Here is a 57,671-nt window from a genome sequence, read left to right on the forward strand (position 1 = left end):
TCGCACTGCCCTCGACACACTCCGCCGGCGGGTCCTCACCCGTCTCCACGAGAACGTTGCCGAGCCGGTTGTCGCCCCGCGAACCGTCGGGAAGAACCCTCACGGAGTACGTGACCGTGGCGGTCTGCCCGGGCAGCAGCGAGCCCGTCACGACGATCGTCTGATCGACGACGGCGCTCGGGGTCAGGGTGTCGACGGATGCGACCGGCTGCGCGGTCACCTCGGCGTCGTCGAGCACCTTCGCGAGGTGGTCGGTGAAGTCGACGGCGCCGACGGCGTTGCCGCTGTTGGTGAAGGTGAGCGTGTAGGTGAGCACGTCACCGGCGTCCACGGAGGTACCCGATGCCGGGTCCACGGACTTCGAGGAGGTGACGTTCGGCAGGTCCGTCGAGGTGCATTCGAGGTCACCCGGATCGCACGTCGCGGGCGGCGGTGCCGACGGGTCGTCGAGGAGGAAGTTCGTCGCCCGGTCGTCGCCGCGCTCGTCCTCGTCGTTCACCGTGACCGTGTAGGTCACCGTCTCGACCTGCCCCGCCGCGAGCTCGCCCGTGACCGTGAAGACGCCCTGCTCCACGTCGCTCACCGAGAGCGCGTCGTCGGAAGCCGCGGGGTTCGTCGTGAGCGTCGCATCGTCGAGCACACCCGTGAGGTTGTCCGACTTGTCGACCGAGACCGGCCCCTGGCCCTGGTTGTCGAACGTGATCGTGTACGTCAGCGTCGTGCCCGGAACGATCGGATCGCTCGATGCCTCGACGGCCTTCGAGACGAGAAGCCGCCCGATCGGCGTGAGCGTGCAGTCCGGACGCTCCGCGTCCGACGGCTGACACACCGGCTCCTCCGGAACCGGCGGAACCTCCCCGTCCACCGACTTCAACAGGAAGTTCGCCGCGACGTCATCGCCCCGCTCCCCGTCCGCCCGGATGGTGACCGAGTACGTGACCGTCGTCGACGCACCCGCGTCGAGCGAACCCGTCACCGCGATCCGTGCACCATCACGCACGACGCTGAGCACACCCGAGCTCGGCTCCGTCGTGACATCCGCGTCATCGAGCACATGCGTGAGGTCGTCGACCTCGTTCACCGTGCCAGCACCCTGCCCGATGTTCTCGAAGTGCAGCGTGTACGTGAGGACCGTTCCCTCGGCCACCGGAGACTCCGACGCCTCGACCGTCTTCCACGAATCGATCTCACCGACAGGATTGCTCGTGCAGTTCGGATCATCCGACGCGCACTCCTCGTCGACCGTCGGCGGAACGTCGTCCGTCTCCCGGAGGAAGTTGCCGAGGTGGTTGTCACCCCGCGAACCATCGGGTGACACGGTCACCGCATAGGTGACCGTCACCGTCTGACCGGCCGCGAGCGAGCCCGTCACGACGAGTGAATCCGTACCGAGCACCGGCGACAGTGCGTCATCGGAGGACACCGGCGACACGGTCACGGCCGCGTCATCGAGGACGCGGGCGAGATAGTCCGTGAAGTCCACCGGGCCGACCGCCAGGCCGTCGTTCGTGAACGTGAGCGTGTAGGTGAGCACGTCGCCGGCATCGACGGACGTGCCGGACGCGGGGTCGACCGACTTCGACGAGGTCACGCGCGGCAGGTCCGTCACCGTGCAGTCGGTGCTGCCGGGAGCACACTCGGTCGGAGGTTCCTCGGAGCGGTCGCTCACGAGGAAGTTCGCCGCCCGATTGTCCCCGCGCGCATCCTCCTCGTTGACGGTGACAGCGTAGGTCACCGTCGCCGTGCCACCGGCACCGAGCGTGCCCGAGAGGGAGAAGACGCCGTCGATCACCGGCGAGGCGACGACGGCCCCGTCACCCGTGACCTCGGGAGCCGTCGTGAGTGTCGCGTCGTCGAGGACACCCGTGAGGTTGTCGGAACGCGAGACGGTGCCCGTCGCCGCTCCCGAGTTGGTCACGGTGACCGTGTACTCGAGGGTCGTGCCGGGCACGATCGGGTCGGCGGAGGCCACGACGGACTTCGTGTAGCTCAGCTGCGGGATCTCGTTGACCGTGCAATCGGGCGCGTCGGGATCCGCGGGGACACACTCGAGCTCCTCGGGGACGTCCCGGCCGAGGAAGTTGAGCGCACGGTTGTCTCCCCGCTCGCCGTCGGGTCGGATGGTCACCGTGTATGTGACGGTGCCGATCGTGCCGGCCGGGACGGAGCCCGCGATGAGGATCCGGTTCCCGTCGCGCACGGCGGTGAGACCGGCGCTGCTGGAGATCGTGCCCGTCACGTCCGCGTCGTCGAGCACAGCCGTGAGGTCGTCGAACGTGTCGACCGTCGCGGCCGCCTCGCCGTCGTTGTCGAAGGACAGCGTGTAGGTGATCGTCGATCCGGCGGCGAGCGGCGAGGACGACGGCACGGCGTCCTTCCGCTGCGTCAGGCTCGCTCCCGGGACCTCGACGGAATCGCACGGAGCGCCGATCGCCTCGGAGTCCGGAACGCACGCCGAGTTGGTGAGCACCTTGTCGCCCGCGCCCGTGTAGGTCACCGTGTAGGTGAAGACGGCGGTCTCACCCGCGGCGAGCGGCCCGCTCCACGACAGCGTCGGCGCGGTGTACGTCGGCTCGTCGACGGCCCGACCGTCGATCGTCGCGGTGATCGAGTCCGCCTCGAACGTCGCGTCGTCGAGGACCTCCGAGAGGTCGTCGGAGAAGGACGCGGGAGCGGCCGCACTGTAGTCGCCCGGTCCCGCATTCGTGACGCGAACGGTGTAGGTGAGGGTCTCGCCCACCGCGGGAAGCTCGCTCGAGCTCGAACTCTTGCCGATCGAGAGGGCGGGGAGTTCGACCTCGACGACCGCGCACGGTTCACCCGTCTCGGGATCGACGCCCTCAGCCGTCGCCGGATCGCATGCCGGCGGCGTCGGCTGGTCCCCGGGCGGTGACGACGGAGCCCAGGCGACGTTGCGCATCTCGCCGTCGCCGTCACGGTCGCCGAGCGTCACGGTGTACGTGATCGTCACGGCCTCGCCCGAGGCGAGAGGTCCTGCCCACGTGATCGTGGATTCGGCGTACGACAGCTCACCGGCGGCGGAGCCAGCGACCATCGCGGTCGCGTCACCGTTGTACGCGGCGTCGTCGAGCACGCCCGCGAGGGTGTCCGCGAGGTAGGCGGGGGCGGACTCCGTGAAGTCGCCGTCGCCCGTGTTCGTGGCCGTGACGGTGTAGGTCACGGTGTCACCGGAGCGGGAATCACTCGTCGCCGTCGAGGTCTTCTCGATGTCGAGAGCCGGGAGCGGGCAGATCGCACTGGGCCGGAACTGGGCGAGGAAGCCCTCCATCGGCTGACCGCTCTTGAGCTGCACGATGATCTCGTTGGGACCCGTCCTCCAGTCGTCGCCGAGGCTCGTCTCCGCGCCGTTCTGCAGCTGGAATCCCGCGTACAGGTACTGATTCGTCCCCGCCGGGGCCTGCGGAAGACCTGTGGTCTTCCCGCTCTGCGGGACGCCGTTGACGAAGACCTCTGCGACGTTGTTGTCGGCGTAGAAGCTCAGGTCGAGTTTGAGGGACTCGGGCGACACGTCGGGGTCGAGGACGAAGGCGTAGCGGTAGTACCAGTCACCCGTCGGACTGTTGGGACTCGCGATCGTCTGCTGTGAGATCCACTGGGCATTGCCGTACGGGCTCGCAGCCCACGCGGAGGGCACGATGTTGCCGACGTTGGCCGACGCCCACGTCTGGCCGGCCGGCGGCATCTGCACGGGATACGAACCGGTGCCGAACGGTCCGATGACGTCCCAGTTCGCATCCTTCGCGTTGTCGGGGAGGACTCCGCCCGTCGCGGCGTTGTAGCCCGTGTTGAAGATGTTGCCGTCGGTCGTGCAGTCGACGAGGGGACCCGCCGTCGGCACATCGAGCGTGACCTGGTAGTCCTCGACCTCACCGGAGGTCATGAGGCCCGTGGGCTGACCGGCGCTCGCGGCGTCCGCCGCGATGCGCAGTCGCAGGAAGGTACCGTTCGAGGGCTGGGCGTCCGCCGGGACGGTCCACGAGAGCGTCGCCCTCCCGTTCGCGCAGGGGACGACGCCGGAGCGCTCCCCGGTGTCGAACCGGCCGTTGCCGTTCCAGTCGATCCAGCCCGAGACGTATCCGGACCCCGTGCACGACGTGGCGGGGAGGGTGTAGGTGCCCCCGGGATTCGCGGTGATCGGTGTCGGGACGACGCCATCGTCGCTCGTACCGTCGCCCGAGGCGTTCGCGCTGTAGAGGGGCGCGCCTTCCGACGTCGTCCGCGCGCCGAGACGAAGCGTCGGCTGGCCCTGCGTGCCGAGCGTGAAGGTCGAGTTGGACACGGCCGTCGTGCCGACCGGCACGGTGCCACCGGTCCACGCCGGGGCGATGAGGGCTCCCGCCGCGCCGTAGCTCGCGGGCGCGTCGCCGAAATCAGAGCCGAGGACCACGCCGAGTGCGATGGCCGAGACGCCACCGCCCTGGAGGGTCACCGCGGCGCTCGTCGCACCCTCCATGAACGCGACGGCCATGGGGCCACTGCCGCCGGAGCACCACGCACCGTTCGGCGTGAGGCGGAGCGTGCCGTTCGCGTTCAGGATCGCCTGAGTGCTCGTGGTACAACCGGCGGGCGCCCGATAGCGGTCGATGATGCGCCACGTGGCCGTCTGGAGCGGACGCGCCTGGATGTACTCGTTGCTGGTGGCCTCGACCGTACTCGTCTCCGCATCGCCCATCACGAGCCCCTGGAGGGGAACCGGCACGCCGTCGAGGGTGACGGAACAGCTGAAGGTGAACGTGGGCGCCGCTCCTGCGACGGAGTTCGCGATTCCGGAGATGAGCTGGTTGTTGGTGCCCGTTCCGCCAATGTTGTAGAGGTCGTCGAGACCGTCGCCCTGGAAGTTACCGGGACGATAGGCCCGGATGGCGCCGCTCAGGCCCGTGATCGTGCACGTGGTCGCGAGGGTCTGACCGCCGATCGTCCGCGTGTTCGTGCGGGACGTGCCGTTCGTGATCGCCGTGCCCGCCGTCCCCCATTCGAACCAGTCGATGCTGCCTCGATGCGCTCCCGAGCCACCGGAGGCGTAACGCGCTTCAGCAGGAGCGACGGGCAGGAAGGCCGTCAAGAGGCCGCTGACGACGGCCACGAGCGCCACGACCGCCGCGAACGGCAGAACACGTCGCTCGATGTTCGATCGCCCGTCTCGGCTGGCTCGGCGAAGTCGGCGGGGGACTGTGATCGGCACGGATTTTTCCCTCGGGGCAGGCGGCAAGGTCGGAGTACCGGCACGCGGATGCAGTGAGCACGCGATCAGGACACTCTCTGCAAGCTACTGGCGGCACTGCTCGAGCGACTCATACTCGACCCGACGCGAGTTCAAGACCACCCCCGAATCCACCCCGGCCGCTCTGACGGCAGCATGATCGCCCCGATAAGCAAGGTCGTCGGGGATTTGCGCCAACGGGCCGACGTTCGACCAGACTGGGAACGGAACGCCGCACACACACGAGGAGCAGGTCATGGGTTGGTTCGATCACACGAGGAAGACCGCCGCACCGGACGAGAGCGGCAGGCCAGTGGTGAAGCGGCCCGCCTCCGCCCTGTGGGGTGACGGCTTCGGCCGGCTCGCCACGCGGAGCGTGCAGGTCATCGCGATCCTGATCGTCGTCATCGGCGTCGTGTTCGTGATCACGCAGTTGACGCTCGTGTTCATCCCGTTGTCGATCGCCCTCATCCTCGCGGCCGCTTTCCACCCCCTCATGCATTGGATGCGGCGGAAGGGTCTGCCATCGGCGATCGCCACGTGGATCGCACTCCTCGCGATCGTCGTGGTGCTCGGCGGAGTCGGCTACCTGATCTACGTGGCCGTCCGGAACCAGCTCGACGAGCTCATCGACTCCGCGGCGCAGGGCATCGACCATCTGTACGACTGGTTCCTCACGCTGCCGTTCGACATCAGCGAGGAGCAGATCTCCGGCTTCCGAGACAGCGCCGTCGACTTCCTCACGAGCAGCCAGTTCGGCAGCGGAGCGCTCGCGGGCGTCGGCGCCGCGAGCAACTTCCTCGTCGGTCTCTTCTTCATGATCGTCGTGCTGTTCTACTTCCTGAAGGACGGGCCCCGCATCTGGGAGTTCCTGCTCCGTCCCTTCGAGGGGCAGCAGTATGCGCGAGCTCGCCGCATCGGCGACAAGGCCGTCGACACGCTCGGCGGGTACGTCCGTGGCACGGCGGCCGTCGCCGCCGTCGACGCGATCGGCATCGGCATCGTGCTCTTCGCCCTGCAGGTGCCGCTCGCGCTGCCGCTCGCCGTCATCGTCTTCGTGCTCGCATTCATCCCGCTCGTCGGCGCCACTCTCGCTGGCGCGCTCGCGGTCCTGGTCGCCCTCGTCGCGAACGACCCCATCACGGCCGTGTGGGTGCTCGTCGCGGTCGTCGGCGTCAACCAGCTCGAGGGCAATTTCCTGCAGCCGATCCTCATGGGTCGCTCGCTCAAGCTGCACCCTCTCGTCATCCTCGTCGCGTTGACCGCCGGAACGATCCTCGGCGGCATCGTCGGCGCGGTCCTGTCGGTGCCGATCGCCGCCGTCGCGTGGGGTGTCATCTCGGTGTGGAACGGCGAGCACGAGCCGGCCTGGCCCGCGAAGCAGAAGCGCCCCGAACCCCAGTAACCCCTCACGTCAATTCGGCGATGGTGCGCGTAGTTCCACGCACCATCGCCGAATTAATGTTCCGGGAGGCGGAGGATGAGGGAGAGATAGTCGCGGAGGGCAGCGGCCATGTCGACGGCGTCGCGGTCGAAGAGCCACTGGAGCTGGATGCCGTCCCAGAGCGCCACGATCGACGCCGCGGCACGTACCGGGTCGACTCCGTCGCGCAGGACGCCGAGTTCGCGCAGCGCGGTGAGCTCCTCGACATAATCCCGCCGCAGGTTCTCGAACCGCTCGACGAAGTACTCCCGACCCGGGTGGTCGGCCGTCACCGCCTCCCCGGAGAGCACCGCGTACAACTCGATGACGCCCGGGATACCGACGTTGGCTTCGGCTTGCGCCTCGATCGACAGGGCGAACCGCGCAGCACGGCCCCTCGCCCCCTCGCCGGCTCGGCACCGCACCTCGTCCGGGTCGGGCTCCGGCTCCACGTCGTCCCGTCGCGCGAGCACCGCGACGAGCAGGTCCTCCTTCGAGGGGAAGTAGTGGAGCAGGCTCGTCTGGCTCATGCCCACGCGCTCCGCGACCTCCCGGAACGACCCACCCCGGTATCCGCGCGACGCGAAGACATCGAAGGCGGCGTCGACGATCGCCCGGCGCCGCTCCGCCGACTTCGCGTACGGGCCACGTCGGCGCGCAGTCCCCGCGACATCGGCGGGACGAACGGCGCCGCCGTCGGGTGCGCTCATGACGTCACCGGCCTCTCGGGTTCGGGTTCCGTGGCGGTCGAAGGACGCACGCACGCGCGCGCGGCGTCAGGCCGCCAGCGTAACGCAGATGAATTTCGAGCGAGTACTCGAATTCCGTGTTAGCGTGAGCGCACTCCGGCGCACCCGGTGCGTCAGCCCACACCACGATGAAGTGAAGAAGGCAGATGAGACAACTCACTCGACGCCAAGCGCTGAGCCTCGGGCTCGGCGCGGGCGCCGCCGCACTCCTCTCCGGATGCGCGACGCCCGGCACGACGACCGTCAACACGGCCCCCACGATCGGGGCCGCTCCTCCCGGCGAGACCGTCCGATTGACCTACTGGGCATGGCTGAAAGACGCCCAGAAGGTCGCGGACGTCTGGAACGCCCAGAATCCGAACATCCAGGTCGACGTCGTCTGGATACCGGGCGGCAACGACGGGGGCTATCAGAAGATGTACTCGGCCCTCGCGGCCGGTGGCGGTCCCGACATCGCTCAGGTCGAGATGCGCACGGTCCCCGAGTTCCTGCTCGTCAACGGCCTCGTCGACCTCTCCCGCTACGGCGCCGACGAGTACGCGGACCTCTACGACGAGACCCTCTGGAACCAGGTCAGCTTCCAGGGCAGTGTCTTCGCGATCCCGCAGGACTCGGGACCGATGGGCTTCTACTATCAGCCTGAGATCCTCGAGGGCGTGGGCGCCGAAGCGCCCGCCACGTGGGACGAATGGACCGAGATCGCCCGCGAACTGCGAGCAGCCGGAGGGGTCTACCTCGAGAGCTTCCCCGTGGCCGACGCGTCGACCTTCACCGCCTTCGCCACTCAGGCCGGCGCCCGCTGGCTCTCGACGGAGGAGGACGGCTGGGTCATCGACATGACGGACGAGGCCACCCTCGAGGTGGCCCGCTTCTTCGACGCGGCGATCGACGAGGACCTCGTCGACACGGCGAACGCCCCCTACTCCCCCGGATGGTTCGCCGCGGCGGCCGACGGGAAGATCGCGGCGTGCACGAGCGCGAGCTGGGGCGACGCCCTCATCGAGGGCATCAGTGGCGGTGAGGGCAAGTGGCGCGTCGCCCCCATGCAGCGCTGGTCGCTCGCGAACAGCTTCGGCTCGAGCTTCCTCGGTGGCTCGACCGCCGCGGTCCTCGCCAACTCGAAGCACCCGCGCGAAGCGCTCGAGTTCTCCGTCTGGATGACGACGACGCAAGAGGGCATCGACGCGATGATCACCAACAGCGGCATCGGCTGGTCACCCGCGAAGGACGAGATCGGGTCCGTGCGCGAAGGCGCCGGCTCCGACTTCTTCGGCGGACAGGCCTACAACACGGAAGTGTTCGAGCCCGCGACGCGCGAGCAGAACACCGACTGGTCGTGGTGGCCGATCACGCAGCAGTCGTTCAACATCCTCTCCGACGGCTTCCGCCGCAAGGCCGCCGGGGTCAGCCTCGTCGACTCCGTCGCGACAGCCGAGCAGCAGATCATGACGGCCTTCCGCAACAAGGGCCTCACGATCCGGAAGGCGGACTCATGACCGTGACACGGAACATCACGACGGCGGGCGCCCCGGCGTCCGCGCGCCGCCACCGGGGCCGCGCGGGATCGGGAGGTGCGGCGCCGTGGGTGCTCATCGCCCCGTTCCTCGCCCTCTTCGTCCTGACCTTCATCCTCCCGATCATCGTGGCGATCGGCTCGAGCTTCACGCGCGTGACGAGATCCGGCCTCTTCGGCGAGGCCGGTGTCGTCACCGAGTTCGCGTGGTTCCAGAACTACGCGCAGGCGCTCGCCGACGGGAACTTCGTCGCGTCGATCTGGCGGATGCTCCTCTTCGGCATCATCCAGGTGCCCGTCATGATCGTCCTCTGCACGATCCTCGCGCTGCTGCTCGAGTCGGCGTCGGCACGTTGGCCGGGCTTCTTCCGTGCCGCCTACTTCCTGCCGTACGGCATCCCCGGCGTGATCGCGACCATCCTGTGGTCGTTCCTCTATGTCCCCGGCCTCAGCCCGATCATCGACATCGCCGCCGTCGTCGGGCTCCCGCTCGACTTCCTCGGGCCGTCGACGGTGCTCTGGTCGATCGCGAACATCGTGACGTGGACCTACACCGGCTACAACATGATGATCATCATCGCCCAACTGAAGTCGATCCCGGCGGAACTCTACGAAGCGGCGAAGGTCGACGGTGCGAGCTCGTGGAGGGTCGCGCGCAGCATCCAGCTGCCGCTCATCCGACCGGCCCTCGTCCTCACGACGGTCTTCTCGATCATCGGCACGCTGCAGCTCTTCGCCGAGCCGCAAGTACTCCAGGACGTCGCGCCCGCGATCGACTCGCAGTACACACCGAACCTCAGCGCCTACACCACCGCGTTCGCCTACAACGACTACAACGTCGCGGCCGCGCAATCGGTGCTCATCGCCCTCGTGGCGTTCCTCCTCTCCTTCGTCTTCCTGCGCTTCACGAACCGGAGGTCGTCATGACCGCGACCGCGCACACGCCCGTCGAGAACGACACCCGCTCCCTCACGACCGCCTCCGACTCCGCTCGAGCCGCCCGGAGGAGATCGCGCGGCCACGACTCCGACCGATCGGCGGGGCGCTCGCCCGGGAAGACGATCATCGTGACCGTCGTCCTCGCCCTCGTCGCCGTCTACTTCCTCGTGCCGGCGTACTGGGTCGTCGTCGCGGCGACGAAGACGACCGAGGACCTCTTCGCCACGAACGGGTTCTGGTTCGCCCCGACGTTCGCCCTGTGGGAGAACCTCGGCCGCGTCATCTCGTACGACGGCGGCGTCTTCCTCCGCTGGTTCGCGAACTCGGTGCTCTACGCCGGAGTCGGCGCGCTGCTCGCCACCTACTTCGCGGCGGCCGGCGGGTATGCGCTCGCGAAGTACGCTTTCCGCGGGCGCGACACGATCTTCGGTCTCGTACTCGGCGGCGTCCTCGTCCCGGGCACGGCTACCGCGCTGCCGCTGTTCCTGCTCTTCAGCCAGATGGGTCTCGCGAACACGTACTGGAGCGTGCTGCTGCCGTCGCTCGTCTCACCGTTCGGCCTGTTCCTGTGCCGGATCTACGCGAACGCGACCGTCGACGCGTCGCTCATCGAGGCGGGCCGGATCGACGGGGCCAGCGAGTTGCGCATCTTCCACACCCTGGGCCTGCGCATCATGACCCCGGCGCTCGTCACGGTGTTCCTCTTCCAGCTCGTCGGCATCTGGAACAACTACTTCCTGCCGCTCGTGATGCTGTCCGACTCCGACCTGTTCCCCATCACGCTGGGCCTCAACAACTGGCGCAGCCAGGTCGACCGCCTCCCCGAGTTCTACGAGCTCACGACGGGCGGCGTGCTCCTGTCCATCATCCCGCTCGCCATCGCCATGATCGTCCTGCAACGGTTCTGGCGGGGCGGCCTCACCGAAGGATCCGTCAAAGCGTGACCACCCTCGACGTCGACCACCTCACCTCGTTCTCCCCCGGGTCGGGCCGGCGGACGCCGCCGCGCGCGTTCCTCCGATCGGACGCTCCACGACTGTCGCTCGAGGGAGTATGGCGGTTCCGGCTCCTCGCCGGCGCTCCGGGGACTCTCGGCGGCATCGGCGTACTCCCGGACGGCGAGGAGGTCGACGACGTCGGCTCGCCGGCACTCGACGACGCGGGATGGGACGAGATCCCGGTGCCGTCGCACTGGGTACTCGTGGCCGACGGGGCGTACGGACGACCGATCTACACCAACGTCCAGTACCCGTTCCCGGTCGACCCGCCGAACGTCCCCGACGCGAACCCCACGGGCGACTACCGCCGCCGGTTCGAAGTGCCCGAGGACTTCGACGGGGCGCAGAAGGTGCTGCTGCGCTTCGACGGCGTCGAGTCGGCCTACCGGGTGTGGCTGAACGGTGAGGACATCGGCACCGGGACCGGCAGCCGGCTCGTGCAGGACTTCGACGTGACGGCCGCCCTCCGCCCCGGGGAGAACCTCCTCGCCGTGCGCGTCCACCAGTGGTCGGCGGCGAGCTACCTCGAGGACCAGGACCAGTGGTGGTTGCCCGGGATCTTCCGGGACGTGACCCTGCTCGCCCGACCGGCTGGTGCCATCGACGACGTGACGGTCCACGCGGACTTCGACGAGCACACGTCGGCCGGGACGCTCGCGCTCGACATCGACGCGTCGCCCGCCGCCTTCCCCGTCACCGTGCGCGTTCCCGACCTCGGAATCGAGGAGCTCTGGATGACGGCGGCCGACGCCACTCCCATCGATGTCCCGGGAGTGCAGCCCTGGTCACCGGACCTCCCACGCCTCTACGACGTGCACGTCGAGTCCTCGGCCGAACTCGTCACGGTCCGGGCGGGATTCCGGACCGTGAGGATCGTCGGCGACCGCCTCCTCGTCAACGGGCGGAAGGTCCGCTTCTCGGGGGTCAACCGCCACGAGACGCACCCGGACCGGGGCCGTGTCTTCGACGAGGAGCACGCTCGCACCGACATGGCGCTCATGAAGCGGCACAACGTGAACGCCATCCGCACCAGCCACTACCCGCCGCACCCGCGCGTCCTCGATCTCGCCGACGAGCTGGGGTTCTGGGTCATCGACGAGTGCGACCTGGAGACCCACGGCTTCGAGTTCCACGGCTGGGCCCGGAACCCGAGCGACGATCCTCGCTGGCGCGACGCCTACCTCGACCGCATCCGGCGCACGGTCGAACGGGACAAGAACCACCCGAGCGTCATCCTGTGGTCTCTCGGCAACGAGTCGGGAACGGGCGCGAACCTCGCCGCGATGGCCGACTGGGTGCACGATCGCGACCCGTCGCGCCCCGTGCACTACGAGGGCGACTACACGGGCCAGTACACCGACGTGTACTCGCGCATGTATCCGTCCCTCCCAGAGACGGAATCGATCGGCCGCGACGACTCGACGGCTCTCCTCCTCGACTGCACGGCGTCGGAGTCGGAGCGCCAGCGCTCGAAGCCGTTCCTGCACTGCGAATACGCGCACGCCATGGGCAACGGTCCCGCCCTTCTCGACCGCTATCGGGCGCTCGCCGATCGGTACCCACGCCTGCACGGCGGCTTCGTGTGGGAGTGGCGCGACCACGGGCTGCGAACGCGCACGCCCGACGGGACCGAGTTCTTCGCGTACGGCGGTGACTTCGGGGAGGAGGTGCACGACGGAAACTTCGTCATGGACGGCCTGGTTCTGAGCGATGACACCCCCTCCCCCGGGCTCGCGGAGTTCGCCGCCGTCGAGCAGCCCCTCCGCTTCCGGCGTCTGCACGACGGCTCGATCGAGGTGCTCAATGACCGTTTCGCCGCGGACACGCGTGACCTCGACATCGTGTGGCGACTCGAGCGTGACGGCGTCGAACTCGATTCGGGTGTCCTGCAACCGACGGAGCGCGGCGGCGACGTCGTGGCCGCCGGATCGAGCGTCATCCTGCCCGCTCCCGACCTCGTCGCTCCCGACCTCGTCGCCTCGATCGGCGACGCCGAGGTGTGGCTGATGATCGAGGCCGTGCTCATCGAGGAGTCCCCCTGGGCGCCGGCGGGGCACGTCGTGGCGCGCGCGCAGTTCCTCGTGGAGGAGAACGCTCCGATCGAGCCGCATCGGCCGTTCGCTCCGCTCGACGACCCGGCGACGCCCATTGAGTGGGTGCGCGCGCGTGCCGCTCGTCAGCGGGCGGGCCGCGCAAGCGGACGTTCGGGGCGGGCCGCCGACGGATGGAGCACGGGCGCGCTTCCGACGAACGCGTCGCTCGGACCGGCACGGTTCTCCATCGCCGGCGCCCTCGACGGACTGTCCGGACAGACGGCGGCGGGCCCGCGGCTCGAGCTCTTCCGCGCTCCCACGGACAACGACCGCAGTCCGACCGGCGGCTCGCTCGACGTCGCCGATCCCCGCGCGAACCGCGGGCTCGGGACGCCCGGCCCGTCGTCGGAGGAGCACTGGCGAACGGCGCGCCTCGATCTCCTGCGGGCGCGACTCGACAGCCTCGAGCACCGGCTCGACGACGGCGTGCTCACAGGAGTGCGGCGGATAGAGCAGTGGCAGGCACCGGAGGGCGCCGCGAGCGTCTGGCAGGAGACGGAGTGGCAGGTCGACGACGACGGTGTCCGACTACGCGTGAGGATCACGCCGTCGCGCGAGTGGGACGGCGTGTGGCCGCGCATCGGCGTCCGCTTCGCCCTCCCGGTCGACGTCTCGGCGGCCACCTGGTTCGGCACCGGTCCGTTCGAGAACTACCCGGACAGCCTGCGGGCCGCTCGCGTCGGGGTCTTCTCGTCCGCGGTCGACGAGCTCGTCGTGCCCTATGCACGGCCCCAGGAGAGCGGTCACCGCTCCGAACTGCGCAGCCTCGAGCTCTCGCGGGCGGGTGGGGTCTGGTTGCGGCTCGCAGCCGAGGCGGACTCGGCGGGCCTACTGCCCGGATTCACGGTGCGCCGTCACACGCCGCACGAGGTGGCCGACGCACGTCATCCGCACGAGCTGCCGAGACCGACGGCCACGTATCTCACGATCGACGCCGCCCAGCACGGGCTCGGCACTCGCGCGTGCGGGCCGGACGTCTGGCCGACGGAGTACCTGCGGCCCGAATCGCGCACGATCACGGTGCGCTTCTCGGCCCCGGGCGGGAGTTGACCGGCCGGGTCAGCGCCCCGATCGGTCCGGGATGAGGTGGCGTGCGCCGAGCACGGCGCACGCCGTCGCGACGAGCAGCGAGCTGAGCAGATAGGCGGCGATGGTCATGATGCGGGTCCCCTCGAGAGTGCGCCGAGCAGCGCCGCGGGTGACGCTACCGAGACCGCGCGTGTTCGCGGCGGCATCGGCACCCTGTCTGTGGACAACGTTCTCCGAGCCTGTCGGCCGGCCATCAGAGCGACGACGGCCGCGACTGTGACGACGGGTGCTCGACGTCGGGTGCTCAGGGGATCGTCATGGCCGGCTCCGTCACGGCAGGATGGGGAGCATGACCGCACAGCGTCGCATGGCCGAGCGCACAGAACTTCGCGTCGACGAGTGGGAGCCGACCCGGCGGACGCTGCACATGTGGCTGCAGATCGTGGGCAAGATCCGCATGATCAACGCCGATCCCGTGAACCACTGGTGGCACGTGACCCTGCACGTCTCGCCGCGCGGACTCACGACCGGCCCGGTCGTCGACGCCGCCGGCGTCTTCGAGATCGAGTTCGACCTCCTCCATGATGTCCTCGTCGTCCGCCGCCAGGACGGCCGTTCGGAGTCGATCGCCCTCGCCGACACGACGGTGGCGGACTTCTACGCCGCGCTTCTCGCGATCTGCGCGCGACTCGACATCGACGCCCGCATCCACGCCGCCCCGAACAAGGTCGACCGTGCGATCCCCTTCGCGGACGACACGATCCATCACGTTTACGACCCGGATCACGCACGGGCGTTCTGGCGCCAGCTCGTGGACGTGCAGAGGGGCCTCTCCGCGTACCGCGGTGGTTTCCGCGGCAAGTCGAGCCCCGTGCACTTCTTCTGGGGCGCGATGGATCTCGCCGTGACCCGATTCTCGGGACGACCGGCGCCCGCCCACCCCGGCGGCGTGCCGAACTGCCCGGATTCGGTCATGGTCGAGAGCTACTCGGCGGAACTCGCGAGCGCCGGATTCTGGCCCGGCGCAGGGGAGGAAGGCGCCTACTACGCCTACCGCTATCCCGACCGCCCGGGATACCGCGACGCCCCGGTACCGCCCGGCGCTTACTGGGACGACACGCTCCGCGAGTTCATCCTGCCGTACGAGACGGTGCGCCGATCGAGCGACCCCGACGCCCTCGTGAAGCAGTTCCTCACGGCGACTTTCGACGCCGCGCAGGGCGACGATCGCTGGGGCTGAGGCCCCGCTCACCGGTGGATGAACCGAAGCGCGACACGGGCACTTCCGCCGCCGTTCCGGTCCCCCTATGCTCTGGCTTATCGGAACATGGTCGGCAGACGGGAGCAGGCCCGTGCGCCGGTCCGACGCGGGGGGAGACCGATGACCGGGCGCAGGACGAGACTCACGGCCATCCTCATCGTCGCGCTGTTCGCACCGGGGGTCGTGAGCTGCGCGTCGCCGTCGACGATGGCCGAGCCGGCCGGAGGCCCATCGTCGACGGAGACGACAGAGACGCCGGCGGGCCCGGACCCCGAGTCGCAGGCGCAGGCCCAGGCCTGGCTCGACGCCGCCGTCGTGCCGCCCGGGGCGGAGCCGACACCCGGCGCCCCCGCGAGCTTCAACTCGTTCACCGGCTGGGTCTGCCAGCCCGTCGCCGAGCTGGAGGGGTACTGGACGGTCCCCGGCATGTCGGTCACGGCGGCGACCAACTGGCTGATCACGAACCCGACAGCCGATCTCGTCACGACAGCGGGGGAGCCGTGGCCGGAGGACCAGGACGTCGACGGGGCCTCCGTCGGCTACATCCCGGCGGACGGAACGCACCAGGGCATCGTCTACACCGTGGTGAAGATGCCCGGTGGCAGTGCGATCCGCGCCGAGGTCGCCGCTCTCAGCGAGAACGCCGTCTGCCCCACGCCACCCGACGGCGGAGAGTGGGGCCTGCCGGGGCAGGGCTGACGCGCTGCCACCGCGCCGCCCCGGCCATCTCGCGTGGCGCTCCGCCCTGGCTCGCTGCGCTCGTCGGGACGGGCGGGGGTGTCCATCTGGCAGGATCGGGGCGTGACTTCGACTCTCCCCTCCCTCGACGGCCTCGTGTTCAAGATGATCTCCTCGACGACCTCGACGGTCGATCCCGATGCGCCGAGCGTGTTCCGCTACTTCGAGCGCGACGGCATCATCTGGGGCGATTACACCGGTGACACGGTCACCATCGGCCGCTTCGTCGGCACGCGGAACGACGACGTCATCTGGGTCTCGTTCGTCCACGTCCTCGTGGCCGACGGGTCCGTCGTCACGGGCGACGGCGAGAGCACGATCGAGCGCACCGAAGAGGGTCTGCTGCGCCTCGTCGAGGACTACGAGATGCACGGAGCCCCGCAGCTCAGTGTCTGCGTCGAGGTCCCGGCGGCGTAATCGGCGCGCGCGAGCTCGAACTCAGCCGCGGGCCGCCATCGCGTCGCGGCCCGCGGCCGCCGGCGTCCAGCGGGTCATGCCGAGTCGCGACGTCTCCGGGCGCTCGGGGATGTCGGTCGGTAGGACGAACGGCTTCCGCACGACCTCGTCGAGGACGACGACGCTCACGACCGTGCGCACCTCGGGGAGCATCGCGATGACCCCGGTCGCGAACTCGTGAACGCCGCCGACGTCGGTCGCGCGGATGAGGACCATCGCATCGTGCTCGCCCGTCGTGATGACGCAGTACTCGACGTCGGGCATCGCGACGACCTTCTCCCGGAAGGGCACCCACGATTGCGGGTGGACCGTGACGAAGACGAGGGCGCAGATCGACAGTCCTGCCCGCGCCGGATCGACTCGGGCGGAGAAGCCCGTGATGACGCCGTCGCGCACGAGCGCCTCGACCCGGCTGTACGCGCTGGCCCGCGAAATGCCGACCAGATCGGCGAGGGCCGCGATCGAGATGCGACCGTTATCCCGCAGGACGGTGAGGATCTTATAGCTCACGTCGTCGAGCGGCACATTTCGTCCAGCCGAGGCATCGACTTCCGAGGGCTTGCTGGACATTCTGCTCTCCGATCGGAGTATCGACTCAGTGACGTACCGGGTCGAGGCGGGATGGCTGGACAGATCGTCACCGCCCATGCCAATCTGATCACGGTCGTCCACAGCACTCAAGACCCACTTCCCGATTCGTCTCCCTTGGAGTTCACATGAACGCTCCGCGCCGTCTTGCACCCCTCGCCCTCGGCACAGCCGCTCTCTTCCTCCTCGCCGGCTGCTCCGGAGGCAACTCCGCGAACACCGACGACGCCGAGCAGAGCGGAGGCTCGCTCGTCATCGACACCGCCTTCTCGATCGAGACCACCGACCCCGGCCACACCTACGACCCGACCGGCAACATGGTCGCGAAGGCCCTCTACGAGACCCTCGTCGACTTCGAGGGCTCGGACGTCACGACTCCCGTTCCGGGCCTCGCCTCGTGGGAGCAGAACGACGACGCGACCGAGTTCACCTTCACGCTCGAGGACGGCCGCACGTTCTCGGACGGCAGCGAGATCACGGCAGACGACGTCGTGTTCTCCCTCCAGCGCATCCAGGGCATGGTCGAGGCGAAGCCGAACTTCCTCCTCGCGGGCCTCACGATCACGAAGGTCGACGACAGCACCGTCACGATCGCGAGCGAGACGCCGCTCCTGCAGCTCCCCGCGATCCTCGCGAACCCCGCGCTCGGCATCGTGAACGCCGACGTCGTGCAGGAGAACGGCGGCACGACCGACGGCTCCGACTCCGCTCAGGGCTTCCTGGACGGCGAGTCCGCCGGATCCGGCCCGTTCGTCCTCGACACGCTCGACCTCACCTCGCAGGTCGTCCTCACGAAGAACCCGGAGTACACGGGTGACGAGGAGCCGGCGTACGACCGCGTCGTCATCCGCAACGTCACGGAGAGTGCCACGCAGCTCATCAACCTCCAGGGCGGCGACACGATGGTCGCGATGGATCTCAACGGCGACCAGGTCGAGGGCCTCGAGGACGGCTTCTCGGTGGACTCCGTCCCGTCCGGCCAGACGATCTTCCTGCTGCTGAACCAGTCCCCCGATGTCGCGGGCGACCTCGCGAACGTGGACCTCTCCGAGGCCGTCCGCTACGCCCTCGACTACGACGCGCTCCTCGAACTCGCGGGCGCGGGCGCCACGCAGGCGACGGGCGTCATCCCCACGGGCTTCGAGGGAGCCCTCGAGGAGGGCGTGACGCAGGACATCGACCGTGCGAAGGAAGCCCTCGAAGCGTCCGGCTACGACGGGCAGACCCTCCGCCTGCAGTTCCCGAACGACTACCCCGTCGGCGGCGTGGAGTTCACGCCCCTCGCTGAGCGCATCCAGTCGCAGCTCGCCGAGATCGGCTTGAACGTCGAACTCGCGCCGGCACCGTTCGCGACCGAGCTCGACGCCTACGTCGGCGGCACCGAGGGCTTCGGCCTCTGGTTCTGGGGCCCGGACTACGCGGACTCCGCGAACTTCCTCCCCTTCGCTCCGGGCCTCAAGGTCGGCCTGCGCGCCGGCTGGGACGCCGCCGCGAACACGGAGATCGCCGACCTCGCGGCAGCCGCCGCGAGCGCGACCGACGTCGACGAGCGCACCGCGGACTTCACGGCCTTCGCCGAGGCCATGCAGGAGTCCGGCCCCTTCGTTCCGCTCATCGTCCCGGGCCGCAACATCGCGACCGCCGACACCGTGACGGGCGCCGTCTACAACTCCGTGTGGGACGTCGACATCGCCGAGATCACTCCCGCCGGCTGACCGGCGTGAGCACGGGAACCACGAGCGCCGGCACGGCCGGCCCACGGACACGGACGCGCCGGGCGAGGTCACCCCTCGCCCGGTACCTCCTCCGTCGGGCCGGCACGTCCGTGCTCCTGCTCATCGGGGTCACGATCGTGACGTTCACCCTCACGAACCTCGTGCCGGGCGACCCCGTCTCGGCGGCTCTCGGTGAGGGTGCGGCCCAGAATCCCGAGACGCGCGAGGCCTTCATCCGGTCCCGCGGACTCGACCAGCCGTTCGTCGTGCAGTACTTCCTGTACATGGGAAACCTGCTGCGCGGCGACCTCGGGACGTCCCTCGTGACGGGACGCGCGGTCACGACGGACCTCGCGACCGCCGTCCCCGCGACGGTCGAGATCGCGATCGCCGCGATCGTCGTGAGCCTCGCGGTGAGCATCGTGCTCGGCACCCTCGCGGCGTACCGCCGCGGCCTCGTCGCCGACCAGGTCGTCCGCGTCGTGACCCTCGTGGGATTGAGCGTCCCGACCTTCTGGCTCGCCCTCGTGAGCTTCTACCTGTTCTTCCTGCAGTTGCGGATCGCGCCCGGCTCCGGCCGCATCTCGCCGTCCATCACGCCGCCACCGCGCGTGACCGGTTTCTACACGATCGACTACCTGCTGAACGGCGACGGCGTGGGCTTCCTCGACGCGGCCGCCCACCTCGCGCTCCCCGTGCTCGTGCTCTCGCTCGTGACGATCGGTCTCCTGACCCGCTTCATCCGCACGTCCGTCCTCGAGGTGCTCGCGAGCGACTACGTGCGGGCGGCTCGAGCGAAGGGCGTGAGCGGCGCGCGCGTCGTGCTCGACTACGTGCTCCGCGGCGCCTCGCTCCCGATTCTCACGGTCGTCGGCGTCGCCTTCGGCGCTCTGCTCTCGGGCACCGTGCTCGTCGAGTCGGTCTTCTCGTGGCCGGGTCTCGGGACGTACGCGTACAACTCCGCGTCGAACCTCGATCTGCCCGGCATCATGGGCGTCGGCCTCGTCGTCGGCGTCATCTACCTCGTCATCAACTTCATCGTCGACCTCCTCTACGGGGTGCTCGACCCGAGAGTGAGGCTCGCATGAGCGCCGAGCGCGGCACCGGCAACCGCACGGACGTCCTCGCGGCGGGCTGGCGGACGCGATTGCGGTGGCCTCGGGCCTGGCGGTCTCCGCTCGGCATCCTCGGAGCCGTCATCGCGGTCGCGTGGGTGCTCGTGGCCTTCACCGCGTCGTGGTGGGTTCCCTTCGAACCGAACGCCCAGGTCCTGCCTCGCCTGCAGGAACCCGGTGTCGACACGCTCCTCGGAACCGACGGCACGGGTCGCGACATCTTCTCCCGGCTCATGACGGGCGCGACGGTCACGATCCCGCTCGCCCTCATGCTCGTCGTCGCCGCGATGGTGATCGGCACGGTCGTGGGTGCCGTCGCCGGTTACTTCGGGCGTTGGATCGACGAGACGCTCATGCGCATCACCGACCTCGTCATGGCGTTCCCGACGGTCATCCTCGCGATGGTCGTCGCCGCGTCGCTCGGCCCGTCGCTCTTCAACGCCGTCATCGCGGCCATCGTCGTCTCATGGCCCCAGTACGCCCGCGTCACACGCAGCCTCGTACTCGGTCTGCGCGGCCAGAACTACGTGATCGCCGGCCGCCTGCTCGGTCGGTCGCCGCTCAAGAGCCTCACCGTCGACATCCTCCCGAACATCGTCGGGCCGATGCTCGTGCTCGCGACCCTCGACATCGGTGCCGCCATCCTGCTGCTCTCGGGGCTGTCGTTCCTCGGCCTCGGTGCGCAGCCGCCGACCGCGGAGTGGGGGTCGATGATCTCCTCGGCGATCCAGAACTTCGACGCGTGGTGGCTCGGGGTGTTCCCGGGACTCGCGATCCTCACGGTCGTGGCGGCGTTCAACTTCCTCGGCGACGCGCTCCGCGACATCCTCGACCCCACGGCCGAGGTCGCGCGGGAGAACCAGGCCGATCGCACGTCCTCGGCGACGGGAGCTGCGGCATGACCGGCGTCCTCACGATCGACGAGTTGACCGTCGACATCGGCCGCCCCCTCGTGAAGGGCGTCTCCCTCGATCTGCACCCGGGCCGCATCCACGGGCTCGCGGGTGAATCGGGCTCGGGCAAGACCCTCACGTCCCTCGCCGTCCTGGGGCTGCTGCCCAGACAGGCCACGACCGGAGGGTCGGTCCGACTCGGCGACACCGAGCTCCTCAGGATGGGCCGTCGCGAGCTCAATCGCATCCGCGGGCGCCGCATCGCCATGGTCTTCCAGGACCCGTCGTCGGCCCTGCATCCGCAGCTCACGGTGGGCCATCAGCTCACGGATCACGTCCGCACGCATCTCGGACTGAACCGCTCCGACGCGCGCGATCACGCCGTGGAGATGCTCGAGCGGGTCGCCGTGCCGAACGCCGCCGACGCCCTCGGGCGGTATCCGCACCAGTTCTCGGGCGGGCAGCGGCAGCGCATCTGCATCGCGATCGCCCTTGCGTGCGACCCCGACGTGCTGCTCGCGGACGAGCCGACGACCGCGCTCGACGTGACCGTGCAGGCCGGCATCCTCCAGTTGCTGCGCGACCTCGCGACGGAACGCGAGCTCGCGGTCCTGCTCGTGACGCACGACCTCGGAGTCATGAGCGCGATCGCCGACGACGTCGCCGTCATGCGCGACGGCCGCATCGTCGAGGCGGCCGATCGGGCCACGATCTTCGCCGCCCCGCAGCACGACTACACACGCGGACTGCTCGCGGCCCTGCCCGGATCGCGACTCGAGACCGGAACACACCTCGAGGAGGACGGCGCATGACCGAACGAATCGTCCTCGACGCACGCGACCTCGTCGTGCGCTACCCGGGTTCTCCGCCCGTCGTCGCCGTCGACGGCGTCTCGTTCACCATTGCGGCGGGAGAGACCGTCGCGCTCGTGGGCGAGAGCGGGAGCGGCAAGTCGAGCGTCGCGCGCGCCGTCGCCGGAATCGACCGACCCGCCGAGGGGAACGTGCGGTTCGACGAGGGACCCGTCGAACCGCTCGGCGTCCGGCGGCGGGCCCGCTCGCTCACGGCGATCCAGATGGTGTTCCAGGACCCGTCGACGTCCCTCAACCCGCGGCGGCGCGTCGGCGACCAGGTCGCCGACGGCATCGCGGCGGCGCGGGCGCGCGGCCTCGAGGGCTCACGTCCCGAGGAGTGGTTCGAGCGCGTCGGCCTCGATCCGTCGTGGGTCTCGCGCTTCCCGCACCAGTTCTCGGGCGGACAGAAGCAGCGCATCGCGATCGCGCGGGCGCTCGCGGCCCGACCGCACCTGCTCGTCGCCGACGAGCCCATCTCGGCCCTCGACGCCTCGACGCAGTCGAGCGTCGCGGCGCTCATGCGCGATCTCGTCGCCGAGCTGGGTGCCGGCATGCTCTTCATCTCACACGACCTCGCGGTCGTGCAGCGCATCGCCGACCGGACCCTCGTCATGTACGCGGGCCGTGTCATGGAGTCGGGAGACACCGCGAAGCTGTGGGCGGACCCGCAGCACCCCTACACGCGTGCGCTGCTCGCGGCGATCCCGAAGCCCGACGGGACGGGACGGATCCCCGCCGCACCGACGCTCGATGATCGCGCGTCCTGGACGACGGTGCCGCCGATCACCGACTGATCAGCCGTCGCCCGGTGCCGCGTCAGCGAGTGCGCGAGCGGCGGGCGCGCGCGGCGCGGAACGCGTGCCACGCGCCCGTCGACCAGAGCGCCCACAGGATGAGGACGGGCTGGAACGGCAGCCGGGCGAGGCGCGCGGCGTCGGTCGACAGACCGAAGGCGTCGACCCTGTTGACGTACTGGGCGATGTTGCCGGGGAAGATCGCGACGAAGAAGGCGGCGACGACCCAGCCCACGAGGGTGCGCTTACGCTTCACGAAGAGCAGCGCCGTTCCGAGCGTGATCTCGGCGACGCCCGAGGCGAGTACCGTCGTGTCCTCGCTGAGCGGGACGAAGTCCGGCACTTGGGCCGTGAACTCCTCGCGCGCGAACGTGAGGTGGCTGATGCCCGCGAAGGCGAGGAACGAGCCGAGCACGATGCGCCCCGCCGTCCGCCTCTTGCGGGACCCGCTCGAGATCTCGACCGATCGGCCGCCCGCGTTCCTTGCGCTCATGTGCACCTCCGGGGACAGCCTAGGTCGGCCTGTCTCCCCTCACCGGCCCTTGCGGTCGGTCGATCAGGACCCGTTGCACCCAGACAGCGACGTTCACGACGATTCCTCGGTCTGAGTCACTCAGCGCGGAGAGGTCACACGCGGACAGACACCACTGCTTCAGCTGGTCCTCCGCACTGTTCGCTGCCGCCTACCCGAACCCACTCGGGTGCTACGGGGGTGTCCTTGATCCGTGAACCGTCAGCCCTGAGGGTTCGGACCGTGACCTCGCTCAAATCCAGCATGTCCGTCGAGAACGTCCAGGTGTCCGCTGTCTGGTCGACGAGTGCGATCAGCGAGAGGGGGTCGCCACGCTCCATGTCCGAGCGGGGGGCACAGCCCTCGGCTGTGCACAACCGAACTTCTGCGACGTCCCCCACTTCCCCGTCGATCCGGACCACGAGGGTGTTGTTCCAGCCGATCGCCGGACACGCCGTTTCAAGTGGAGAGGCGCACCCGGTCAGCGCAAGCGCAATAGCGACACCTGCGCTGAACACGCCGGGCGGAACGGGCAGCGTCCAAGATCGGCCTTCTCGAACGTCCGAGCTCCACACGGACTGATTACATCACGGAGCGCCCCGCGACTCCCGCGATCGAGACCAAATTGGAATGGCTCTTCCCGGGACGCCGATAGGCCAACCGCGAGAGTTTCGCCTCCGCTCGGCATCCCTCGCGCAGACCTTCTGAGGACCGCGTCAACCGATGATGGGTCGCTCCTCTGGAACGTCATAGAGCAGATTGCGCTGGCGCACAGCGAGTGCAGCCGCGAGACCGGCCGGACCGATACGTCCCGCGACCATGAGAGCACTTAAGACGCACTTCCCGAAGGGCGGGAGTTCTTCGCTGAGTCCGACCGATAGTCCGCACGTGGCGAAGGCCGAGATGACCTCGAAGAGGATGCGGTCGAGCGGGGTGTCCGTGACGAGCATGAGGAGAGCCGTCGCGGAGAGGACGAGCGTGGCCCCGAGGAACGTGACGCTGATCGCGAGTCGGAGCGTGCCGTCCGGGATGGTGCGGTTCGCGACGCGAACGTGCCGGTCGCCCCGGGCTTCAGCGATGATGGCGAGGAACAGCACGGCGAGCGTCGCCACCTTGATGCCGCCGGCCGTTGACGCCGACCCACCGCCGACGAACATCAGGGCGTCCGTGGCGAGAAGCGTCGCCGGGTGCGACGCACCGGTGTCCGTGAGGGCAAAGCCGCCTGAGCGCATCATGACGGAGGCGAACAACGAGTGGAAGATCTTGTCGCCCACGCCCAAGCCCCCCACGGTGTCGTCATTCGACCACTCGAGCGCGCCCCAGATGATCGCTCCCACGACGAGCAGGATCGTCGTCACCGCGAGCGTCAACTTCGTGTGCAGCGTCCACCGAGCCCGATCCAGCCGTGCGTGATGATCGTGAGGAAGACCGGGAAGCCGAAGCTGCCGACGAAGACGCCGATCATGATCGGAGTGAGGATCCACAAGTCGGGCCCGTACGCGGCGAGGCCCCCGACGTTCGATGCGAATCCCGCGTTGTTGAAGGCTGACACTGCGTAGAAGACTCCGTGCCAGAGTCCCTCCCACCATGTGTCGTCCACGATCATGAATCGGGGGACGAGCACGGCGGCGAGTGCACCCTCGATAGCGAGTGTCGTCAGGACGACGATGCGCAGCAGGCTCCCGACCTCGCCGAGACCGGAGGATCCGATGCTCTGCTGAGCGAAGACCTTGCTCTTCACTCCCAGGCGGCGACTCACCGCGCGCGCGAGGAGCAGCGCGATCGTGACGATGCCGAGCCCGCCGGTCTGAATCGCCGCGAGGATGATGAGCTGCCCGAGGAACGACCAATGCGTCGCAGTGTCCACGGTGACGAGACCGGTGACGGTGACGGCCGAGACCGCGGTGAACATCGCATCGTGCAGGGCCGTGGAGCGGCCGTCTGCTGACGCAGCGGGTAGCGTGAGGAGACCCGTGAACAGAACGGCTGCGAGGACGAACACGAGGGCCGCTGTTCGAGCGGGCGTCCGCTTGGCGGCGTCGCCGATCCAGGACGTCACGCGACGCGCCAGCGAACGTGGTCGCACGTCGAGCGACGGGCGGATCGTGCGGGGCGAAAACGACATCATCGGGCTCCGTTTTCCGTAGGCGCGCTGGACACACGCCGACCAGACTTCCCGGCTCACCTCCGCACAGCATAGTCAGGCCCGGCCGCGTCGACACCCAGACGGTCGCTCGTCGGCCCCGCACCAACGAAGATCGCGATTCGGTCGCTGAGCCCTTCGACGTTCCTCGTGACCGGGATCAGCGGGCGGCGTCGCGGTCGCGGCGGGCATAGGCGGCGAGGAGCGTGCGCTCCGACTGGATGAGGTACGCGTCGAGCTCGTCGGCCGCGTCGCCCGAGCGGCCCTCCTCGTGGGCGCGGAGCACGCTCGCGTTGCGGTCGACGTACGGAGCGTGGAGGTACTCCGGGTCGTCGATGATGCCGAAGGCGAGCCGGAGCTCCGCCGAGACGTTCGCGTACACGCGGTCGAGTCGAGCACTGTCGGCGAGCGACACGATCGCCCGGTGGAACTCCATGTTGGCCGTGCCGACGGCGGCCCAGTCCCCCGCGGCACGTGCGGCGAGCGCCGCCTCGACCGCGGATGCGAGCTGCCGTCCGGCCGGGTGGCGCGGCGGCGCGGCGCGCATCGCCTGCACCTCGATCATGCGCCGCACCCGGTAGATGTCGATGATCGACGCGAGCGACGGCACCGCCACGATGACGCCGGCATGCGGGCGTCGGACGAGCAGCCCCTCCTGCGTCAGCATCCGGAACGCCTCACGGAGCGTGTTGCGGGAGACACCGAGTGCGTCGCCGAGCGCCTGCTCCGAGAGCCGCGACCCCGGAGTGAACTGCCCGGAGATGATCGACGACCGGATGTCGGCCGCCGCTTTCTCGGCGCGGTCAAGCACCTCGTCATCGTCAGGCCGTTGGGTCACAATCGTGAGCCTACCGGCCGGAGACTCCCGCGTATCAGGGGACGAAACATCGACGTAACGAATTCTTTACACGAAAGATCGTTCAACAACTTCCCTCCGAGTGTTCGACAGTCCTAGTCTGGGTCGCACCCCCGGCCGGCATGCTCCCGTCCCACTCGGCCACCTCGGAACCACCTCTTTCGAACAGGATCTGGACCCATGACCGAATCGACCACCCCGGCGCCCGCGTCGCCGGACGAGCTCAAGGCCTTCGCGAAGTCGCGTCGCCGCTCCCTGCTCGGCGCCCTCTTCCTCATGGCCACCTCGGCCATCGGCCCGGGCTTCATCACGCAGACGGCGACGTTCACCGCGCAGCTCGGTGCGGCATTCGCGTTCGGCATCCTCGCGTCGGTCCTCATCGACCTCGCCGTGCAGCTCAACATCTGGCGCATGGTGACGGTGACCGGCAAGCGCGCGAGCGTGCTGGCGAACGAGGCGCTCCGCGGCAGCGGCTACGTGCTCGCCGTCCTCATCGTGCTCGGCGGGCTCGTCTTCAACATCGGCAACATCGCGGGAGCGGGGCTCGGTCTCAACACGCTCTTCGGCCTCGACCCGAAGATCGGTGGTGTCATCAGCGCGGCCATCGCGATCGCGATCTTCCTCGTGAAGCGCGCCGGCGTCGTGATCGACCGCGTCGTCATCGTCGCGGGACTTGCGATGATCGTCCTCACCGTGATCGTCGCGATCATCTCGCAGCCGCCGATCGGCGACGCTCTCCGTCAGACCGTGTGGCCGAACGAGATCAACTTCGCGACCATCACGACGATCGTCGGCGGCACCGTCGGCGGCTACATCACGTACGCCGGCGCCCACAAGCTGCTCGATTCCGGCACGGCAGGTCCGGAGCACATCAAGGAGGTCAACCGCGCGGCGCTCAACGGCATCCTCGTCACCGGCCTCATGCGGTACGTGCTCTTCCTCGCGATCCTCGGCGTCGTCGCGAGCGGCGTCGTGCTCGACGTCACCGCCAACCCCGGCGCCCAGGCGTTCGAAGCCGCGGCCGGCGAGGCGGGTCTGCGCATCTTCGGAGCGATCTTCTGGATCGCCGCCATCACGAGCGTCATCGGCGCCGCGTACACGTCGGTGTCGTTCCTGCCGGTCTTCTCGGCGAAGATCACGGGTCGCGTCGCCGACTACTGGACCGTCGGCTTCATCCTGCTCTCGCTCGCCGTCTACCTCTCCATCGGCACGGCGCCGGCCACGCTGCTCGTCTTCGTCGGCGGGCTCAACGGCCTCATCCTCCCCATCGGTCTCACGCTCTTCATGTTCATCGGATGGTTCCGCCCCCGCGTGCTCGGTGGGTACCGTTACCCGAAGTGGCTGCTGATCATCGGCTCGATCGCGGTGGTTGTGACGTGGTACATGGCCGTCAACGCCGTGGGCCCGATCTTCGCGCTCATCGCGGGCTGACGCCCGCGTCGGTACGCCACACCCCATCGCACCAGGACTCCGGAGGACACCATGACCGTCGACCTCAACAGCGACCTCGGCGAGAGCTTCGGCCGCTGGACCCTCGGTGACGACGCCCGCATGCTCGACATCGTCTCGAGCGCCAACATCGCGTGCGGCTTCCACGCGGGCGACCCCGTGGGGATCCGGGAGACGGTACGCGGGGCCGTCGCGGCCGGTGTGACGATCGGCGCGCACGTCGGCTACCGCGACCTCGCGGGCTTCGGACGCCGGAACATGGACGTCGCGAGCGCCGAGCTCGTGGCCGACGTGATCTACCAGATCGGCGCTCTGCAGGGCATCGCGCGAGCGGACGGCGGCGAGGTCACCTACGTGAAGCCGCACGGCGCGCTCTACAACACCATCGTGCACGACGAGCGGCAGGCGCGAGACGTCGTCGAGGCCGTCGCCGCCGTCGATGCTCGCCTCGTGATCCTCGGGCTGCCGGGCAGCGCCGTGCTGCGGATCGCGGAAGAGCGGGGTTTGCCGACCGCGACGGAGGCCTTCGCCGATCGCGCCTACACGCCCGAGGGCACTCTCGTGTCGCGCCGTGAAGCCGGCGCCGTGCTCCACGACGCCGACGACATCGCCCGACGCATGGTGACCCTCGTGACGGAGGGCACCGTGACCGCGATCGACGGCAGCGTCGTCTCGGTGCGGGCCGATTCGCTGTGCGTCCACGGTGACAGCCCGGGCGCGACCGACATGGCGGCCCGCGTGCGCGCGGCCCTCACCGAGGCCGGGATCGGCATCGAGGCGTTCGCGCCCGAGCTCGGCGGCGCACGCCCGGCCACGTCGGAGGGAACGGAGCAGCAGGGTCTCGCCGCCCTGGATGTCAAGGATGCCGGAGCGGCACCGCTCGGAGGCGTCGGGCGCTCGTGAGCGTGCGCGTCCTACCTGTCCGCGACGATGCGGTCCTCGTCGAGCTCGCCGATCTCGACGAGACCCTCGCGCTCGTCGCGTCGCTCGAGGCCGATCCGGTCGCGGGCGTCGTCGACGTGGTGCCCGGCGCCCGCACGCTGCTCGTCGCGTTCCGGCCCTCGGCCGTGTCGGCGGAAGCGCTCGCGCGCGACGTGAGATCGCGCCCGCTCGACGCCCTCGCCGCGCGCGAGGCCACGCTCCGCCGCATCCCTGTCCGTTACGACGGCGAGGACCTGTCCGCTGTCGCCGAGCTGCTCGGTGTCGCGGCCGATGAGGTCGTACGCCGGCACGCGGACGCGGAGTACGCCGTCGCGTTCGTCGGCTTCGCACCGGGGTTCGCGTACCTCACGGGAGGCGATCCGCTTCTCGACGTGCCCCGACGGTCGTCGCCGCGGACGCGCATCCCCGCCGGTTCGGTCGCACTCGCGGGCACCTACAGCGGCGTGTACCCCCGCGAGAGCCCGGGCGGCTGGCAGCTCATCGGGACGACGGACCTGCCGATGTGGGACCTCGCGCGGGAGCGCCCGGCGTTCCTCGAGCCCGGCGATCGCGTGCGCTTCGACCTCGTGGGAACCGAGAGGGCATCGGTGTCGGTGGCGGCGACCGCGACCGACAGCGGCGAGAACGCGGCGGCGAAGGCGCGCGAGGACGACGACGTCGCGGGCTTCGTCGGGCTCGAGGTCCTGAAGGCGGGACTCCAGACGACGTTCCAGGATCTCGGGCGCACCGGCTTCACGAGCATGGGCGTCTCGGCGTCCGGCGCCCTCGACCCGGTGTCGTTGCGCGCGGCCGACCGGCTCGTGGGGAACGACACGACCGAAGCGACCCTCGAGGTCGTCGTCGGGGGACTCGAGCTGCGGGCACACGGACCCCAGGTCGTCGCCGTCACGGGCGCAGCCGTCCCCCTCACGCTCGTCCGGCGCGACGGCTCGCGACGCTCAGCGCCCCTGCACACCGCCATCGCGCTCGACGACGGCGACGAACTTCAGCTCGGAATGGCAACCGCCGGCGTGCGAGCGTACCTCGCCGTCCGCGGCGGCTTCGCGGAGGAGCCCGTCCTCGGCAGCCTCGCGACGGACGCACTCTCGGCCGTCGGCCCCGCGCCCGTGACGGCCGGGCGGCTCCTCGGCGTGCGGCCCACCGTCGGCGCCCCCTCCGTGATGGTCGAGTCGGCCCCCGCCCGCGCGCTGCCGCGAGCGGGCGAGGAGACCGTGCTCGATGTCGTGCTCGGTCCTCGCACCGATTGGCTGAGCGCCGACGCGGTCTCCGCCCTCACCGGACAGGTATGGGACGTCACCCCGCAGTCGAACCGCGTCGGCGTCCGCCTCGCCGGGACCCCGATCGAGCGCGAACGCACGGACGAGCTGCCGAGCGAGGGGTGCGTCGCCGGTGCCCTCCAGATCCCTCCGAACGGCCAGCCCGTGCTCTTCCTCGCCGACCACCCCCTCACGGGCGGCTACCCCGTGATCGGGGCTGTCGTCGCCGACCAGGTCCCGCTCGCCGGGCAGCTCCCGGTGGGATCGCGCGTGCGCTTCCGTGTCGTCGGGCCGTTCCACGAGATCGGCGGGCCCGCGGAAGCGGCCGACGGCGGGAGCGACCCGAGAAGCGACACGAATCCCGAGCACGACGAGCCCGAGCAAGCAGGAACGGACCACCGATGAACGCCCACGCCCCCCAGAAGGTCCTCATAGCGAATCGCGGCGAGATCGCCGTCCGCATCGCGAGGGCCTGCGCCGATCACGGCTACGCCTCCGTCGCCGTGTACGCCGACGGCGACGCAGACGCGCTACACGTCCGCCTCGCGGATGAGGCGTACGGCCTCGACGGCGTCACCGCCGCGGAGACCTACCTCGACGCCGAGAAGGTCCTCGCGGCCGCGCTCGCCTCGGGCGCGACCCTCGTGCACCCGGGCTACGGCTTCCTGAGCGAGAGCGCGGACTTCGCTCGAGCGGTGCGCGATGCGGGTCTCACGTGGGTCGGTCCGAGTCCCGAGAGCATCGAACTCCTCGGTGACAAGATCTCGGCGCGGCGACTCGCGGAGTCGGTCGGGGCGCCGCTCATCGCCGGCACCACGGATCCTGTCGCCGACCCGTCCGAGGCCGTCGCCTTCGCGGAGGAGCATGGTCTGCCGATCGCGATCAAGGCGGCGTTCGGCGGCGGCGGTCGTGGGATGCGCGTCGCGCGACGCCTCGACGAGGTCGCCGAGCTGTTCGAGGCCGCCGGCCGCGAGGCCGTCGCAGCCTTCGGTCGCGGTGAGTGCTTCGTCGAGCGCTACCTCGAGCGACCCCGGCACGTGGAGGCGCAGGTCCTCGCGGACGACCACGGCAACGTCGTCGTCCTCGGCACGCGCGACTGCTCGCTCCAGCGCCGCAGTCAGAAGCTCGTGGAGGAGGCGCCGGCGCCGTTCCTCACCGACGAGCAGCGCGAGCGTGTGCACACCGCGGCCCGCGATATCTGCGCGGCCGCCGATTATCGAGGCGCGGCGACAGTCGAGTTTCTCCTCGGCGTCGACGGCCTGCTCTCCTTCCTCGAGGTGAACACGCGACTTCAGGTGGAGCACCCCGTCACCGAGGAGACGACGGGCGTCGACATCGTCGGTGAGCAGTTGCGCATCGCGGCGGGACTGCCGCTCTCGATCACCGAGACACCAGCGGCGCGCGGGCACTCCTTGGAGTTCCGCATCAACGCCGAGGATCCGGCGCGCGGCTTCCTCCCCGTTCCCGGCACGATCTCCGTGTTCGCGCCGCCGACGGGTCCGGGCGTGCGGCTCGACACGGGCGTGGAGTCGGGCTCCGCCGTGTCCGGGAACTTCGACTCGATGATGGCCAAGCTCATCGTCACGGGGGTCGATCGGGACGCCGCGCTCACGCGGGCACGGCGAGCGCTCCGCGAGTTCCGCATCGAGGGTGTCGCCTCGGTCCTGCCGTTCCACCGGGCCGTGCTCGACGACGCCGAATTCACCGCCCAGGACGGCTTCGCCGTACACACGCAATGGATCGAGACGACGTTCGCGGACCGCACGCCGCCGCAAGCGCTCGCGGAGGAGCCGGTCGGGCCCGACGTCGTCTCCTCCTGGATCGAGGTCGACGGCCAGCGGTTGAGCCTGCGGCTGCCCTCGTCGCTCGCGGGTGCCGTCGCGCTCGGTGGCGGGACGGCTTCCGGCTCGGCTTCCGCCTCCACCGCGGGAACGAGTCCGTCCGCTGCTGCCGCCGACGGCGACGTCCTCGCACCGATGGCCGGCACCCTCGTGCGATGGGCCGTCGAGGACGGCGCCGCCGTGGAGAAGGGCGACACGATCGCGGTCATCGAGGCCATGAAGATGGAGACGACGGTCACAGCTCCCGTCGCCGGCACCGCCGAGCTCGCGGACGACGCCCCGTCTCCCGGCGACCCCGTCTCCCCCACCACGGTTCTCGCGCGGATCACCACCGCCTGAGGACGTTGCGGTGCCCTGATCGGACGGTCGTCGGTCAGACCTCCGGGATGATGACGGGCTCCGTGCGACCCGACGCGGCCGAACGCGCCGCCGCCTCCATCAGCGCGAGACTCCCCAGGTTTCCGGCTCCGGACGTCTCGGGCGCGGTGCCCGAAGCGATCGACCGCGCGAAGTGCTGCAGCCCGGCGGACCGCCCGTAGAGCGGCATGTCTTCGAGATCGACCGCGACGGGCTCGCCTCCGGGGCGACGGAGCGACACCCTGTCACCGTCGGGGTTGTCACCGAGCCGGCTGGTGAACTCGATCTGCCCCTTCTCCCCGTCGATCGCCCATTCCCCCGCCCACGCCGTCGGCGCGCCACGGCTCACCCAGCTGCCGCGGTAGCTCACCACGAGACCCGACTCCATCTCGATGACGATGACGGCGGAGGCCTCCTCGTCGTAGCGGCTGAAGGACGGATCGCCCACCTTCGCGTAGACGCTCACGGCCTCCTGACCGGTCGTCTTGCGGAGCAGGTCGAAGTGGTGGATCGCCATGTCGTTGATGAGCGGGTGCGGGAAGCGGTAGTGCCGGTGCGTCGTCTTCGGAGCGTCGTTGTCCCACTGGCGGAAGTCGATGTTGATCGCCGAGATCTCGCCGATCTCGCCGGCTGCCAGCAATCGCTGCACCGCGCGCGGCGCCGGATAGAAGCGGTAGTTCTGGCTGACCTGCAGGACCAGATTCTTCTCCGCGGCCCGGCGCACCGCGACGGCGGCCTCCTCGACGGTGTTGGCGAAGGGCTTCTCCACGAGCACGTGCTTCCCGGCATCGAGCGCCTCGAGGGCGAGCGGCACGTGGGTCACGGCCGGTGCGGTGATGACGACGGCATCGGCGGAGACGCCGTCGAGCGCCTCGGCGAGCGACGCGAAGTCCGGCAGATCCGGGCGCTTCATCGCCGTGAGGACGTCCGCTCGGGTTTTCGCGTCGATGTCGACGACCGCGACGACGTCGACGTCCGGCACCCGCGGGATGGCGAGCCGGGCCCAGTTGCCTCCCCAACCACCGAGGCCGACATGGATGACGTTGAGTGGCACGAAGAAGCTCCTGTGATTCGGCGGCTGCAGTACCCCGACAGACTGCTCCTGACCGCCCGTGCGGTCGGCATCGAGGCCGCGTCGTCCACGCTAACACCGGAGCGACGACCACCGATCGCGTCGGAGCACGGGCGCCGAGCACGCGCCAGCACCCCTCCCCTATCCTGAGCACATGGCAGGACGGGCGCGCGCGACGATGAAGGATGTCGCCGCGCTCGCGGGAGTCTCTCCGAAAACCGTGTCGAATGTCGTCACCGGCACGGTCTTCGTGCGGCCCGAGACCGTCGAGCGTGTCGAGGCCGCGATGACGGAGCTCCATTTCGTCCCCAACCTCAGCGCTCGGGGCCTGCGCAACGGGCGGTCAGGCACGATCGCGGTCGCGCTGCCCGACCTCGCGACCCCCTACTCGGCCGAACTCCTGCACGACCTGGTCGAGGTGGCCCACGAGCGGGGCCTCGCCGTGCAGGTCGAGGAGACGGGCGCCGAGCCCGGTCGGGAGGTCGAGCTGCTCTCGCGCGCGCGGGCGCACCTGATCGACGGGCTGATCCTCAACCCCATCCGCGTGGAGGACAGCGCCGTCGAGTACGCCGACCACCTTCCGCCCGTCGTGCTCATCGGCGAGGTCGAGCAGCGCGTCACGGATCACGTCATCGTGGACAGCCGCGCCGCGTCTCGCGACATCACGCGGCACGTCATCTCGCGCGGGGCGCGACGGATCGCGGCGATCGGCGGCGACGAGAATCCCGAGAAGGAGACGGCCGCGAGCCGGCTGCGCCTCGACGGCTACCGTGACGCTCTCCGCGATGCCGGCATCGAGCCGGATCCGCGGCTCGAGATCAACCCGCTCCCCTGGACCACCCCCTCGGCGGCCGCCGCCGTCGACGGCCTCATCGCGAGCGGCGTGGAGTTCGACGCCGTCGTGGCCTTCACGGACACGCTCGCCCTCGGCGTCCTGCACAGCCTCGCCACTCATGGAAAGCGTGTCCCCGACGACGTCCTCGTCACCGGTTTCGACGATGTCGAGATGGCGCGGTTCTCGAGTCCCGCCCTCACGACGATCGGCTTCGACCTGCGCCGGGTCGCGGAGGAGGCGCTGTCGCTCCTCAACCGGCGGATGACGGAGCGCACGGCCCCCGCGCGCTCCGTCACCGTGCCCTACGAGTTGATCGTCCGGGCGAGCACCGGCGACTGAGACGCCTTCATCGAGTCAGGCGCGGCCCTGCAGGATCAGGTTCCAGTAGACCCACGGCAGCACGTACCGGTCGGCGATGAAGGTCCCTCGGTTCTCCTTCGCGAGGCCCGGCCAGAACGGGATGGACGGCTTCGGCCGGTAGCGGTCGTCGAACTCCGCGAGCACCACGCTCGACCGGGAAACCGTGAACGGGCACACCGAGCCCGTGAGCGGGCGGCCTCCGACGGAGGCGCCGGGCGCCCCGCCACGAACCGTCCCTCAGACGGCTTGATCAGGTCCGAGCGTCGATGACATCAGGTAGTGCTCGATCTGCCGGAACTGCGGGTGATCCGGCGCGATCTTGACGTTGCCACCGTCGACCGGGAACAGCAGGAGGTACCCGCCGGTCTTGTCGTTACGACGGTAGTTGACCACGTGACGCAGATCCCAGTGGCTGCCGGTGAGGCTCTCGATGAACATGCGACCATTTCATCGCATGCGGCGATCGCGCGACAGGAGATTCTCGGAGTCGCCGGGCACGCCAGAGCGGCTCACCGCTTGCGGCGACCACTGACGAAACGCGTCGCCGCGACGAGGACCGCGCCCGCTCCGACGACCCACAGGACGATCGCCACGATGACCGCCCAGCGGACCTCCCCGAACTGCCCGAGCAGATTGAATCCCGTTCCCGCGACGTAGAGCAGCGCTCCGACGAAGAAGAGCCTGCGAGTGCGTCGATCCACCGTCACTCCACACCCGGCCACTGGACGTGCCGGCGCACCTCGGCTTCCGTCATCGGTCGCAGCGTCGCCCACGCTGCCGCGATCTCGTCGGCGTTCGCCGGTCGGGAACCGCCGACGTTCGCGACGTCGGGGTCGAAAGCGGGACGGACGGCGATGAGGTCGCCGTCCTCCATCCGGGCGAGGCCCGTGCCGTCGACCATCCGCCACACGTCGCCCTCCTTGACGCACCAGGACGCGTAGTCGGCGAGAGTGTCGGTCTGCTCGAGGGGCAGGGTCTCGCGGATCAGGTACCAGCAGGGGGTGATGTCGGGGTTGCTCGTCGTCGCCGCCTCACGGACGATGTCGAGCACCCCGCCGTCCTCGGTGATCATGAGCGTGTGGGCGAACTCGCCCGTGGCCGGGTGACCGGCGAGCGTCGCACCGGGGAGGTCCGCGACCATCGGATAGGTCCCGTTCTCGATGAAGTACTCGAAGTTCACCTGGGCCTGCAGGGCGTCCGGGGAGGGCTCGGGCTCGGCGTTTTCGGGCGCGAGGAGCACGGCACCCGCGACGATGAGCGCCACGAGACTGAGCGCCCCCACGATCCGCAGCCAGAGCGGCTCGAGGAACAGCCCGAGCACGAGGGCGCTCAGCACGGCGACGATGAGGTGCACGAGCTCGAAGCCAACCCAGATCATGGGGATGCTGCCGAAACCGACAAGGCCGACGGCCGTCGCGACGAAGGCGAGCAGGGTCACGGCGATGGCGGCTCCGATGCGACGCCGGCCCGTCAACGCGGAGAGGACGATCGCCACCGTGGCACATGCCACCGCGACCGCGACCGCGAGCACCGCGAGACCCACCATCCCCCCGAACATCAGGACGACGGCCGCCTGTCCCCCGATCGTCAGCGCGACCCACAAGAGGAGGGCCGTCGCCGCGATGGCCGCGATGAGACGACCCGGCGTCGGTTCCCCGCGCCTGTCGTCGACGAGGGGGTCGCCGACGAGGGGGAACGGCATCGGGTCGACACCGCGGTCAGCGCGCATGATCAGCGCCCCACCGCGTGACGAGCCGCACGTCGAGGCGCTCGGCCCGATCACGGTCGCGTCGGTGTCGATCTGGATACCCGGGCGCTCGGCGCCGTCGACCGCGACGTTCGCGGGCAGAGCGTGAGCCGCGGTCACTCCCGCGTCGAGGGAGGGGATGCCGGAGTCGTCACGTCGCTGGCGCTCGTCGGCTGTGTTGAGGAGCACGTGCTCCATGTGCGCGGCGAGGCGCTCGGCCGTCGTCGCAGCCCACGGGTCCACTCGCGTCGTCGTCCGCACCGCTTCCCAGACCATCGGGAACCGCATCGACTGCAGCCCGCGCACGAACCATTCGGGCTGCCCGTCCCGTTCGGCCTTCTCGAGCCACCCGTCGATGTCGCGGACGGTCGGCACGAGATTCCGCGGATCCGTCGGGTCGCCCGGCTCGGCGAGGAAGGAGTACGAGACGGACACCTCGCTGAGCTCCTCGCCGGTCGCGACGGTCGACAGCACGTCGAGCTCCCTCACGTGAGGCTGCGGGACGAGCCCGAACACGGGCCGCCCGAATCGAGCGGCGACCTCCTCGGGGCTGGCCGGAGCGGGCAGATCGCGCGCGCTCGCGCCGGGGACCTCGTGCATGTCCCCATTGTGGGCGGCGGGACGGCAGCACGCTAGACCGCGTCCGGGTGGTGGCTGGTCCTCGAGCACGCCGGTCGCCGAGCCTGTCGATGCGTTCTCCGTCGCTGAGCTTGTCGAAGCGTTCTCGGAGTGGGGCCCTTCGACGACCTCAGAGACCGAAGGGATTCCCCCCGAGCTGCACCACGAGATACGGGGCCGTGCGGCTCGCTGTCGACGCCGCGACCTCCGCGGGGGTTCCTGCGGCGACAACCCGACCGCCCTCGTCGCCGCCCGCCGGACCCATGTCGATGACGTGATCGGCCGCCGCGACGACGCTCATCGCGTGCTCCACGAGGACGACCGTGTTCCCCGCGTCGACGAGGCGCGACAACTGCTCGACGAGGAGTTCGACGTCCGCGGGGTGGAGTCCCGAGGTCGGTTCGTCGAGCAGGTAGAGCGTGTGACCCGTGCGTGCACGCTGCAGTTCCGTCGCGAGCTTGATGCGCTGCGCTTCGCCGCCGGAGAGCTGCGGTGCCGGCTGGCCGAGCCGCAGGTAGCCGAGGCCGACCTGCCGGAGCGTCTCGAGTCCGCGGGAGGCTGCGGGCACGTCGGCGAGGAACTCCGCGGCCTCGTCGACGGTCATCGCGAGCACCTCCGCGATCGTCGCCCCTCGCCAGAGCACCTCCAGCGTCTCGGGGTTGTAGCGGGAGCCGTGGCACTCGGGGCACGGCGCCCAGCTGCCCGGGAGGAAGAGCAGTTCGACCGAGACGGAGCCCTCGCCCTGGCACACCTCGCAGCGGCCGCCGGCCACGTTGAACGAGAACCGCCCGGCGGACCAACCGCGAGCGCGCGCCTCGTCGGTCGCGGCGAACGTCGCGCGCACGGCGTCGAAGAGTCCCGTGTACGTTGCGAGGTTCGAGCGCGGGGTCCGGCCGATCGCCTTCTGGTCCACCTGGACCACGCGGCTGACGAGCGAGTGCTCCGTCGCGCGCTCGGCGAGCACGCGACCGACGAGCGTCGACTTGCCGGAGCCCGAGACCCCCGTGACCGCCGTGAGGACCCCGAGCGGCACGTCGACGTCGAGCGCGCGGAGATTGTGGAGCGTCACGTCGCGCAGCTCGAGCCGGTCGACCGGAACACGGGGCGTCGACGGCGGGCCGCTCGGCTCGGCGGGCCGGAGGAAGCGCCGCGTGATGGACGCGTCGACCTCGGCGAGCCCGTCGACGGGTCCGCTGTAGAGGACGTCGCCGCCGTTCGCACCGGCACCAGGCCCGACGTCGACGATCCAGTCCGCGTGGCGGACGATGTCCATGTTGTGCTCGACGACGAAGACGCTGTTGCCGCTCGCGCGCAGTCCCTCGAGCACCTCGATGAGCGGTTCGGCGTCGGCGGGGTGGAGTCCGGCGCTCGGCTCGTCGAGCACGTAGACGACGCCGAAGAGGCCGGAACGGAGCTGCGTCGCGATGCGCAACCGCTGCATCTCACCCGGCGAGAGCGTGGGGGTCGCGCGGTCGAGGCTCAAGTAGCCGAGGCCGAGACCGGTGAGCACCTCGACCCGCGAGAGCAGATCGCGCGAGATCGTGACGGCGACCTCCGTCCCCTCCCCCGACGACGCCTTCGAGGTGGCAGTGGCGGCGTGCTCGACGGACGCGATGGGCCGCAGCACGTCCGCGAGGTCGGTGAGCGGCAGCCGGTTGAGTTCGGCGATCGTGCGCCCGGAGACGGTCACGGCGAGCGCCGCGCGCGTCAGCCCGCTCCCCCCGCACAGCGAGCACGGCCCGGACTCGACGAACTGCAGCACCTTCGTGCGCTGCGACTCGCTCTGCGAGTCCGCGAGCGTGTGCATCACGAACTGGCGGGCGCTCCAGAACCGGCCCTTGTAGGGCTTCGCGACGCGGTCGCGTTGCGGGTGCACCTCGACGACGGGCTGCTCCTCGGTGAAGAGGAGCCAGTCGCGGTCCTCGCGCGACAGCTCGCGCCACGGCCGATCGATGTCGTACCCGAGCACGGCGGTCACGTCGCGGAGGTTCTTCCCTTGCCACGCTCCCGGCCACGCGGTGATGGCGCCGTCGCGGATGCTGAGCGAGTCGTCGCGCACCGCGGACGCCTCCGTGACCTCGTGCGCGATCCCGAGCCCGTGGCACCGCGGGCACGCGCCGACCGCGGTGTTGGGCGAGAACGAGTCGGACTCGAGCCGCTCGGCACCCTCCGGGTACCGGCCGGCGCGCGAGTAGAGCATGCGCACCGAGTTCGACAGCGTCGTGAGCGTGCCGACGGTGGAGCGCGAACTCGGCGCCCCGCGCCGCTGCTGCAGCGCGACGGCCGGCGGGAGCCCCGTGATGGAGTCGACGTGCGGGGTGTTCCCCTGCGCGATCAGCCGCCGGGCATAGGGAGCGACGGACTCGAGGAACCGCCGCTGCGCCTCCGCGAAGATCGTCCCGAACGCGAGCGACGTCTTCCCCGACCCCGACACCCCGGTGAACGCGACGATGCTGTCGCGCGGCACGTCGACGTCCACGTCGCGCAGGTTGTTCTCCCGCGCACCCCGCACGCGGATGAACCCGTCGCGGGTCGCGCCGTCGGCGCCTGCCGCTTCGAGGGCGAAGGAGGGCACGGGTGTTCCGGCGGAGGACATCCGCTCGAGCCTAGTCCGGATTAGATGACAGCAAAGATGTCGCAGTCCGGCGCGTCCGCAAACAGCGCATAGCTGACCTTTGCGCTTCGCTTAACGCGATTAAGGCTTAGAAATGTGCGGGTGCCTGACCGGTCTTACAAATCTTCCTTTGCTTGTCCATTCTGATCGCTCACGTCGATTAGCTGGTGAGCGCGCCGCACACGCTTCTCCTCGTCATCCAACAGATCGATCTCGTCACTATCGGCGGCCCCGAGGAAGGCCCGGATGGCTTGCCCGTGTAACCGCGTGAATCTTGGGGGCACAGCTTCCCCGATCATCTCGCGTACACGGGTGTGACCCCATCGTTCAAGTGCGTCCCCCCAGCGGAAATCAGCGGGAAGCGTTTGCAGATATGCGCATTCATAGGGGCTGAGCAGGCGGTTTTCCCAAGGGTGAATAGTCTTATCGCTGCCAACGCGACCACTCGCAGTAGTGATGGTCGCTGCCGGCATGTCAGCTCGCATGCGGCTGTAGCTACTGTTACGGAAACCTTTGATGAGACGCCAGCCGTTTCCGTCTCGGACAACCGGCCGGAGCAAAGGAGTATCACAACGAGCGCACAGCGCTGCGTCCCGGTCGTGGGAGGTAGCCCCGCACCGAGGACAAACATCATTCTCCCAAGCCCCTTTGCCCGAATTGGGCGCAATGGCCTCAACCATCATGTATCGCTGCTCCGTCCATACTGGGACAAAGTGCATGGGATTGCCCGGGTCCGATGCTGCACCAGGGTCGCGAGCGTCAAGTACTGAAGCACCGAGCTGCCCAAGTGCCTCGGTGATTGACACCCGAGGACGAGCGCCGCCATGGGTTGGCGCGGGGAACGGCGTAGAACCCGGGCGCTCTGCTTTCTCATTTCGACGTATCAAAGTGAGGAAGGCACGCTTCCGGGTTTGAGGGACTCCCCAATCAGCGAGATCAGCGACCATCGCAAAAACCTTGTACTCGTCTCGCAGCGCCTCAATGAGTAGGCGAGCAGCGCTAATCGGTGTTCCATCGAGGGGATTAGGGACTTGACGCGTCAGGAAAGCGGGCACATTTTCGACAACGATAGCGCGCGGTCGAAGCTCCCGTGCAACCGATTCGATCACTGTCACAAGCAGGTTTCGCGGATCCCTGCCGCCCGCCTCGAGGTCTTTATGGCTACCAAGACCGCTTCGAGCGCTGCTCATGCCCTGACATGGCGGACACGCGGCCAATAAATCCGGCCGTTCTGAACCCTCAAGCGATCTCCAGGCGGCGACGGCGTCCGGCCAGGTCTTCCGCAAGTCGCCAGGGATTCCGGTGGCTGCAGGATGGTTCGCAAGCGCAACGGCCAACCGATCAGGGTCCAGCTCAGCCATCACCCGGAAATCAAAACCGGCCTGGGAGTATCCAATGTCGCCAGCACCGCAGTTGGAAAACAAACTGATGGCCTTCACAGCTCTCCTCGACGCGTTCTCGAAACCTTACAAATCGGTTGGGAGCGACCATCCCTCGAGGCCGTCACCGCGATCCGCAACTGTTCTGATGATGAGGCTGTCGGTCTTGAGGCATGGTTTCAGATTATCCCGAGCCTCCGACGGAGACGGCTCATGCGGGTCGACCGTCGAGCAACTCTCAAACCACAGCCTCTCGGAAGACGAGACGCAAATCGGCACCAGTTCCGCTCGAGATCATCACAAACCGCGCCCACCCACGGCTTGGACGAACCGGGACGCAGCTAGAAAGCGGCGTCATGATGAGGAGATTTGCGAGTTCTCAGTGTTCACCACTTTTCTCGCCTCGTCATGGGCATCCAAGAACTGTTCGTGCGCGACTACGGCAGCCCCCAAGAAGTCGCTCCACGTTCGTCGTACAACCTGACCACTGGTAGCAGCGGAGCCGAAGGCTCGACGCTTAGTCGTGTCACGAATATTGATCCCGTCGGCGATCAGATCGATCACCCATCCGTCGGGAAAGTTAGCGCCTAGAGCTTTATGCTCCTCGAAGAACTGCTCGAAGGCCTCCAAGTAGTTCTCGAGACGACCGTAGTCGGCATCACCAAAGTCATGCCCGGGCTTCTTCAGCTCCACAACGTGAAGCTGTCGACCGAGGTGAACGAGAGTGAAGTCGGGCCGCTTGCGCTCATAGCTGATGGCGATGTCGATCTCCTCGCCGTAGTGCTGCTTCCAGAATGCGGCGAACCTGTCACGGAAAGTCTTCAATGCCTGGTTCTCGCTTATTACCGACCAGTCGGGCCGGATCAACCACGGAGCACCCGAGATCAGCTGTTGCAAGTCGGCCTCCACGACATCGTCCTTCGCGAGCACCTGCTTCAACTCTTCAACGGCATCAACGCGCTCGGAAGCGATTTGCGCGTAGCTTGCTAACTCGGCGGTCCTCGTGTGAGTGAAGAGCGGGATCAGTTGCTCTACGGTCTTATCCTCGAGTCTTGCAATCGCTTGGAACGAGCGAATAAGGGCCTGGTGAGGCCCGACCAAGAGGACGATGTCAGTGAGGTCGTCGATGTAATCCTGATCTTCCAGTTCGTCCTCGTGAGCAAGGCCTCCCAACTTAGAGCCGAACTCCAAGACCGCAGAAATTACGGCGGGGTTCTCGCCGTATCTCTCCCGGGCTCGCTTCTCCAAGGCTGAGTTGCGCAGGAAGATCTTGGTCTTACCTTCCCGCCTCGGGCCCGCCGACGCCTTCGCGATTTCTTTAACTAAGGCGGCACCCCAAGCCCGAAGCGCCTCACCGTACTCGGAATCCCATAGGATCCCCTGTCGGTCCGTCCGGACAAGGTCCTCGGTATCGTCTTCGTCCAACCACTCCGCGTGTATCTCGCCCACGAGATAGGACCGCATTGTGAACTCACCTGTGAAGCCCGCGGGCTGCTCGAAATCCCGTGTCGTCGCTACGATCTTCCCCCGGGCGTAGATTCGAACTCCCGCCTCTTCTTCGTCGCGAATCGCTTGCTTCCCGAAGGCCAACCAACCCGTAACAGGCAACGCCATGTCGTCGTACGGGACTGGGCGGTTGGCCACGTCAATCCTGGTGCCCTCGTTTACCTCGACCTGAAACTTCGCAATGTCAAACTCGGCGTCGCTGCCCGCATCGTCGCCCGCCCGCAAGTCCACGACGTGGATCGTGAAGTCGGTTCGGGCAAGCGCGAACCGACGCGAGACCTGGCGTCCAAAAATCTCGCGGTTCGGAACCCGCTTCGGGAGGAAATCACTTAGGACCACGGTGGTACCGCTTTTCGCGTCCCAGGTTTGATCATCCGAACCAGCAGAAACCGGCACGTCACCATCCTCGTCCCGAACGATGGTGTCGAAGTCAAGAATGAAGTGACTGACTCTGTATCCGTTATCCGTCAGGGGTCCGCCAGCCGAGCGCACTTCAATGCGCTTACAGATACCAAAGGGCGCGAGCTTGCCGATCCCCTTCCGCCCCATGACTGGTCGTTGCTTCTTCCGAGATCGACTGCCGGCGACCGCCCGTGTGCGGCGATCCGACCCCACGGACAGAAAGTAGCGCTGAGCTTCGGACGGATCCATCCCATGACCGTCATCACTCACCGTGAGCGTCCATCCCCCGTCGATGACCTCGCCGCCCTCATCCTTTGTGGCCAAGGCGGTCCCGAGAGGGAGCGTTACCGTCACCTTCTCTGCATCAGCGTCGTAGGAGTTCGCGATCAGTTCGGCAACGACTGCGCTCGCCCGGTCGTAGAGCTTTACGCCGAGCTTGTCGATCGTCAGCCGCGATAAGCGCATCCGATACGGCGCCCGGACAAGATCGTCGTCGACTGGGGCTTCGTTGAGCTCGATCACAAGCGCATCCTATGGCATCTGCGGGAATCGCAAGAGCTGCCGAAACGCTCAAACAAGCACGATCAGCATGCGGGCGTACGGCAGGTATCTCGCCTTGTCCGGCGAACCACTTGCCAACCCCATTACATCGATGTAATGCTTATCCCGTTCGTAGGTAGACGTAGTCACAAGGGAGTGACATGACACCATCAACCCCCATTTCGCGACGGCAGATGCTCGCGGGAACGGCGGCGGCCCTCGCGGGAACGGCCTTCCTCGCTGGATGTGCCCCGACCGGGCCGGGCTCCCCGGGAGCGCAGACCCTGCAGTTCTGGCATCTGCTTTCGGGCGGTGACGGCGTGACGATGTCGGGTCTCCTCGACACCGCCAACGCGGCGCAGAGCGCGTATCGCGTGCGACCGACCGTCCTCTCGTGGGGCACGCCGTACTACACGAAGCTCGCGATGGCGGCGGCGGGCGGCCGTGCGCCGGACGTCGCGATCATGCACGCGACGCGCGTCGCCGGCTACGCACCGGGCGGTCTCCTCGACCCCTGGGACGTCGACAAGCTCGCGTCGCTCGGCGTCGACGAGTCGACGTTCCCCGCTCCCATCTGGGAGAAGGGACACGCGGGCGGCGACCTCTACAGCGTCGCGCTCGACGCCCACCCCTTCGTCCTGATGTACAACACGGACATCTGCGACGCCGCGGGTGTGCTCGACAGCGACGGGAATCTCACCCCGGCGACGAGCCCCGAGGAGTTCCTCGAGCTCTCCCGGGCGGTCGCGGCCGAGTCGACCGGCCACGGCCTGTCCTTCGGCTACCTCGGCGACGGCGCCCAGATGTGGCGCCTCTTCTACACGCTCTACACGCAGCACGGCCTCACGATGGAGACGCCGGAGGGCGGCAAGAGCGAACTCGACGACGACGCGGCCATCGAGTCGCTCACCTACATGCAGACGCTCCTCGACGGGGAGATCGCCGCGGCGCAAGCCGACTACGGCACAGCCGTCGCCGAGTTCGCCACCGGGAACAGCGGCATGCTCTTCACGGGCGTGTGGGAGCTCCGCACGATGCAGGCCGCCGAGCTGCCCTTCAACGCGAGCCGCATCCCCACCCTCTACGGGACCGACGCGGTCTACGCGGACTCGCACTCCTTCGTCCTCCCCCACCAGACGAGCCCGGACGAGGGGAAGCGCGAACTCACCTACCAGTTCGTCGCCGACCTGCTGAAGGGCTCGTTCGACTGGGCGGAGGCGGGCCATATTCCGGCCTACCTGCCCGTCACGGAGTCGCCGGACTACGCGGACCTCGTGCCGCAGGCCAACTATGCCGACGCCGCCCAGTACGTGCAGTACGACCCGCCGGCGTGGTTCACGGGCTCCGGCTCGAACTTCCAGAGCGAATTCGGCGCCGCCGTGCAGGGAGTGCCCCTCAACGGAAACGACCCCGCCGCCGCGATCACCGACTTCCGACGCCGCGTCGACGGTCTGCTCGCCAAACCCAACCCGGCAGACCCCGAAGGGACGTTCGGATCGTGACCACCGCACCGCAGACCGCTCGCGCCACCGGCAAGGGTCCCACCACGGGAGCCAGCACGCGCGCCATCGTCACCGGCACGTCCGGCCCCGGCCGCCACGAAGCGAAGGGCCGCCGCGAACAGCTCGTGAGCTGGGCGTTCCTCGCCCCGTTCATGATCGCGTTCGTCCTGTTCCTCGTCTGGCCGATCATCCACGGCATCTACTTGAGCTTCACCGACCAGTCCCTCACAGGCACGGGCGGCGGCCTCGTCGGATTCGCGAACTACGCCGAGGCCCTCGCAGACCCCACCATGTGGCGGTCGATGGGCAACACGCTCTGGTTCACGGTGCTCTCCACGATCCCCCTCGTGCTCATCGCGCTCGTCATGGCGGTGCTCGTCGACCGAGGCATCCCCGGCCAGTGGCTGTGGCGGCTGTCGTTCTTCATGCCGTTCCTGCTGGCCTCGACCGTCATCTCGCAGATCTGGGTGTGGATCTTCAACCCGCAGATCGGAGCCGCGAACAACGTCCTCGAGGCGTTCGGGATGGAGCCGATCGCGTGGCTGCAGAACGCCGACACCAACATGTACGCGATCGTCATCGCGACCGTGTGGTGGACGGTGGGCTTCAACTTCCTGCTCTACCTCGCGGCCCTCCAGAACATCCCAGCCCAGCAGTACGAGGCCGCGTCGCTCGACGGCGCCGGCCCGTGGCGACAGCTCTGGTCGATCACGATCCCGCAGCTCGGCCCGGCGACGGTCCTCATCGTGATGCTGCAGGTGCTCGCCTCGCTCAAGCTCTTCGACCAGGCGTACCAGATGCTCGGCGGCGTCTCGAGCGACACCACCCGCTCCATCGTCCAGTACATGTACGAGGCCGGATTCGTCGGATACCGCTTCGGATTCTCCGCAGCGATCTCCTACATCTTCTTCGCCCTCATCGTCGTCATCGGCGTCGCGCAAGCGCTCGTCGTCTCCCGGAGGAGGAACCTGCGATGACCGTCACCGCAACCCGGAGCATCGCCGTTCCGGCCGCCAAGGAGAAGGCGCACCCGCACAAGCCCGGCGACCGTCCCTTCGGTCCCTTGCGCATCGCCGCCTTCGCGGTGCTGCTGCTGCTCGCGATCGGCTGGCTGCTGCCCTTCCTCTGGGCCGTCGCCACGGCGTTCAAGACGGAGACCGACGCCGCCTCCGGAGACCCCGGCTGGATCGGAGCGAGCGGGCCGACGACCGACGCGTTCACCGCGATCATGTCGCAAGGCAACGTGTGGTTGTGGGCGGGCAACAGCCTCCTGACCTCCGCGGTCATCACGGCGATCACCCTCGCGATCTCGGCCCTCGCGGCCTACGCGTTCTCGCGGCTAGACTTCGCCGGGCGCAAGTGGCTGTTCGCCGTGGTCATCGCGGGGATCGTCGTTCCGCCGCAGGCCATCATCATCCCGCTCTTCTACCAGATGCTCGCGTTCAACATGGTCGACACCTACTGGGGCTTGATCCTGCCGCAAGTGGTCGTGCCCGCCATGGTGTTCATCCTCAAGCAGTTCTTCGACGGCGTGCCGATCGAACTCGAGGACGCCGCTCGCGTCGACGGCGCCGGGCGCTTCCGGATCTTCTGGTCGATCGTCCTGCCCCTGTCGCGCCCGATCCTCGCGGCCGTCGCGATCTTCGTGTTCATCGGCGCGTGGAACAACTTCCTGTGGCCGTTCCTCGTCATCAACGACACGACGCTCATGACGCTGCCCGTCGGACTGCAGACGGTCATCAGCGCCTACGGCGTCCAGTACGCGCAAGTGATGGCACAAGCGGTGCTCGCCGCACTGCCGCTCATCGCCGTGTTCCTGGTCTTCCAGAAGCAGATCGTGAAGGGCGTCGCCACCACGGGCTTCGGCGGCACGTAAGCCCGCCGTTCCCTCGTCATCCGTCCGCCGCCGGTCGGCGCGGAGCCTCCTCCGCCGCCGACCGGTGTGCGACGGCGTGCGCCGCGCCGCGCCCGCTCGTCACGACCACCACCGCCAGCACCCCCACCACCCCCACCCCCACCCCCACCACGTTCAGCACCGCCAGCACACAGATCCAGTACCGAGGAGAGCAATGTCCACCGCACGCATCACCATCGACCGCGACTTCACGATCGCCGAGGTCCCGCGCCGACTCTTCGGCTCCTTCGTCGAGCACATGGGCCGCTGCGTCTACACGGGTATCTTCGAGCCCGGTCACCCGCAGGCCGACTCCCGCGGCTTCCGGCGCGACGTGCTCGAGCTCGTGCGCGAGCTCGGCCCCACCGTCGTACGCTACCCGGGCGGCAACTTCGTGTCCGGCTACCTGTGGGAGGACGGCGTCGGACCCGTCGAGAAGCGCCCGCGCCGCCTCGACGGCGCCTGGCACACGGTCGAGACCAACGCGTTCGGCCTGCACGAGTTCGTCGACTGGGCGCGTGAGGCCGACGTCGAGATCATGGAGGCCGTCAACCTCGGCACGCGGGGCGTCGAGGAAGCGCGCGCCCTCGTGGAGTACGCGAACCACCCGGGCGGCACCTACTGGTCGGACCTCCGCCGGAAGAACGGCGCGGAGGACCCGTTCGACATCAAGCTGTGGTGCCTCGGCAACGAGCTCGACGGGCCGTGGCAGATCGGCGGCAAGACGGCGCAGGAGTACGGCCGACTCGCTCAGGAGACGGCGAAGGCGATGCGGTTCGTCGATCCGTCGATCGAGCTCGTCGCCGTCGGGTCCTCGAACCGGCAGATGCCGACGTTCGGAACGTGGGAGCACACGGTGCTGTCCCACGCGTACGACGAGGTCGACTACGTGTCGATGCACGCCTACTACCAGGAGCACGACGGCGACGCCGCGTCATTCCTCGCCGAGGCCGTCGACATGGACGCGTTCATCGACGGCGTCATCGCGACGATCGACGCGGTGAAGGCGGCGGGCAAGCACACGAAGCAAGTGAACATCTCGTTCGACGAGTGGAACGTCTGGTACCAGTCGGGACTCGACACGGAGGACCAGCCGCACGTCATCACGGCGGCGGGTCAGTGGCGCGAGCACCCGCGGCTCATCGAGGACACCTACAACGTCACGGACGCCGTCGTCGTCGGCACGTTCCTCAACAGCCTGCTCCGCCACGGCGACCGCGTGAAGATCGCGAACCAGGCGCAGCTCGTCAACGTCATCGCCCCGATCCGCTCGGAGGAGGGCGGCCCCGCGTGGCGGCAGTCGATCTTCTGGCCGTTCGCGCGCGTCGCCCAGCTCGCACGCGGGCGCGTCCTCCGTCTCGCGATCGACTCGTCGCCGGTGTCGACGAAGCGGTACGGCGACGTCGACGCGATCGACGCGGCCGCGACGTGGGACGAGGAGAACGGGACGATCGCGCTCTTCCTCGCGAACCGCTCGCTCGAGGAGGCCGGCGACCTGACCGTCGACCTGCACGGGCTCGGAGCCGCGTCGGTGCGCTCCGCCGAGGTGCTGACGGTGCCCGAGGGCGGCGACCGGAAGGCCGCGAACGTCGTCGACGACCAGGACCGCGTCGGCCTCGTGCCGCTCCGCGACGTCGACATCGTCGAGGGCGCCGTCCGCGCGACCCTGCCGCCGCTCTCGTGGGCGGTCGTCGTCCTCGAGGTCGCCCGCGCCTGAGCCTGTCGACGCTTCGACGGGCTCAGCGACCGGAGCACCCGGCGCCGTCGCGCGCGCCCACGGGGGATGATGCGGACGGGTGACGAACGCCACCCGTCCCGCATCCGTCGGGCAGTGTTGTGATCGTTCCGCTACCCGGCCGTTTCCCGACGGCGAGCGGAGCGGCCACTGCCGGAGGGTGCGTCCTCCCGCAGCACGGCGAGCGCTGGGCTTACCGCGCCGAACCGTGGAGAGGCGAGCCGGTTCCTGAACGACCGGCTCGCCTCCCGATTCGGTCGAAGCGGAGCGCGGGCACTCTCAGCAGCACCGCGACCCCGGCGTCCTGTCCTGCTCCGCGAAGCGCTCCCGCCAGAAGGTCCGCTCGTCCGGGACCGGGTCGCCCGGGTGCTCTCGTCGCTGGTGCTCGACGAACGTCGCATACGCCGTGTCGCCCATCATCGAGGTGACGAACCACCGAACCGCTCGCCACCCGCGGACGACGCCCGCGCTCACGAGTACGCCGAGCGGCGCGGCGTCATCGCGGACCGGCGGACCAGCCGACGCCCGCCCGTCCGGCCCGCGCATGGCTCCCGACGCCGTCGGCATCAGTGGCCCGTCCGCGCGGGTCGCTTGTCCTCGTCCACGTCGGCCCACTGCTTCTCGAGGTCCTTCTCCGCCTTCGTCGCGACGAGACCCGACGGGGCGAAGCGCCGCGACGGGACCGCGGGGTCCTCCGAACTCGGGCCTCCGCCGGTGCGGATCGATTTCACCGTGTGCCAGATCGCGAACCCGATCACGATGATGGCGAGCGTCACGAACACGATCGACAGCACGCCCTGCACGGTCGTGTTGCGCACGACCGCCTCCATCGCCGCTCGGGTCGGCGCCGTGCCGAAGCTCTCCTCACCCGTCTCGAGAGCGTTGCGGAACGCGGCGTTCTGAGCCCAGTATCCGACCGCCGGAACGGGCGAGAAGATCTTGAACATTGACGCCGTGATCGTCACGACGGCCGCGAACGCGAGCGGCACCACCACGATCCACAACCAGCGGAAGTAGCCGCGCTTCGCGACGATCGCCATGCACACGGCGAGCGCGATGGCCGCGAGCAGCTGGTTCGCGATGCCGAAGAGCGGGAACAGGGTGTTGATGCCGCCGAGCGGATCCGTGACTCCCCTGATGAGGATCGCTCCCCACGCCGCGACCATGACGGCCGTGCAGATCCAAGCCCCCAGTCGCCAGTCGGGATCGCGGAACTTCGGGACGATGTTGCCGAACGTGTCCTGCAGCATGAACCGCGCGACGCGGGTTCCCGCGTCGACGGCCGTGAGAATGAAGAGCGCCTCGAACATGATCGCGAAGTGGTACCAGAACGACATGAGCGCGGTTCCGCCGATGAGCTGCTGCATGATGTGCGCGAGGCCGAGGGCGAGCGTCGGGGCGCCTCCCGTCCGGGAGACGATCGACTCCTCGCCGACGTTCGCCGCGGTCTGCGTGAGCACCTCGGGCGCGAGGTCGACGCCCGCGAGCCCGAGCGAGTTCACGAACGCGACGGCCCCCTCGACCGTGCCGCCCGTCGCGGCGGCCGACGAGTTCATCGCGAAGTAGATGCCGCGGTCGATCGAGATCGCGGCGACGAGGGCCATGATCGCGACGAACGACTCCATGAGCATGCCGCCGTAGCCGATGAAGCGGGTCTGCCTCTCCTTCTCGATGAGCTTCGGTGTGGTGCCCGAGGCGATGAGCGCGTGGAAGCCGGAGAGCGCGCCGCACGCGATCGTGACGAAGAGGAAGGGAAAGAGGGATCCGCTCACGACCGGACCGGCATCCCCTCCGGCGAACTCGCTGAACGCCGGAACGGTGATCTCCGGGCGGACGAGCACGATCGCGCCCGCGAGCATGACGATCGTTCCGATCTTCATGAACGTCGACAGGTAGTCGCGGGGCGCGAGCAGCAGCCACACGGGGAGGATCGCGGCGATGAAGCCGTAGACGATGATGCCGACCGCGATGACGGTGCGGTCGAGGGTGAAGGCCGCGGCACCCCACTCGGTCTCGGCGACCCAGCCGCCGGCGACGATCGCGAACATGAGGAGCACGAAACCGATGATCGACACCTCGGTGATCCGCCCGGGCCGGAGGTAGCGGAGGTAGACGCCCATGAAGAGGGCGATCGGGATGGTCATGGAGACGCTGAAGACGCCCCACGGGCTCTCGCCGAGGGCGTTCACGACGACGAGCGCGAGGATCGCGACGATGATGACCATGATCGCGAGCGTCGCGATGATCGCGGCCGTTCCCCCGACGACACCCAGCTCGTCGCGCGCCATCTGGCCGAGCGAGCGGCCGCCGCGCCGCATCGAGAAGAAGAGCACGAGGTAGTCCTGCACGGCACCGGCGAGGATCACGCCGATGATGATCCAGAGCGTTCCGGGGAGGTAGCCCATCTGCGCGGCGAGCACGGGTCCCACGAGGGGACCGGCGCCCGCGATCGCGGCGAAGTGGTGGCCGTACAGGACGCGGCGGTCCGTCGGCACGAAGTCCTTGCCGTTCTGGTTGTACTCGGCGGGCGTCGCACGCCGGTCGTCGGGCCGGAGGATCTTCCGCTCGATGAACTTCGAGTAGAACCGGTAGGCGATCAGGTAGGTGCAGACCGCGGCGAAGACGAACCAGATTGCGTTGACGGTCTCGCCGCGCACGAGCGCGAGCATCGTCCACGCGACGCCGCCGAGAAGCGCGATCAGCACCCACACGATGACCTTCGGCGGCGTCCACGTTGGGGTGTCTTCGGCCTCGTCGAGGGCGGTGGGGGGAAGGTCCGGGTCCTGCACGACCACGGGCTCGGCCTCGCCGCCCGCCGCGGGGGCCTGCACATCTCCCCGCCGGTTCGATCGTGCGGACGGGTCGCTCTGTCGCCTGGCGTCTTTGCCCATGACGAGTCCTCCCTCAAGGATCAAGTCGGTGTCGTGATGCTAACAGCGCCGTACGCCGTCCGCCCACTCCTTGTCCTCCCCTCCCCTCCTCCCTCCCGCCCTCCCCCAGGCCCCCCAAAGCCCTACACCCGTTCGAGGGCGCCACCTACATCTAGCGCCCTCATGACCGACGTGCCGCCCTCGCGGGATCGGGACGGGCAGCGTGTGTCGGTCGAGGCGGACGGGGCGGACGACGCGGTCGAGGCGGACGGGGCGGACGACGCGGTCGACGCGGACGACGCGGTCGAAGCGGACGATGCGGCGAGCGGACGATGCGGCGAGCGGCGAAGCGGCGAGCGGCGAAGCGCCACCTGAGAGCACGCGGGACGAGGGCGCCAGTTCCGACTCGAGGGCGGGAGTACCAACTGGCGCCCTCACGCGGGTGTAACCCTTTGGGCTAGGAGGGGAGGGTGCCCGCGAGGGCGTCGGCGGCGCGGATGAGGGCGAGGTGGGTCAGTGCTTGCGGGGTGTTTCCCGCCTGCCGCTTCGCAGCCGGGTCGTACTCCTCGCTGAGCATGCCGAGATCGTTGGCGACAGCGAGCAGGCGCCCCATGAGTGCCTCGGCATCGGCCGTGCGACCCGTCCGCGCGTACTGCTCGACGAGCCAGAACGAGCACGTCAGGAAGGGGTTCTCCGTTCCGGGGACTCCATCGACGCCCGTCTCGGCGCGATACCGCAGCACGAAGCCGTCGGGCATCAGGTCACGCTCGATGCGCTCGACCGTCGCGAGCATCCGTGGATCGTCGGGAGCGCAGAACCCCACCTGAGGAAGTTGCAGGAGAGCCGCGTCGACCTCGTCGGTCCCGAAGTACTGCGTGAAACCGCCGTGCGCCGTGCTGACGCCGTGTGTATCGATGTCGGCGCGCACCTCGTCGCGGAGCGCCTCCCACCGCGTCGCATCGCCCGGCAATCCGTGCTCGCGAACGCCCCGGACCGCCCGGTCGAAACCCGCCCAGACCATTGCGCGCGAGTGCACGAAGTGCCGCTGTTCGCCCCGGATCTCCCAGATGCCGTTATCCGGGGCGGTGCGGGTGCGTTCGAGCCGATTCAGGAGGGCGCGCTGAAGCGCCCAGGATTCGGGCGGGTCGGCGAGGCCGACGCTGCGCGCGTCGTCGAGGCAGACGAGCGTCTCGCCGAGCACGTCCGCCTGGAACTGCTCGACGGCACCGTTGCCGATACGCACCGGCGACGCCCCTTCGTACCCCGGGAGCCGCGCGACGACTCGCTCCGGAAGCTCACGCTCCCCCGCCAGCCCGTACATGATCTGCACGTCGTCGGGATCGCCGGCGATCGCCCGCAGAAGCCACGACCGCCAGTGTTCGACCTCAGTGCGAAATCCGTGACGCAGCAGCGTCGAGACCGTGAGCGACGCGTCGCGCAGCCACACGAACCGGTAGTCCCAGTTGCGCGAACCGCCGAACGCTTCGGGAAGCGACGTCGTCGCCGCTGCCACGATTCCGCCTGTCCGGTCGTGCGTGAGAGCACGGAGGAGCGTGAGCGACCGTCTCACGTGATCGCCGTGCGGCCCCTCATGCGTGCACGTGCGCTCCCAGTCTGCCCACCGGGCGACGGTGTCGGCGAGCAGCACATCGACGTCGTCGGCGACCGGCACCTCGCGCCACGACGGGAACCACGTCAGCACGATGTCGACCGTCTCACCCGCCGCGACCTCGAAGTCGCCGGCGTGGCGCGTGCCGTCGGCGTGGAGCCTCGGGCCGGTGACGAGGACGCCGTCCGGTCCGCCGATCGCGAGCAGACGGTGTGCGTCCACGATCTGTGGCAACTGCCGCACCCATGGCACGATGTCGGCGAAGTCGGGACGCACGATGAGCTCCTGGCGGAACCGGACGGTGCCGCTCACGCCCACCACACGCCGCACGACCGACGAGGTATCGCCGTCGGTGGGCATGAACTCGATCGTGTCGGCCTCGCCGCTGCCAGTGGTCCAGCGGGTGCGCAGGATGACGGAGCCGTTCTGGTAGGAGCGATCAGCTTGCGCCGGCGCGACCGGTGCGAGGGCCCAGCGCCCGTGCTCGGGACCGCCGAGAAGCGCCGAGAAGACGGCCGAGGAGTCGAACCGGGGCACGCACAACCAGTCGATCGATCCATCGCGGCCGACGAGCGCGGCCCCCCGGCTGTCGCCCAGCAGTGCGTAGTCCTCGATCGGCAACGGCATGTGAACCTCCCCCGTCAGGCTATGCCGCGATCGCGGCGGCGTCCGCCCCTCGACGGCGGGATGTGGAGGGGGCAGATTTCTCATGGCTGTGAGCGCTCGTCCGACCGGAGGGAGGCGGTCCCGGCCGCGACGACCGTGAGCGCGGCGAGCGAGAGCCCGGACAGCAGCGGCCATCCACCGGCTTGGAACGCGAGGCCGAGCAGCCAGCTCCCGATCGCGGATCCCGAGTAGAACGCGATCGTGTAGAGCGCGCTCGCCTGACCGCGCCACTCGCGTTCCGCTCGTGCCCCGACCCACGCCGTGGCCGTGGCGTGGCAGCCGAAGAAGCCCGCCGTCAAGGCGGCGAGTCCGACGAGCAGCACCGGCACCGAGTCGCTCAGCATGAGGAGGACCCCGACGACCATCGCCCCCAGACCGATGAGGACCACCGAGCGGCGGCCGAGTCGCGTGCTCCACCACCCCGCCACGCGAGACGACGCCGTCCCCGCGAGGTAGGTGAGGAAGATGAGCGACGCGAGCGCCGGCGGGATGAGGAACGGCGGCGCTTCGAGCCGGAACCCGAGGTAGTTGTACACGGCCACGAAGACGCCCACGAGGAGCACGGTCACGGCGAACAGCACGCGCAGGGTCGGATCCGCGAGCGCCCGGCCGATCTTCTCGCGCCAACGCAGCCCCACTCCCGCGGGCCGCTGCACGGCCGCGGGAGGCGCGAGCACGACGAAGAGGATCGCGCTCGCGAGACTCACCCCGGAGACGACGAGGAGGGCGCTCCGCCACCCGAGCTCCTCCGAGAGCAGGCCTGCGAGGATGCGACCCGCCGCACCGCCGATCGTCGTGCCCGACACGTAGGCGGCGGCCGCGACCGAGGCCGCCGCCCCGGTGCTGCGGTCGTGGATGTACGCGACGGCGAGCGCCGGGACCGCGCCGAGAGCGGCACCTCCGAGGAAACGGACGAGCATGAGCAGCTCGAACGTGGGAGCGACGGCCGCGACCACCGAGAGCACGGCGGACGCGAGGAGCGCGATCCGCATCGCCCGCAACCGGCCGATGCGCTCGGCGACGGACGCCCACGGCAGTACGGTGAGGGCGAGTCCCCCGGTAGCGACGGAGATCGTGAGGGCAGACTCGGCCGGCGTCACGCCGAGGTCCCGCGCGATGAGGGGCAGGACCCCTTGCACCGCGTAGAGCTCCCCGAACGTCGCGAGTCCCGCGGCGAGCAGGGCGACGAGCATGCGCCGCTGCGAGCCGTCGGCCGCGTCACCGGGGATCGGTGCCGGTCGACTCGCCATACGTCGAGCGTAGGCCCGCCCGTGCGCTCACTCCCGCCGCGCGACCGGCCGCCGGCGAGACCCGGCTCAGCCTCCTCCGCGCCGGGGTTCTGCTGCACGCTGTGAAACTGGGCCGTCGCCGACGTCGTCGCGTCCACACCGAAAACGGTTCCGCTGGTCTCCCCGCGTCACAGGGAGCGAAGGACGCGGTAGCGGTCTGCCAGGGCGCGCTGGGTCACGGCTGCGCTCTCATTCAGCCATTCGTAGGCATGCGGCGTCCCGGGATGAACGTGGAGCTCGAGAGGAACATCGGCGGCCGCCAGCTTCTGCGCGTAGGCGATGCTCTCGTTCCGCATGAGATCGAGATCGCCGACCTCGATGTAGGCGGCCGCCAGGCCACGGGCGTCGATCAGGCGCGCGGGAGAAGTCGTCTCCGAGACCGGGCCGTCGGCGCGGGCGTTCCAGGAGGTCGCGTTCATCGTCGCGGTCCATGCGAGGAAGGGCGCGAGCGCCTCGCTGGCGGTGGCGACCCTGTCGTCGAGCATGGCGTAGATCAGGATCTGCTGGGCGATCGTGATTCCACGATCCCTCGCCATCACGGCAGTCGCCGCCGCGAGTCCGCCGCCGCCGCTGTCACCCATCACAGCGATGCGGGCATGATCCACCCCGAGCCGGTCGGCGTGCTCGATCAGCCACATCACCCCGGCGAAGACGTCCTCGCTGAGCTGTTGGCCTTTTCCCTCGGGGGCCACGCGGTAGCCGACTGACAGGATGGGGACGGATGTCTCGGCGACGTAGACGCGCATCCTGCGGTCGTAGTGCTCGAGGGTGCCGGCCACCTGACCGCCGCCGTGGGCGTAGACGACGGCGGAGCCGGGACGGGCGTCACCGTTGGTGTACCAGCGGGCCTCGAGCGTGACGCCGTCACCGACCGACATGCTGACGTCCTCTCGGTCGACACCGTCCGGGACGGGCGGTGCGAGCTTACCCATCTCCGTGTACTGGTAATTGATGACATCTCTCAGCGCCCGCACGTCGTTCGCGGGGGGCTCTGTCATGTTCATGAACTCCGGAGGGAGCTGCGCTATCGCCTGCGCGAAGTGATCATCGAGACGATAATCGGTCATTGGTGTTCTCCTTAAGACGTGGGACGCGGCCGTGACGCGCCTCGTAGATTGATGTCGACGCAGAGCCCGGGGCATGCCCGGGTCGCGCCTCCCGCCGCATGCGGGACCCCGAGTGTCGGATGGTCCGAAATGCCTCGACATCCCCAGGCAGTGGACTCTTCACTCCATTGGCTGCGGGGCGGGTTCAGGAACGTCGGGCGAGGTTCGCCCGCAGGACCTCCTCGAGGTTGAGCTCGACCTCGCGCGTGTGAGCGCCGGCCGCAAGTGCTGCCTTGGCCAGTTCCCCGGAAGCAGGGGTGAATGTTTCCCCGAGGTAGCGGTCCTCAGCGCGCAGTGCGTCCTCGAGCGGTCCGTCGGCGGCGTCGATCGCCGCAGTGGCCGCGACGCGGACGCCTGCGGGCAGAGCGGCGATGGTCACTGCGACCCAGTCGACGTAGGCGTCCAGTTCCGCCGCGGGCAGGGCTCGGTTCACCCATCCCCAACGCTCGGCGGTCGCCGCGTCGATGAGACCGCCGGTGAGCACGATCTCGAGGGCGCGAGCGCGACCCACGAGCCGGGGCAGGTGAGCGGTTGCGCCAGCGCCGGGAACGATGCCCGTCAGTGTCTCGAACTGGCCGAATGCGGCGGTTTCGAGCGCTGCGAAGCGGAGGTCGAGGCTGGAGATCATCTCGGGGCCGCCGCCACGGGCAAGTCCTGCGACCTTCGCGATGGTGGTCTGGGGCAGACGCCGCCAGCGTTCGTGGAGCCGCATCATCGGGCCGGTTCCGACGAGCGTCTCCTCTGCGATCGGCAGTGCGGCGTACGTCTCGGGGTTTTCGACGAACGTCAGGTCGCCGTGTGCGATGAAGAACTCCGGATTGGCGCTCTGGACGACGATGACGTGCAGGTCGGGATCGTTCTCGGCCGATGCGGCAACGGCGTCCAGGTCGAGGAGGAGCTGGGCCGTCATCAGGTTGACGGGCGGGACATCGATCGAGACCCACAGCACGCCGTTCTGGCGCTCGAGGTGGAGGGTGGGCAGGGACTGCTCGGACATGGGTTTCCTTTGCTTGATGCGGTATCTCTGGTATACCTGGTGCATGACAGGTACTTCAACGAAACCTGGTACCCCTGAAGACCAGGCCGTCCCGGGCACGATCGTCGGTCCGCAGCGCGAGCTCCTGGATCAACTTCTCGACAAGTGGGGCCAGCTGCTGCTGACGTCGCTGTGCCAGCGGCCGCGACGCTTCAACGAGCTCAAGAGAGAACTCGACGGGATCACCCAGAAATCACTCACGCAAGCTCTACGCCGGCTGGAACGCAACGGCCTCGTCGAACGTCACGTGCTGGAGCAGCGTCCCATTGCAGTGGAGTACCGCATCACGCCGCTCGGCCGCACCCTCGATAAGCCCTTCTTGACCCTCCTTGCGTGGACGGCCGACCACCTCGCCGAAGTGCAACGACACAGGGACGCATACGACGACGGCTCAGACAACCTGTAGCTGCCGATTCGGTTCGTCGTTGGACCGCGTGTTCCACGAGTTGCAGTGACCCCGTGGCCACCTCGACCACCCCGACGTCGGCACGCTCGACGTCGGTTCTCCACCCTCCGGTCGACACGAGGGGCAGAGGGATCGTCCGGTCCGCGCTAGCGTGGAGGGGTGACGGAGCACATACGTACTGGAGTCATCGGCTACGGACTGTCGGGGCGGGTGTTCCACGCGCCCCTGCTGGCTGCCGACGGGGACTACCGGCTCGACGTGATCGTGACGGGAGACCCCTCCAGAGCGGACGACGCGCGCGGCGCGCACCCCGGCGCCGAGGTCGTCCCGAACCCCGACGAGTTCTTCGAGCGCGCGGGCGACCTCGACCTCGTCGTGATCGCGACCTCCAACGCCTCGCACGCCCCGCTCGCGCACCGGGCCATGGAGCTCGGTCTCGCCGTCGTGGTGGACAAGCCGTTCGCCGTCGGCACGGCGGAGGGCGCGGAACTCCTCCGCGAGGCGCAGGAGCGCGGAAACGTCCTCACGGTCTTCCAGAACCGGCGCTGGGACGGCGACTTCCTCACCGTCCGAGCCCTCGCCGCTCGCGGCGAACTGGGCGAGGTGTTCTCGTTCGAGTCCCGCATGGAGCGGTGGCGGCCGACTCTCCGTGCCGGGTGGAAGTCGGAGGCCCGCGTCGAGCAGGGCGGCGGCGTGCTCTACGACCTCGGTCCGCACCTCATCGACCAGGCTATGCAGCTCTTCGGTCCCG

General features: G+C 69.0%; 45 protein-coding genes and 1 pseudogene (1 of these 46 running past the window's edge). 25 read left to right on the top strand and 21 right to left on the bottom strand.

Annotated elements, in window-relative coordinates; all coding sequences use genetic code 11:
• Positions 1-5,203: CshA/CshB family fibrillar adhesin-related protein (locus ELQ90_RS15945; protein ID WP_128496299.1), on the bottom strand; the 5,203-nt coding region annotated here is incomplete at its 3' end.
• Between the two features lie 274 nt (positions 5,204-5,477).
• Here ELQ90_RS15945 and ELQ90_RS15950 point away from each other — a divergent pair.
• A complete protein-coding gene (locus ELQ90_RS15950) occupies positions 5,478-6,626 on the top strand; it encodes an AI-2E family transporter (RefSeq protein WP_128496300.1) in 1,149 nt (382 codons plus the stop codon).
• 53 nt (positions 6,627-6,679) lie between these two features.
• On the opposite strand, the gene ELQ90_RS15955 is transcribed toward ELQ90_RS15950, so the two are convergent.
• A complete protein-coding gene (locus ELQ90_RS15955; RefSeq protein WP_128496301.1) occupies positions 6,680-7,354 on the bottom strand; it encodes a TetR/AcrR family transcriptional regulator in 675 nt (224 codons plus the stop codon).
• A 185-nt stretch (positions 7,355-7,539) separates the two neighbouring features.
• On the opposite strand from ELQ90_RS15955, the gene ELQ90_RS15960 reads away from it, so the two are divergent.
• The 7 genes from ELQ90_RS15960 to ELQ90_RS15990 all read left to right on the top strand — a co-directional run bounded on the left by ELQ90_RS15960 (position 7,540) and on the right by ELQ90_RS15990 (position 16,381).
• The gene (locus ELQ90_RS15960) at positions 7,540-8,889 is read left to right on the top strand and encodes an extracellular solute-binding protein (protein ID WP_128496302.1); all 1,350 of its coding nucleotides are present in this window, start codon (positions 7,540-7,542) and stop codon (positions 8,887-8,889) included.
• Complete coding sequence (locus ELQ90_RS15965) at positions 8,886-9,833, top strand: carbohydrate ABC transporter permease (protein WP_128496303.1); 948 nt, start codon at positions 8,886-8,888, stop codon at positions 9,831-9,833. The genes ELQ90_RS15960 and ELQ90_RS15965 overlap by 4 nt, the downstream gene beginning before the upstream one ends.
• Positions 9,830-10,789 (top strand): carbohydrate ABC transporter permease, encoded by a 960-nt coding sequence (locus tag ELQ90_RS15970; protein WP_128496304.1) that lies wholly within the window; start codon positions 9,830-9,832, stop codon positions 10,787-10,789. Before ELQ90_RS15965 ends, ELQ90_RS15970 begins: the two co-directional genes overlap by 4 nt.
• Entirely contained in the window at positions 10,786-13,986 is a 3,201-nt protein-coding gene (locus ELQ90_RS15975) for a glycoside hydrolase family 2 TIM barrel-domain containing protein (RefSeq protein WP_128496305.1), read from the top strand. Before ELQ90_RS15970 ends, ELQ90_RS15975 begins: the two co-directional genes overlap by 4 nt.
• Positions 13,987-14,314: 328 nt before the next feature.
• Positions 14,315-15,205: a DUF5996 family protein gene (locus tag ELQ90_RS15980; RefSeq protein WP_208020696.1), complete on the top strand. Its 891-nt coding sequence runs from the start codon at positions 14,315-14,317 to the stop codon at positions 15,203-15,205.
• A 141-nt stretch (positions 15,206-15,346) separates the two neighbouring features.
• Positions 15,347-15,925 carry a hypothetical protein gene (locus ELQ90_RS15985; protein ID WP_128496306.1) on the top strand — a complete coding sequence of 193 codons (579 nt, stop codon included), beginning with the start codon at positions 15,347-15,349 and terminating at the stop codon, positions 15,923-15,925.
• Positions 15,926-16,027: 102 nt separating this feature from the next.
• Positions 16,028-16,381 (top strand): avidin-fold protein, encoded by a 354-nt coding sequence (locus ELQ90_RS15990; RefSeq protein ID WP_243696228.1) that lies wholly within the window; start codon positions 16,028-16,030, stop codon positions 16,379-16,381.
• Positions 16,382-16,402: 21 nt separating this feature from the next.
• Here ELQ90_RS15990 and ELQ90_RS15995 read toward each other — a convergent pair whose 3' ends face one another.
• A complete protein-coding gene (locus ELQ90_RS15995) occupies positions 16,403-16,930 on the bottom strand; it encodes an Lrp/AsnC family transcriptional regulator (RefSeq protein ID WP_243696229.1) in 528 nt (175 codons plus the stop codon).
• Positions 16,931-17,136: 206 nt separating this feature from the next.
• Here ELQ90_RS15995 and ELQ90_RS16000 point away from each other — a divergent pair, with 206 nt between their 5' ends.
• From ELQ90_RS16000 to ELQ90_RS16020, 5 genes are read left to right on the top strand one after another with little or no spacing between them, the layout of a single operon-like run.
• On the top strand, positions 17,137-18,723 hold the full coding sequence (locus ELQ90_RS16000; protein ID WP_128496308.1) for an ABC transporter substrate-binding protein: 1,587 nt from the start codon (positions 17,137-17,139) through the stop codon (positions 18,721-18,723).
• Positions 18,724-18,728: 5 nt separating this feature from the next.
• Entirely contained in the window at positions 18,729-19,811 is a 1,083-nt protein-coding gene (locus tag ELQ90_RS16005) for an ABC transporter permease (RefSeq protein ID WP_128496309.1), read from the top strand.
• The gene (locus ELQ90_RS16010; protein WP_128496310.1) at positions 19,808-20,740 is read left to right on the top strand and encodes an ABC transporter permease; all 933 of its coding nucleotides are present in this window, start codon (positions 19,808-19,810) and stop codon (positions 20,738-20,740) included. The genes ELQ90_RS16005 and ELQ90_RS16010 overlap by 4 nt, the downstream gene beginning before the upstream one ends.
• Positions 20,737-21,543, top strand: a complete 807-nt coding sequence (locus ELQ90_RS16015) for an ABC transporter ATP-binding protein (RefSeq protein WP_128496311.1) — start codon at positions 20,737-20,739, stop codon at positions 21,541-21,543. Before ELQ90_RS16010 ends, ELQ90_RS16015 begins: the two co-directional genes overlap by 4 nt.
• On the top strand, positions 21,540-22,379 hold the full coding sequence (locus ELQ90_RS16020; RefSeq protein WP_128496312.1) for an ABC transporter ATP-binding protein: 840 nt from the start codon (positions 21,540-21,542) through the stop codon (positions 22,377-22,379). Before ELQ90_RS16015 ends, ELQ90_RS16020 begins: the two co-directional genes overlap by 4 nt.
• A gap of 22 nt (positions 22,380-22,401) precedes the next feature.
• Here the strand turns inward: ELQ90_RS16020 and ELQ90_RS16025 are convergent, their stop codons facing one another.
• From ELQ90_RS16025 to ELQ90_RS16035, 4 genes are all read right to left on the bottom strand, one after another.
• Positions 22,402-22,872 (bottom strand): DoxX family protein, encoded by a 471-nt coding sequence (locus ELQ90_RS16025; RefSeq protein WP_128496313.1) that lies wholly within the window; start codon positions 22,870-22,872, stop codon positions 22,402-22,404.
• 734 nt (positions 22,873-23,606) lie between these two features.
• Positions 23,607-24,248 (bottom strand): potassium transporter TrkG, encoded by a 642-nt coding sequence (locus tag ELQ90_RS17245; protein ID WP_341810340.1) that lies wholly within the window; start codon positions 24,246-24,248, stop codon positions 23,607-23,609.
• A gap of 8 nt (positions 24,249-24,256) precedes the next feature.
• Positions 24,257-24,949 (bottom strand): potassium transporter TrkG, encoded by a 693-nt coding sequence (locus ELQ90_RS17250; RefSeq protein WP_341810341.1) that lies wholly within the window; start codon positions 24,947-24,949, stop codon positions 24,257-24,259.
• Between the two features lie 244 nt (positions 24,950-25,193).
• Entirely contained in the window at positions 25,194-25,871 is a 678-nt protein-coding gene (locus ELQ90_RS16035) for a GntR family transcriptional regulator (RefSeq protein ID WP_243696230.1), read from the bottom strand.
• 198 nt (positions 25,872-26,069) lie between these two features.
• Between ELQ90_RS16035 and ELQ90_RS16040 the strand changes: the two genes are divergently transcribed.
• From ELQ90_RS16040 to ELQ90_RS16055, 4 genes are read left to right on the top strand one after another with little or no spacing between them, the layout of a single operon-like run.
• Complete coding sequence (locus ELQ90_RS16040) at positions 26,070-27,320, top strand: NRAMP family divalent metal transporter (RefSeq protein WP_128496314.1); 1,251 nt, start codon at positions 26,070-26,072, stop codon at positions 27,318-27,320.
• A gap of 51 nt (positions 27,321-27,371) precedes the next feature.
• The gene (locus ELQ90_RS16045; RefSeq protein ID WP_128496315.1) at positions 27,372-28,241 is read left to right on the top strand and encodes a LamB/YcsF family protein; all 870 of its coding nucleotides are present in this window, start codon (positions 27,372-27,374) and stop codon (positions 28,239-28,241) included.
• The gene (locus ELQ90_RS16050) at positions 28,238-29,941 is read left to right on the top strand and encodes a 5-oxoprolinase subunit B/C family protein (RefSeq protein WP_341810342.1); all 1,704 of its coding nucleotides are present in this window, start codon (positions 28,238-28,240) and stop codon (positions 29,939-29,941) included. Before ELQ90_RS16045 ends, ELQ90_RS16050 begins: the two co-directional genes overlap by 4 nt.
• Positions 29,938-31,716 (top strand): acetyl/propionyl/methylcrotonyl-CoA carboxylase subunit alpha, encoded by a 1,779-nt coding sequence (locus ELQ90_RS16055; RefSeq protein WP_128496316.1) that lies wholly within the window; start codon positions 29,938-29,940, stop codon positions 31,714-31,716. Before ELQ90_RS16050 ends, ELQ90_RS16055 begins: the two co-directional genes overlap by 4 nt.
• Before the next feature lie 34 nt (positions 31,717-31,750).
• Here ELQ90_RS16055 and ELQ90_RS16060 read toward each other — a convergent pair whose 3' ends face one another.
• Positions 31,751-32,788 carry a Gfo/Idh/MocA family protein gene (locus tag ELQ90_RS16060; RefSeq protein WP_128496317.1) on the bottom strand — a complete coding sequence of 346 codons (1,038 nt, stop codon included), beginning with the start codon at positions 32,786-32,788 and terminating at the stop codon, positions 31,751-31,753.
• A gap of 172 nt (positions 32,789-32,960) precedes the next feature.
• Here ELQ90_RS16060 and ELQ90_RS16065 point away from each other — a divergent pair, with 172 nt between their 5' ends.
• Positions 32,961-33,980, top strand: a complete 1,020-nt coding sequence (locus ELQ90_RS16065; RefSeq protein WP_128496318.1) for a LacI family DNA-binding transcriptional regulator — start codon at positions 32,961-32,963, stop codon at positions 33,978-33,980.
• Between the two features lie 15 nt (positions 33,981-33,995).
• Here the strand turns inward: ELQ90_RS16065 and ELQ90_RS16070 are convergent.
• The 7 genes and pseudogenes from ELQ90_RS16070 to ELQ90_RS16100 all read right to left on the bottom strand — a co-directional run.
• Positions 33,996-34,181: pseudogene (locus ELQ90_RS16070) on the bottom strand (pyridine nucleotide-disulfide oxidoreductase); the annotation flags it as partial.
• Positions 34,182-34,238: 57 nt separating this feature from the next.
• The gene (locus ELQ90_RS16075; RefSeq protein ID WP_128496319.1) at positions 34,239-34,439 is read right to left on the bottom strand and encodes a hypothetical protein; all 201 of its coding nucleotides are present in this window, start codon (positions 34,437-34,439) and stop codon (positions 34,239-34,241) included.
• A gap of 71 nt (positions 34,440-34,510) precedes the next feature.
• Positions 34,511-34,702 carry a hypothetical protein gene (locus ELQ90_RS16080; RefSeq protein WP_128496320.1) on the bottom strand — a complete coding sequence of 64 codons (192 nt, stop codon included), beginning with the start codon at positions 34,700-34,702 and terminating at the stop codon, positions 34,511-34,513.
• A 2-nt stretch (positions 34,703-34,704) separates the two neighbouring features.
• Positions 34,705-36,348 (bottom strand): hypothetical protein, encoded by a 1,644-nt coding sequence (locus ELQ90_RS16085; protein ID WP_128496321.1) that lies wholly within the window; start codon positions 36,346-36,348, stop codon positions 34,705-34,707.
• A gap of 148 nt (positions 36,349-36,496) precedes the next feature.
• Positions 36,497-38,962 (bottom strand): excinuclease ABC subunit UvrA, encoded by a 2,466-nt coding sequence (locus ELQ90_RS16090; RefSeq protein WP_128496322.1) that lies wholly within the window; start codon positions 38,960-38,962, stop codon positions 36,497-36,499.
• 134 nt (positions 38,963-39,096) lie between these two features.
• Positions 39,097-40,419, bottom strand: coding sequence for a DNA cytosine methyltransferase (locus tag ELQ90_RS16095; protein WP_128496323.1), 1,323 nt, complete (start codon positions 40,417-40,419; stop codon positions 39,097-39,099).
• 294 nt (positions 40,420-40,713) lie between these two features.
• Entirely contained in the window at positions 40,714-42,789 is a 2,076-nt protein-coding gene (locus ELQ90_RS16100; protein WP_128496324.1) for an ATP-binding protein, read from the bottom strand.
• Positions 42,790-42,968: 179 nt separating this feature from the next.
• Here ELQ90_RS16100 and ELQ90_RS16105 point away from each other — a divergent pair, with 179 nt between their 5' ends.
• From ELQ90_RS16105 to arfA, 4 genes are all read left to right on the top strand, one after another.
• Entirely contained in the window at positions 42,969-44,309 is a 1,341-nt protein-coding gene (locus tag ELQ90_RS16105) for an extracellular solute-binding protein (protein ID WP_128496325.1), read from the top strand.
• Positions 44,306-45,286, top strand: coding sequence for a carbohydrate ABC transporter permease (locus ELQ90_RS16110; protein ID WP_424980843.1), 981 nt, complete (start codon positions 44,306-44,308; stop codon positions 45,284-45,286). The genes ELQ90_RS16105 and ELQ90_RS16110 overlap by 4 nt, the downstream gene beginning before the upstream one ends.
• Positions 45,283-46,185 carry a carbohydrate ABC transporter permease gene (locus ELQ90_RS16115; RefSeq protein ID WP_128496326.1) on the top strand — a complete coding sequence of 301 codons (903 nt, stop codon included), beginning with the start codon at positions 45,283-45,285 and terminating at the stop codon, positions 46,183-46,185. The genes ELQ90_RS16110 and ELQ90_RS16115 overlap by 4 nt, the downstream gene beginning before the upstream one ends.
• 193 nt (positions 46,186-46,378) lie before the next feature.
• Positions 46,379-47,920 (top strand): arabinosylfuranosidase ArfA, encoded by a 1,542-nt coding sequence (arfA, locus tag ELQ90_RS16120; RefSeq protein ID WP_128496327.1) that lies wholly within the window; start codon positions 46,379-46,381, stop codon positions 47,918-47,920.
• A 297-nt stretch (positions 47,921-48,217) separates the two neighbouring features.
• Here arfA and ELQ90_RS16125 read toward each other — a convergent pair whose 3' ends face one another.
• Together ELQ90_RS16125 and ELQ90_RS16130 are read right to left on the bottom strand one after the other, a co-directional pair.
• Positions 48,218-48,505 carry a YbdD/YjiX family protein gene (locus tag ELQ90_RS16125; protein ID WP_341810343.1) on the bottom strand — a complete coding sequence of 96 codons (288 nt, stop codon included), beginning with the start codon at positions 48,503-48,505 and terminating at the stop codon, positions 48,218-48,220.
• A complete protein-coding gene (locus ELQ90_RS16130; protein ID WP_128496328.1) occupies positions 48,505-50,829 on the bottom strand; it encodes a carbon starvation CstA family protein in 2,325 nt (774 codons plus the stop codon). Before ELQ90_RS16130 ends, ELQ90_RS16125 begins: the two co-directional genes overlap by 1 nt.
• A 162-nt stretch (positions 50,830-50,991) precedes the next feature.
• Here ELQ90_RS16130 and ELQ90_RS16725 point away from each other — a divergent pair, with 162 nt between their 5' ends.
• Positions 50,992-51,183, top strand: a complete 192-nt coding sequence (locus ELQ90_RS16725) for a hypothetical protein (RefSeq protein WP_166409134.1) — start codon at positions 50,992-50,994, stop codon at positions 51,181-51,183.
• Positions 51,184-51,265: 82 nt separating this feature from the next.
• Here the strand turns inward: ELQ90_RS16725 and ELQ90_RS16140 are convergent, their stop codons facing one another.
• The 4 genes from ELQ90_RS16140 to ELQ90_RS16155 all read right to left on the bottom strand — a co-directional run bounded on the left by ELQ90_RS16140 (position 51,266) and on the right by ELQ90_RS16155 (position 56,475).
• On the bottom strand, positions 51,266-53,128 hold the full coding sequence (locus ELQ90_RS16140) for a glycoside hydrolase family 15 protein (RefSeq protein ID WP_279432145.1): 1,863 nt from the start codon (positions 53,126-53,128) through the stop codon (positions 51,266-51,268).
• Positions 53,125-54,333 carry an MFS transporter gene (locus ELQ90_RS16145; RefSeq protein WP_128496331.1) on the bottom strand — a complete coding sequence of 403 codons (1,209 nt, stop codon included), beginning with the start codon at positions 54,331-54,333 and terminating at the stop codon, positions 53,125-53,127. Before ELQ90_RS16145 ends, ELQ90_RS16140 begins: the two co-directional genes overlap by 4 nt.
• 167 nt (positions 54,334-54,500) lie before the next feature.
• Positions 54,501-55,439, bottom strand: coding sequence for an alpha/beta hydrolase fold domain-containing protein (locus ELQ90_RS16150; protein WP_128496332.1), 939 nt, complete (start codon positions 55,437-55,439; stop codon positions 54,501-54,503).
• Between the two features lie 184 nt (positions 55,440-55,623).
• Positions 55,624-56,475 carry an enoyl-CoA hydratase/isomerase family protein gene (locus ELQ90_RS16155; RefSeq protein WP_128496333.1) on the bottom strand — a complete coding sequence of 284 codons (852 nt, stop codon included), beginning with the start codon at positions 56,473-56,475 and terminating at the stop codon, positions 55,624-55,626.
• A gap of 43 nt (positions 56,476-56,518) precedes the next feature.
• Between ELQ90_RS16155 and ELQ90_RS16160 the strand changes: the two genes are divergently transcribed.
• Both ELQ90_RS16160 and ELQ90_RS16165 read left to right on the top strand, forming a co-directional pair.
• Positions 56,519-56,920, top strand: a complete 402-nt coding sequence (locus ELQ90_RS16160) for a winged helix-turn-helix transcriptional regulator (protein ID WP_128496334.1) — start codon at positions 56,519-56,521, stop codon at positions 56,918-56,920.
• A gap of 159 nt (positions 56,921-57,079) precedes the next feature.
• A protein-coding gene (locus ELQ90_RS16165; RefSeq protein WP_128496335.1) for a Gfo/Idh/MocA family protein crosses the window boundary here: on the top strand, positions 57,080-57,671 show its 5' portion. It continues 449 nt past the right edge of the window; the window shows 592 of its 1,041 coding nt (coding positions 1-592); it begins with the start codon at positions 57,080-57,082; its stop codon lies beyond the right edge, outside the window.

Origin of the sequence: Labedella phragmitis (genome assembly GCF_004078635.1) — a bacterium.
GTDB lineage: Bacteria > Actinomycetota > Actinomycetes > Actinomycetales > Microbacteriaceae > Labedella > Labedella phragmitis.

Excerpts from the sequence above, each read along its gene's own strand:
- ELQ90_RS16055 (WP_128496316.1), top strand. The coding sequence starts at position 29,938 with ATGAACGCCCACGCCCCCCAGAAGGTCCTCATAGCGAATCGCGGCGAG.
- ELQ90_RS16000 (WP_128496308.1), top strand. The coding sequence starts at position 17,137 with ATGAACGCTCCGCGCCGTCTTGCACCCCTCGCCCTCGGCACAGCCGCT.
- ELQ90_RS15955 (WP_128496301.1), bottom strand. The coding sequence starts at position 7,354 with ATGAGCGCACCCGACGGCGGCGCCGTTCGTCCCGCCGATGTCGCGGGG.
- ELQ90_RS16155 (WP_128496333.1), bottom strand. The coding sequence starts at position 56,475 with ATGTCCGAGCAGTCCCTGCCCACCCTCCACCTCGAGCGCCAGAACGGC.
- ELQ90_RS16040 (WP_128496314.1), top strand. The coding sequence starts at position 26,070 with ATGACCGAATCGACCACCCCGGCGCCCGCGTCGCCGGACGAGCTCAAG.
- ELQ90_RS15980 (WP_208020696.1), top strand. The coding sequence starts at position 14,315 with ATGACCGCACAGCGTCGCATGGCCGAGCGCACAGAACTTCGCGTCGAC.
- ELQ90_RS16105 (WP_128496325.1), top strand. The coding sequence starts at position 42,969 with ATGACACCATCAACCCCCATTTCGCGACGGCAGATGCTCGCGGGAACG.
- ELQ90_RS16090 (WP_128496322.1), bottom strand. The coding sequence starts at position 38,962 with ATGTCCTCCGCCGGAACACCCGTGCCCTCCTTCGCCCTCGAAGCGGCA.
- ELQ90_RS16725 (WP_166409134.1), top strand. The coding sequence starts at position 50,992 with ATGACCGACGTGCCGCCCTCGCGGGATCGGGACGGGCAGCGTGTGTCG.
- arfA (WP_128496327.1), top strand. The coding sequence starts at position 46,379 with ATGTCCACCGCACGCATCACCATCGACCGCGACTTCACGATCGCCGAG.
- ELQ90_RS15985 (WP_128496306.1), top strand. The coding sequence starts at position 15,347 with ATGACCGGGCGCAGGACGAGACTCACGGCCATCCTCATCGTCGCGCTG.
- ELQ90_RS16065 (WP_128496318.1), top strand. The coding sequence starts at position 32,961 with ATGGCAGGACGGGCGCGCGCGACGATGAAGGATGTCGCCGCGCTCGCG.
- ELQ90_RS15965 (WP_128496303.1), top strand. The coding sequence starts at position 8,886 with ATGACCGTGACACGGAACATCACGACGGCGGGCGCCCCGGCGTCCGCG.
- ELQ90_RS16125 (WP_341810343.1), bottom strand. The coding sequence starts at position 48,505 with ATGCCGACGGCGTCGGGAGCCATGCGCGGGCCGGACGGGCGGGCGTCG.
- ELQ90_RS16140 (WP_279432145.1), bottom strand. The coding sequence starts at position 53,128 with ATGAGAAATCTGCCCCCTCCACATCCCGCCGTCGAGGGGCGGACGCCG.
- ELQ90_RS16025 (WP_128496313.1), bottom strand. The coding sequence starts at position 22,872 with ATGAGCGCAAGGAACGCGGGCGGCCGATCGGTCGAGATCTCGAGCGGG.
- ELQ90_RS16115 (WP_128496326.1), top strand. The coding sequence starts at position 45,283 with ATGACCGTCACCGCAACCCGGAGCATCGCCGTTCCGGCCGCCAAGGAG.
- ELQ90_RS16130 (WP_128496328.1), bottom strand. The coding sequence starts at position 50,829 with ATGGGCAAAGACGCCAGGCGACAGAGCGACCCGTCCGCACGATCGAAC.
- ELQ90_RS16145 (WP_128496331.1), bottom strand. The coding sequence starts at position 54,333 with ATGGCGAGTCGACCGGCACCGATCCCCGGTGACGCGGCCGACGGCTCG.
- ELQ90_RS16020 (WP_128496312.1), top strand. The coding sequence starts at position 21,540 with ATGACCGAACGAATCGTCCTCGACGCACGCGACCTCGTCGTGCGCTAC.
- ELQ90_RS15960 (WP_128496302.1), top strand. The coding sequence starts at position 7,540 with ATGAGACAACTCACTCGACGCCAAGCGCTGAGCCTCGGGCTCGGCGCG.
- ELQ90_RS16045 (WP_128496315.1), top strand. The coding sequence starts at position 27,372 with ATGACCGTCGACCTCAACAGCGACCTCGGCGAGAGCTTCGGCCGCTGG.
- ELQ90_RS15950 (WP_128496300.1), top strand. The coding sequence starts at position 5,478 with ATGGGTTGGTTCGATCACACGAGGAAGACCGCCGCACCGGACGAGAGC.
- ELQ90_RS16150 (WP_128496332.1), bottom strand. The coding sequence starts at position 55,439 with ATGACCGATTATCGTCTCGATGATCACTTCGCGCAGGCGATAGCGCAG.
- ELQ90_RS16015 (WP_128496311.1), top strand. The coding sequence starts at position 20,737 with ATGACCGGCGTCCTCACGATCGACGAGTTGACCGTCGACATCGGCCGC.
- ELQ90_RS16160 (WP_128496334.1), top strand. The coding sequence starts at position 56,519 with ATGACAGGTACTTCAACGAAACCTGGTACCCCTGAAGACCAGGCCGTC.
- ELQ90_RS15970 (WP_128496304.1), top strand. The coding sequence starts at position 9,830 with ATGACCGCGACCGCGCACACGCCCGTCGAGAACGACACCCGCTCCCTC.
- ELQ90_RS16010 (WP_128496310.1), top strand. The coding sequence starts at position 19,808 with ATGAGCGCCGAGCGCGGCACCGGCAACCGCACGGACGTCCTCGCGGCG.
- ELQ90_RS16085 (WP_128496321.1), bottom strand. The coding sequence starts at position 36,348 with ATGCACGAGGTCCCCGGCGCGAGCGCGCGCGATCTGCCCGCTCCGGCC.
- ELQ90_RS16075 (WP_128496319.1), bottom strand. The coding sequence starts at position 34,439 with ATGTTCATCGAGAGCCTCACCGGCAGCCACTGGGATCTGCGTCACGTG.